This is a genomic window from Campylobacter sp. CCS1377, from assembly GCF_040008265.1.
In the GTDB taxonomy this organism is placed as follows: domain Bacteria; phylum Campylobacterota; class Campylobacteria; order Campylobacterales; family Campylobacteraceae; genus Campylobacter_D.
The window spans coordinates 576,713-634,383 of the sequence record NZ_CP155620.1 but is presented as its reverse complement, the minus strand read 5'-3'; the positions used below and the strand labels follow the sequence as shown (position 1 = coordinate 634,383).

Below are 57,671 nucleotides of genomic sequence, written 5' to 3'. Positions count from 1 at the left end.
GATCACAAATTCCTTCAGAAATTAAAATTTTATTTACGCTAAAACGATTTAAAATATAAGGAATTAGCGCATTATAATCATCTAAATTTGGAGCTTTGCTATCTACAAAAATAGCATGTTTTACAAAACTCATTTGCCCTACTCCCCAAAAAGCGTGCATGATTTGTTGTGCATGTGCAGGATATTTTGCATCGATTTTTGCTAAGATAAGATTATGAAAAACTCCATTTTCAGGCATTTTATAATCAAGTAAATCAGGAACTGAGGTTTGCAAAAGCGGTAAAAACACCCTTTCAGTCCCAAGTCCCATAATTTTATCTTCTAAAGGAGGTTTTCCCACAACCGTTGCTTGATAAATCGCGTCTTTTTTGGCATAAATTTTTTCCACTTTCATCACAGGAAAAAGCTCAGCAGGAGTATAAAAACCTGTATGATCTCCAAAAGGTCCTTCAATTTTAAATTCTTCTAAATCCACATAACCTTCAATCACTATGTCGCTATTATACGGAACAAAAATTCCATTCTCGCAAGGAGTGAGTTTAGCTGGAGTTTTTTTGATAAAACCATAAAGTAAAAGCTCAAAAATCCCTTTAGGTAAAGGAGCTTGACCACACCAAATATAAAGCGGATCACCGCCTATTGCGATACTTACAGGCATTTTTTTCAAACCGGCATTTTTATACTCATGATAAAAATTCGCCCCATCTTTATGAATTTGCCAATGCATTAAAAGTTCATTTTTATCGCTTATTTGTAAACGATACATTCCAAGATTATTTTGCGTTTTATCCAAATTTTGCGTATAAACTTGCCCCATAGTAATGAATTTACCCACATCATCTTCCCAAGTCTTAAGCACAGGCAGCTCTTCAAGCGAAGATAAAATTTCATAATCATACAAAGCCTTATTGGCTTTAAGTCTTTTTGGTGGAACATTTTTAAGACTTAATAAAGTCATAAAAAAATCCATTTTTGCCTTGAAATTTGTAGGAATATGCATTTTTGTGAGTTTTGAAATTTCATCAGCTACCTCATTAAAATCGCGTCCAAAAGCTAAATTTAAAGCCAACTCATTACAAAAAGTATTCATTAAAACAGGAAATTTATATTTTTTATTTAGTTTTTTATCCACGGGATTTTTAAAAAGCAAGGCCTTACCATTTGGCTTTTTAGCTTCTATATAGGCTAAATGCGCAATTTCAAGATCTACATCAACAGGCTCTTCAAAAACTTTTAATAAATCATTTTTTTTTAAAATTTCAATAAATTCTTTCATATCATACTTTCAGCTTTTTTTAAAAGTTCTTTAGCACCTTTGGTTATAAATTCTTTAGCCAACTTTTCTCCAAATCCTTGAAATTCGCTTTTTTTAATCATTCTTTTATCTTGCAAAATTTCACTACCATCAGGGAGTCCTAGTACTGCACGCACACAAATTTCTTCTTCATTTAGCTCTGCATTAATACCTATTGGCACTTGACAACCCCCTTCTAAGGTAGAGATAAATTCTCTTTCTATGGTACTTTCAATCAAAGCATTTTCATCATTTAAACATTTTAAAAGTTTGGTGATTTCTTCATCTTCCACACTTTCTATGCCTAAAATTCCTTGAGATGCCGCAGGAACTAATTCATCTTTGCTAAATTCATAAACAAAATTCACTTCTTTGTCTAAATTAAGGCGTTTAATGCCTGCCATAGCCAAAATAATCGCATCAAAATCGCCATTTTTTAGTTTTTCTATGCGAGAATTTACATTTCCACGCAAAGAAATAATCTCTAAATCAGGTCTTAATAATAAAAGTTGCATTTTGCGTCTAAGACTTGTGGTACCTATTTTTGCACCTTTTGGCAAAGAGGAAAAATCTTTGAAATTTTGAGATATCATCGCATCATTACTTTGCTCTCTTTTGCTTACTGCTGCTAAAATCAAACCCTTAGGAAAAAAACTTGGTACATCTTTTAAACTATGTACCGCCAAATGGGCTTTTCCTTGCAACATACTCTCTTCAAGTTCTTTGGTAAAAAGTCCTTTTCCACCGATTTTTGCTAAAGGAGAATCAAGTAAAACATCGCCCTTTGTTTTAAAGCCTTCTAAACGCACCTTTATTTGATGAGTTTTTTCAAGCATACCGGCTATATATTCGCTCTGCCATAAAGCAAGTTTACTTTTTCTTGTGGCTATAATAAGTTCTTTCATTTTCTTTCCTCTATAATCTCAACATCAATAATCTCTTCATCTTTATGATTAAATTTATGCGAAAAATACTCCTTGCTTTTTTTACTTGTGCTAAAAAATAAAGCAAACAAAAATACTAAAAAACCAAAAATACTGCTTAAAACTCCCGGTAAAATCAATAAAAAAGCTGCAATTACAAAAGAAAATTGCTTCAACATCTCTTTAACGCTCAAAACTTGAAAATCAAGCATGTTCTTCCAAAAAATTGCAAGCAAAATCACCCCAATAATCATACTAAAAAGCATAAAAAGTAAAAAATTACTAAAACCAAAAGCTATAATAAAAAGCACACAAGCTACAAATTCACAAACAATTAAAGGAACTAGAGAAAAACTATATTTTCTTTTCATAATATCTTCTTCTTAATTATCTCTAAAATTTCACTGCTTTTAACAAGTTCTTTTTGCAAATTTGCTCTTTCTATTAATTCCACTTCATTATTTTCCAAACCCTTGCCAATAACCACGACATAAGGAAAACCCATAAGTTCAAAATCGTTCATTTTAACACCAAAGCGTTCATTTCTATCATCAAGCAAAACTTCGATACCTAAGTTTTGCAAATTCTCATAAAGCTCATTTGCAAATTCTAAAGCTTTTTCGTCTTTAATATTTGAAACAATAATTTCAAGTGCAAAAGGAGCTAAAGCTTTATTCCAAATGCAACCCTTTTCATCATGACTCGCTTCAATAGCTACCGCAACCAAACGCGACACGCCTATACCATAACAGCCCATGTAAAAAGCTTGACTTTTGCCATTTTCATCCAAGAAATTTGCATTCATAGCTTTTGAGTATTTTTGTCCTAATTTAAAAATATGTCCTACTTCTATACCCTTGCTTTTTTTGAGTTTTCCACCACATTTAATACAACAATCATTTTCTTTAACTTCTATTAAATCCTTAAAACGATCTTTGTTTAAATTCACCACATCAATGCCAATTAAATGATAATCTTTTTCATTGGCACCCATTATCATTTGCTTTTCATTTTCAAGCTCAAAATCGACATAAAAATCAATGTTTTTCAAACCTACAAAACCTATAAATCCAGTGACTAAGCCCGCTTCTTGAAGTTCTTCTTCGCTTGCATCTACAAGCTCTAAAGCTTTACAAGCGTTTTGTGCCTTTGTCTCTTGCAACTCATCACTCCCGCGCACAAAAAATACAATAAGCTTGCTTTCATTCTCATAAATAGCTTTTTTTACCACTGCTTTAATGGTATAAAATTCATCAATCTTAAAAAAGTCAGCCAAATCTTTAATGGTTTTAATATCTGGAGTGTGAAACTTACTCGCATAATTTGCCTCAGGGCGTTGAGCTTTGCAAGTTTTTTTAGCTCTTTTTGCTGCTTCAACATTGGCGGCATAATCACAATTCTCGCAAAGTAAAATATCATCTTCGCCATTTTTCGCTAAAACCATAAATTCCTTAGAACCACTTCCCCCAATAGCTCCACTATCAGCCTCCACTGCCCTAAAATCTAAACCCATTCTTTGTAAAATTTTAGAATAAGTCTTATACATCAAATCAAATTCTCGTCCCAAATCTTCTTCATTAGAGTGAAAACTATAACCATCTTTCATTAAAAACTCACGACATCTTAACAGTCCAAATCTTGGTCTTGCTTCGTCGCGAAATTTAAGCCCTATTTGATATAAGTGCAAAGGAAGTTGCTTGTAAGATGTAATTTTGTTTTTTACCAAAGAAAGCATGGCCTCTTCATGCGTTGGCCCTAAAACAAATTCATTTTCTTTTCTGTCCTTGAAGCGCAAAAGCTCTTTACCAAAAACATTATAACGCCCGCTTTCTTGCCATAAACTTGCAGGAGTTACAAAGCTTAGATTGACTTCTTGTGCTCCTGCTTTATCCATTTCTTCTTTAACTATATTTTTAATTTTATCTAAAACCCTTTTTCCTAAAGGTAAAAAATTATAAAGTCCGCTTCCAATTTGCTCAATAAATCCTGCACGCGTTAAAAAAATATGACTTGGTAAAGTTGCATCTTTAGGAGCTTCTTTTAAACTTGGTGCATAAAATTTGCTAAATTTCATCATTATTCTCCATATTAAATTCACATTTGTATTCATTTGAATTTTCAAAATTATCTTGCAAATCAAAAATATAACGCATAGCATCAACCACTACATCGCTTTGCATCTTACCTTGAATATGCCTTAAATTTACCGTTGGGGTATGCAAAAATGCTTTAAAAACTTGATGTATAAGTCTTCTTGCTTCCTCTTCATTGGAATGTTTTAAATAACCTTTATCTAAAGCGATTTGAAGCTGTTTTTGAGCACACTCTTTTGCTTTTAACCTTAAATATTTAATTAAGGGCGCTAAGTTTAAATCTCCAAGATATTGAAAAAATTCCTCTGTCATTCTTGCAATAATTGCATAAGCAATTTGCGCTTGATGCTCTCTTAAAGCCAAATTTCGTTCTACAATCTCTTCTAAATCATCTACCGTAAAAACTTCAATACTATTATTTTTTTGTAAATCAATATCCCTTGGCACTGCAATATCAAAAAAATATCGTTTAAAAGCTTTTGTTTCTAAAATATCTTGAGTGATGATACACTCCAAGGCATTTGTAGCAGAAAATATTACTTCATAATTATTAATATAATAAGGCAAATTTTCCAAACTATCAAATTTACCCCGCAAATTCAAATCTTCAAATAAAGCCTTTGCGCGTGCAACATTACGATTAAGAATAATAATTTCTTTGACATGGGACATCAGATGTCTACAAGCAAGCTCGGCCATTTCCCCAGCACCCACCACAACAACACTTTTATCTTTCAAATCAATTAATTCTCTTGCCTTATTTACAGCAACAGAAGCCACAGAAACAGGATTTTTAGAAATCTGAGTTTCATTCCTTACTTTGGCGGCACATTTAAAAGCAAAATACAAAGCTTGCGAAAGATGAATGTCTAATGCTTTTTCATTTTTAGCAAAATAAAAAGCATCTTTTAACTGTCCTGTAATTTGTGTTTCACCGATTACCAAACTATCTAAAGAGCTGGCCACTGAAAAAAGATGATGGATTGCCCCACTATCTTCGAAAACATCAGCCTTTTGATTAAGCAGTTCTTTATCAACTTCGCAAAGCAAAGCAATACAGGCGTTAATATGTTCGCTAATTTTCGAAAGCTCTTTTACATAAGCAAAAATTTCAACCCTATTGCAAGTGCTAAGAACAAAACTTTCTTGAATATTTGCATGAGAGTTGATTAAACGCAAAATTTCTTTTTTTTTGGTTGCGTCTGAGAAAGAAAGTTTTTCTCTTAACGCAATATCAGTATTTTTATGAGTAAAACTTACGCAAAAATAATGCATTAAAAATTCCTATTTATCATATTTTCAACAATTTGATTTAAAGCATTATTTTGATATTTTCCTACAGCTTTTAAAGCCAAAATTCCATAATTTTTTGCTAAATCAATAACAGAATCTAAAATTTGATGTTTTTCCAAATTTATTTTCAACCATTGTAATTCTTCTGAATTTAAATCTTTTTTAAATAAAGTTTTTAAATAATTCTTATCTTGGGTATTTAATTTTTCATAAAGATAAATATAAGCTAAAGTTGTTTTACCTTCTTTAAAATCACTCATGGCAGGTTTTCCAAGCGTCTTTTCATCACCTTTAATATCTAAAATATCATCAATCAATTGAAAAGCAAGTCCTAAATTTTTACCGTATTCCCCAAAAGCATCTTCATCATATCCAGCTAAAATAGCTCCGCATTTTGCGCTAGCTTCAATCAAAACCGCTGTTTTGTTATAAATCATTTTTAAGTATTGATTTTTATCGTTATTAAAATTTTGGCTTAAATTCACATCCATAAGTTCGCCTATGGCAAGTTTTACAACCGCATCTGAAATGATATTTGCAAATTTTGCTTCCATTTTACTTAACTCATGAAAAGCCTTAGAATACAAAATATCGCCAAGCATTAAAGCGTTTTTTGTGCCAAATTTCGCATTAACAGATTTTGCTCCACGCCTTAATTCACTCTCATCAACAATATCATCGTGCAATAAACTCGCCAAATGTATAAGCTCTATTACAGCGCAAATTTTAAAAGAATTTTCGCTTTCACCTGCAATAGCTAAAAGCAATTTAGAACGCATTTTTTTACCTGATTTTGTACCAGAAAGCATTGTTAAAATAGGTTCATAATCAAGTTCTTCTAAATACTGCCTTATCAAATCATCTATTTCTTGCACTTCATATCCTTAAAAGCTTAATTTGCATCATTTTCTTGTCCCCTTAGCGGTTTTACTTGAGACTCGTTAAAATTAATCATGGGCACCACTTGATTGTTTTGCGGTGGATTTTGCAAAGGTTTTTTTCTTGGATCTAAGAATTCCACCATTAAACGAGACTCCTTATCTTCTATATAAACTTTAAAAGTTGCTAAGCCCTTATTATAGCCACTAAATTCTAAAATAAGCCTTGCTCTATCAATATGTGGATTTTTATAATCAGGGATCAAAGTTTGAGTTGCCCAATTTAAATTCCTACGCAAAGAAAGGACAAACTGTCTTGGATATTTTCTGAATTTTGTATGAACGATAAGATTAGTATTATCAAACAAAGTCCAGTAAAAATCAAAATTTTGCACCTCATTTTCAAAGCCCAATTCTTTAATTTCCACACTGGCTCTTTCATCTTTTTTTAAAACAAATTCATAAGTGTGTTCAAAAATAGGCTCACTCGCAAAGGCGAAAACGCAAATGCAAAGAGTAAATAAAAATTTCAAAATCAGCCCTCATGACCTAAAATTTTAGCACCCAATTCTATAAAAATATCATTGTGTCTTTGTGTGATAAAATCCCCATTTTCAAGTATAAAATTTTTCACATCTCCTTCGTTTAAACCTTGCTTTTCCAGCAATTCTATCATGGCAATATGCTCAGAAAAAAACTCTTCAAAAACTTTTTCTAAAGCACCCAAATTTCCATTTTGTATGATTTCTATAAATTTTTCTTTGGGAGTTTTATTTAAAATTTCATCAAAAAGATCCATATTCTTTTACCTTAAAATTATATTTAAAGTTAAGATTATAAAACCCTATCAATTAAAATCAGTTTAATTTTAAAAAATTACGGAGTAAAGGACGCCAAAAGGCGTCATATTAAGAATGTGCTTTTGTATTTTGCGCGTATTTAATACCCAAATCAAAAGCCTTAGCATTTGCATCTCTTGTCTTAGCAGGAACCATATGAAGCATGGTTTCTTTTAAAACATTTAAATCAATACATTTGCTCATATAAGCAGCAATGGCAAGTGCCACAACAGATTGAGTAGCAACATTTCCCACCTCATCTTTTGCGATAGTAATGATAGGAATTTCAAAAATTTGCCATTTTTTATAGTCTTCGCTTTCAGGATGCACTAAATTTGGTTCCACTACTATGATACCACCCTCTTTTACACCACCGCGAAATCCTTTATAGCCTTTATCTGCAGTTGAAAGCATAAAATCAACTTCACCTTCTACTGCATAAGGGAAAAGAATTTCCTTATCATCGATAATAATATCAACCTTAGTAGGACCCCCTCTAACTTGCGAGGTATAAGTAGAAGCTTTAAAAGCATAGCGACCTTCTTTAATCGCCGCTTCAGCTAAAATTTCTCCTGCAGTAATAACACCTTGTCCGCCTTCGCCGCCAAATCTTAATTGATATTTCATTTTAAAGCTCCTAAATCAACCATTCTATTTTCTTTAGCCGCTCTTCGAACTTCCTCATAAGCATGGCAATACTCGGCTTTACTTTCATCTTGATGCAAAATTCCTGTAGGAAATTTATCTTTTCTTTCTTCAAAATCCAAGCCATCAAATTTAGACTTATCCACTACACGATTTTTAATCCAATCAAGCATAGCCACCGCTTCGCCCATTTTGTTTTTTCTACCTAAATTGATATGGCAGTTTGAGAAAACATCTACAAAACTATAACCCTTATGCGCTAAAGCCTTATAAATCAAATTTTCTAGTTTATTTGCTTCAATTACATTGCCTCTTGCCACAAAAGAAGCTCCAGCAGCCTTAGTTAATTCACATGCATCAAAATTTGGATCAATATTACCATGTTGAGCGGTTACAGTATAAAATCCTTGCGGAGTTGTAGGAGAGGTTTGTGAATTTGTAAGTCCATAGATAAAATTATTAATCACAATATGAGTTAAGTCAATATTTCTACGACATCCATGAATGGTATGATTTCCACCAATTGCTAGAGTATCGCCATCACCACTTACCACAATCACATGTTTGCTTGGATTGGCTAATTTTATACCTGTAGCATAAGCAATAGCTCTTCCGTGAGTCGTATGAACGGTATTACAATTTACATAAGAACTCATTCTACCACTACAACCAATACCCGAAACCAAACAAACATCATCCATATTCCAACCAAGTTTTTGCACAGCACGGATAATACATTTTAAAACAACACCATCACCACAACCCCAACACCATTGAGTTGGAAGTTTATCTACCCTTAAGTATTCATCATAATCAAATGCCATTTTATATATTCTCCTTTACTTTAGCAATGATCTCACTTGGAGTGATAGGACGACCATTTGCACGATGCAAACTGATAAAATCGCGACGAGAACTTACTCTTTCAATTTCTTCTAAATATTGTCCCATATTTAGCTCACTTACCATTACTTTTTTAAATTTGGCTACAACTTCTGCAATTTTTTTCTCAGCCACTGGATAAAGAGTAATTGGGCGGAAAAGTCCTACTTTTAAGCCTTCTTCTCTAAGTCTATTGATAGCTTCTTTTGCTGAACGACTTACACTTCCATAAGCAATGATTAAAAATTCAGCATCATCCATCATATACTCTTCATAGGCACAAATATCATCGCTATTGTTTTTAATTTTACCTATAAGTCTTTCCATATTTTTCTTTACTATAGCACCATCTTCAGTTGGAAATCCTATATCTCCATGATGTAATCCTGTTACATGGTAACGATAACCTGTAAAGAATGGATTAAGCGTTGCAGGTTCATTTTCGCCCGCTGCATAAGGTTTATAATCTTTTTTATCGCCTGTAAATTTTTTACGGTTTATAATCTCTATATCTTTTAAATCAGGTAATACTGCTTTTCCGTTCATATGTCCTACAGTTTCATCCATAAGTAAAAATACAGGAGTCATATATTTTTCTGCCAAATTAAAAGCTCTTATAGTTTGCAAATACGCTTCTTCCAAAGATGCTGGTGCGATAGCTATGCTTGCAAAATCTCCATGAGTTGGCGCTTTTGCTTGAAATAAATCTCCTTGTGCCACCCTTGTTGGAAGTCCAGTTGATGGACCACCCCTCATAACATTTACAATTACAAGCGGAATTTCAGCAATAAACGCAAGTCCAATTTGCTCTGCTTTTAAAGAAATTCCAGGACCACTACTTGCAGTCATTGATTTTACACCACTCATTGCAGCACCAATAGCCACGCTCACACCCGAAATTTCATCTTCCATTTGAATAAAAGTTCCATCATTTGCCGGCAATAAATGACTTAACTCATGTGCAATTTCAGAACTTGGAGTGATAGGATAACCTCCAAAAAATTTACATCCACAATCAATCGCAGCTTTAGCGATTAAAACATTTCCTGTTGCTATAACTTCTCTCATATCCTATCCTATGCACTCAATTTTTTATATTTATTTTTTTTCACAGCTTCAGCTCTATCTTTTGCTTCGCTTGTGAGTTTTGCAAATTTAAACTCTTCTCTTTTTGCCACCATAATAGCAAAATCCGGACAATGCGCCTCGCACTCGCTACATCCTATACAAGATTCAGGATGAACAACTTCTATCATTTGTCCTAAAACCGCATGAATATCATCACGCATAGCTAAAACTCCTGCAGGACAATAGCTAACGCAAATATTACAAGCTTTACACCTATGCTCATTTACCCAAACAGGGGTATCTTTTGGAGCTACTATACTCATAATTTTTCCTTTATCAACCTAATATTTTTTGAATTTCTTCGCCAATTAAAGCTGGAGAATCTACCACATGAATTCCATAAGACTTTAATGCTTCTTTTTTAGCCGCAGCACTCTCATCTGCACTGCCTACAATTGCTCCTGCGTGTCCCATTCTTTTACCCTTTGGCGCAGTCGCTCCAGCAATGAATGCTACCACAGGTTTACTAATATTTTCTTTAATAAATTTAGCTGCTTCCACTTCTAAGCTACCACCAATTTCCCCTATCATTACAATAGCTTTAGTTTCATCATCTTTTTGAAATTCGCTCAAAAGTTCTTTATAAGCAAGCCCTATAATAGGATCTCCCCCAATTCCTACCGCAGTAGAAATTCCATATCCACCTTGAACAACTTGATTGGCTGCTTCATAAGTTAAAGTTCCACTTTTTGAAATAAGTCCTACGCAACCTTTTTTGAAGATAAATCCTGGCATAATGCCTAATTTACACTCTTCAGAAGTGATAATTCCTGGGCAATTTGGTCCTATGATTTTCATACCTTTTTTATTTGCATATTGCTTAGCAAACATCATATCTTTAACCGGAGTATGCTCTGTAATTACAACTGCAAGTTTAATGCCCGCATCAGCTGCTTCAATCACACTATCACCCACAGCAAAAGCAGGAACAAAAATCAAGCTCACATCAGCTCCTGTAGCTTTAACCGCATCAGCTACGGTATCAAAAACTGGCTTTCCAAGATGAGTTTGCCCACCTTTATGAGGGGTTACACCTCCAACTATATTTGTACCATAAGCCATACATTGTTCTGCATGAAAAGTTGCCTCTTTACCTGTAAAACCTTGAACGATTACTTTTGTATTTTTATTAACCAATATACTCATTTTTTATCCTTATCCTACTAAACTTTTTACTAATTCTGCGCCATTTTTAAGATTGGTGGCTGCTTTGATATTTTTAAGATTTGAATTATCTAAAATTGCCTTAGCTTCAGCTGCATTTGTACCATCAAGACGAACAACAATTGGAATATTAACCTCAACATTTTTAGTCGCTTCTAAAATTCCATTTGCAATTCTATCACAACGAACAATACCACCAAAGATATTGATAAATATCACTTTTACATTTTTATCTCTTAAAATGATTTCAAAAGCTTTTGCAACCGTTTCAGGTGATGCACCACCACCCACATCTAAAAAATTTGCAGGTTTTGCGCCACTGTAATTAATAATATCCATAGTCGCCATTGCAAGTCCAGCACCATTTACCATACAAGCTACATCGCCATCCAATTTTACATAGCTTAAACCAAATTCAGCCGCTTCTCTTTCAGCTGGATTTTCTTCTGTGATATCTCTAAGCTCAGCAATTTCTGGGTGACGATAAAGTGCACTATCATCAAAACTACATTTTGCATCAAGTGCATAGAAATCGCCTTCTGCAGTTTTGATTAGAGGATTGATTTCAAGCATATTCATATCTTTATCCATATAAAGCTTATAAAGCTTTGCTATCATAGAAATAAGTTTTTTGCTTTCATCTTTGTCAAGTCCCAAAACTTTTGCCACTTCAAGTCCATGGAACATTTTAAAACCAATTTGCGGATCAATGCCTACTTTTGCAATTTTTTCTGGACTTTCTTTAGCTACTTTTTCTATATCCATCCCACCTTCACTTGAAGCGATAATGGTGATTTGTTCTGCCATTCTGTTGAACAAAATAGCCAAATAATATTCTTTTACAATATTTGCACCACTTTCTACATAAAGCTTTTGTACGAGTTTTCCTTCTGGTCCTGTTTGATGAGTAACCAAATTCATACCTAAAATTTGACTTGCATAGCCTTTTACTTCATCTAAATTTTTAGCAATTTTAACACCACCACCAAGACCACGGCCACCTGCGTGAATTTGGGCTTTAACTGCCCAAACACTACCGCCTAATTCTTTAGCATTTGCCACAGCCTCATCAACACTAAATGCAACTTTTCCCTTTAAAGTAGGGATACCATTATCTGCAAAAATCGCTTTTGCTTGATATTCATGTATATTCATTTTATTCCTTTATGTATTGATATTTTATTAATGATTTTTTTATTTTATCTTTTTCTTCGTTGCTAAGATCAAGTTTCATGATCTCAACAACACCTTCTAAACCTAATCTTGCCATCGTTCCCAATGCTTTATTTTGCACTCCAAATTCTCCATGCAAAATCACACTCATAGGCAAAAATTCTCCACTCCTGATAGACTCAAGCATTCTCACACAAGCACTAGCAGGCGCCAAATAAGCCGAGGTTTTCAAATGCTTTATAACCTTAGCACCTCCTGTCTTTACTTCATTTTCTAAATCTTCAAATTCTTCTTCACTTAAAAGTTCACTTATTTTTTGATTTTTCACACTTGCATAAGATTTAACCAAAACCATATCATCATTATGAAAACCAATTAATCTCGTATCTACACTTGAAATTTTCGCTTTTAATTTTTTAGCAAGCTCATATTTAAAACGAGCATTATCTAAAACTCCTGCCATAGCAACAATCTTTTTGGAAGAAAAAATTTTACTCTCATAAAGAGTATTAAGTAAAAAATCCACCGGATTAGTTAGGATAATAAAAAGCGGATCGGCGCTAAATTCTTTAATTTTTCTAGCACAATCGAGCATTATGTTGGTATTAAGCTGCAAAAGCTCTTCTCTACTTTGTCCGTCTTTTCTTGCAAAACCTGCACTAAAAAGCACAATATCTGAATTTTTTGTATGAGAATAATCCGTAGAACAAATCAACTCAATATCCAAATTTAAAGCCGCTATGCTTTGAGAAAGTTCAAGTTCTTTTGCATAAAGTAAATCTTCATTAATATCAACTAAAACAATTTGCGTTGCAAATTCTCTTAAAATGATCGCATAAGCAACACTTCCGCCTACATTACCCGCTCCGATGATTGCAATTTTCATCTTTGTCCTATTTTTTCTATAATGGCATTAAAAGTCGCACTTGGACGCATAATTTTATTTACTTTTTCATCATCAAATTTATAATAACCGCCAAGATCAACTTTAACTCCTTGTGCATCATTAAATTCAGCTCTAATTTTTTCTTCATTAGAAGAAAGCTCTAAAGCAATATCTTTAAAAAAGCTTTGAAGTTCTATATCATTTGCTTGTCTTGCTAAATGATTTGCAAAATACATGGCCAAATAAAAATGACTCGTGCGATTATCATCTTCTTTGACTTTTCTTGATGGAGCTTTATTGTTTTCAAGCCATTCTCCTATAGCTTCATCAAGACATTCTGCCAAAACTTTGGCTTTGTGATGATTGCATTTATTGGCATAAAATTCTAAACTCGCTTGTAAAGCTAAAAACTCGCCCAAACTATCCCAACGCAAATGATTTTCTTCTACTAATTGTTCCACTTGCTTCGGTGCTGAACCACCCGCTCCTGTTTCAAACATCGCTCCACCGTTTAACATTGGCACAACAGATAACATTTTTGCACTAGTTCCAAGCTCTAAAATAGGGAAAAGATCGGTTAAATAATCTCTTAGCACATTTCCTGTGATAGAAATCACATCTTTTCCTCCGCGGATAAGCTCTAAACTTTTTAAACAAGCATCATATGGCGCTAAAATAGCTATATTTTTACCCTTTTCTTTCAAGCGATTTTGCACCAATTCGATCATAATTTTATTGCTTGCTCTTTTGCTATCCAGCCAAAAAATCGCTTCGGTACTTGTTAAATCAGCTCTTTCAATGCCTAAATCGATCCAATTTAACACCGCATCAAATTTAGCTTGATTAGCCCTATAGATATCGCCTTTCTTAACCTTATGCTCCAATAAAACTTTACCATTAACAATGATTTTAAAAGTCCCATCTTCTTTAGCCACAAAGGTTTTATCATGCGAGCCGTATTCTTGAGCTTTTTTGGCCATTAAACCCACATTTGAAACACTGCCTAATTTTGCAGGATTCAAAGTGCCATTCTTACGCAAATCTTCAATTACAGCCTCGTAAATAGTCGCATAAGTTTGATCAGGAATGACTGCATTAGTATCTTTTTCTTTGCCTTCTTTATCCCACAATCTTGCACCATTTTTAAGCATTGCAGGCATAGAAGCATCAACAATCACATCGCTTGGTACATGTAAATTTGTAATACCTTTGTCTGAATTTACCATAGAAATATCAGCAGAATTAGTCAAAATTTCATTATATTTTTTTAAAATTTCATCTTTTTTGCTTGAAGTTTCAACCTTGCTCAAAAGCTCACTTAGTCCATTATTTGGATTGATTCCTAGTTTTTCAAATTCATCTTTAAATTCTACAAATAACTCTTTAAAGAAAGTGCTTACCGCATAACCAAAAAGTATAGGGTCGCTTACTTTCATCATTGTAGCTTTTAAATGCAATGAAAAAAGCACATCATCGTCTTTGCTAGCTTTAATTTCTTTGGCATAAAATTCTTGCAACTTTGCTACATCCATAAAAGTAGCGTCTAAAATTTCATTCTTTTCAAGTTTTAAACCTTCTTTTAAAACTTCACTTTTGCCATTATTTCCTACAAATTCGATACTGGCAACGCAATCCTCATTGATTAAAACCGCTTTCTCATTAGAGAAAAAATCACCTTCCTTCATATAAGAAACACGAGTTTTTGAATTAGGATTAAACTCAACCACACGATAAGGATTATTTTTCGCATAATCTTTAACTGCTTTAGTAGAGCGACGATCAGAGTTTCCTTGTCTTAATACGGGATTAACCGCAGAACCTAAAACTTTTTGATATTTTGCTTTAATTTGCGCTTCTTCATCATTCTTTGGTTCATCTGGGTAATTTGGTAACATATAACCCTTGGCTTGCAATTCTTTAATTGCTGCTTTAAGTTGTGGAATAGATGCTGAAATATTAGGTGTTTTAATGAGATTTGCTTGCGGATTTTTTACAAGTTCACCTAAAATTTCTAAAGCATCTTCGCATTTTTGCGTATCTTTTAGATATTCACCAAAATTAGCCAAAATTCTTCCAGACAAAGAAATATCGGAAGTCTTAACACTTATATTAACTCTATTTAAAAAAGCCTGCACTATAGGCAAAAAAGAATAAGTCGCAAGAGCGGGCGACTCATCTGTTAGTGTATAAGTTATGTGCATCTTATTCCTTTTATTTTATTTTCCTCTGACAATATATAACAAAGTAGATTAAAAAATAAAATTTTATTTCAACGAATTTTTATTATGTCTTAAATTTACACACTTAACTTAAAAATTACTTAATTAAATAAATTTGCTGGCAATTCAAAAATATTTTTTATCAAATTTAAAGGTGTTTTTAAGGTCTCTGTTAAAATTTGAGTGTGAAATTCCGGATTATCAATTTGTCCATCAACCTTTACCGTTGTTGAAATTTCTCGATTCTTACCCAAAATAATTTGATTAATAATAGGAACTTTAGAAATAGCCTCAGATGTTGATTTAAGGGTTTTTAATTGTAAATCAATATTTAAAGCATTACTTTTTAAATTAATCACCCCTGTGCCTAAAATATCAATACTATCTCCATCCAAATTTAAACCTTCCAAAGTTAAAATATCACCTTTTCTATTAAATACAACTGCGCCTTTTTCTACATTTAAACCCTTCTCGTTAAAAGTGGGTGTTTTAAAAAGCAATAAACTCGGAATTGTGTCCAAAAAACTTACCAATTGATTTTGAAACTTCAGGCCTGTAAAATGAGTATTTTTAATCCAAATCTTACCCTTATATTCTTTCGAACTTTTACCTTCTATTAAAAAATTAAAAACTCCATTTTCAACCACCGTTCTTCCAAAAAAATTATTTAAAACTTCATCGCTAATATTAGAAATTTTTAAAATCATTTTTTCAGAATTAAATTCAAGATCAAAGTCACTTTGTTTATAATTTGCTACAACTTTTACATGATCATTTAAAAGATTTGCTTTAAGATTATCAAAACTTAAGGTTTTATTAAAATCTTGCAAAAACAAAGCACTATTTTGCGCATTTATGTAAGTAGGTTTGCTGACAATATGTGTGGTAATTTTTTCACTGTCTGAATTTTTATAAGCTAATTTTAAATTTTTTATAAAAATATGATTAACATCATCATTTAAATCAGCACTTACTAATTCACTTTGGGTTCTAATTTTTATACCACTAGAATTTTTACTTATAAAAAAACTATCTTTAACATAAGGCTTATCATTGGCATAAAATTCGCTGTCAAATATACCATTTTTCACTACCATTTCAAAATTATCAAAATCCTTAGTATAAAAAGTAATATCTTCAGTATTTTGAAATTTAAATTTTTGCAATAATTCCGAATAAGGTTCAAATTTTTTAAATGAATGCACCCTTAAAAATAAACCGTCGCTTAAATTCATATCCAAACCCCATTCTGAAGAGCTTAACCTTTTTTCACCTTCAAAATCAAATACAAATTGCATATTCTCATTTTTCATATCAAGTAGCATTGGTAAAGAAAGTTTGCTTAAATTTAAATCAAAAATCCCTTGCTTTTGAAAAAAATTTATACTAGCATTAAGTTCTGCTTTTAAAAAATCACTTTCCATATTTGGCACTATTATACTGGCTTTTTCATCTTTTAAAATGACTTTTGCTGCACTGACATTAAGATCAAACAAATCAAGCTTTGCATCCTGCATATCAAATTCACCCAAATAATACACAGAATTTTGTGCTTGAAAAGGAATTTTTAAAATCAAATCACTTTTTAACTTTCCACTTAATTGATTAAAAGGTAAATCAATATCATAAAGTTTTAAAATTTTATTAACATTTTTATCTAATAAAAGCTGGGAAGATTTTATATGAAGAAAAATGCCTATTTTGTCACTTTGCATAATATCATATAAATACACCTTGCTTTGAGAAATATCATATTGATTAAATGCAGCTTCTTTAAAATTGAAATCTAATTTTTGCTTGCTCAAATTCATATCAAGATGAGGAATTTTAATCGCATCTATATTATCATCGAGCTTTACTAAAACATTTTTTGCATAACCAAAAGCTTTAATTTCATCATAATAATAATTATTATGTGCCAAATCTGCAAACCCACTAAAATAATCAAAATGATAAAAATCGCCCTTCACTTTTTTGCCAACCCATTCAAGTAAATGAGAATCTAGATTATATTTTTGATTGATTTTCAATAAAACCTTTTCTATATCATAAATATTAATATCTTCTAGTTTATAGGCCAATTGATTTTTTTTATAAGAAAACGAAGCATTAAAATCTACTTCAGGAGCTGTAACTTTACCACTAAAAAAATAAAATTCACTATTGGTATTAATAGAAATATTTCCATCAACACTAGCATTATAATCTTTTACTTTCATTTTTATAATATTAGCATTTATTTCATTTTCAGTTCTTTGTAAATTCAATTTTAAAAATAAAGTAGGATTGTTGATAAAAAACTCATTATTTTTAAATAAAAACTGAAATTCTTGTCCCTTGATATTCAAATTTTCAATATTAATTTCTTGAGTGAAAAAATAAAGATATTTTAAACCTTTGCTGATATCAAAAATTTCTCTTGCCATGCTTTGACTCTGGATTGAGCTTGCGTTATCATCTTCTTTAAAACTAATTTTTTTTGCTCTTACAATTAATTTTTTATCTATTTTAATATATAATTGCTCAAGTTTTAAAAAATCGAAATTCAAGCTTGATATAGAAATACCAAATTTTAAAATCACAAAAAGGATAAAAAACACAATGAAAATAAGTCCAAAAACGCGTGCAATTTTTTTTATCATTTCAAATTTCTTTCTTATTTTAATCCTTGCAATTTTTTATTATTTACTTTTGCCTATAAAAAGCAATAGTGTTGTTTACATACCGCAAGGTTCAGTAGGACAAATTATAACCTATTTAAATAACAATCACTACAATATGAGCAAAATTGACAAATATATTTTATTTCTCCTAGGCCACCCTCAATCTGGCTGGATCAATATAGGCACAAAACCTCTTAATAAAGTCGAATTTTTACACAAACTTACTGTTGCTAAAGCCGCACTTGAAAGCATTACTTTAATACCAGGCGAAACAACAATCATTTTTTTAGAACAACTTGCAAATCAGCTAAATTTAAATAAAGAAAAATTACTCGCAGAGTACAAAAAACAAGCCGAATTTGAAGAGGGTATGCTTTATCCAGAAACTTACAAAATTCCAAAAGGAATTACAGAGCCTTTATTGATTTATTTTTTACTAAAACATTCAGAAAATACTTATAAAAAAATCGCCATGCATTATCTTACCTTGGATGATCTTAAAAGTAGAAAATGGCGTGAGATTATCATTGCAGCATCTGTCGTGCAAAAAGAAGCGGCAAATAATGATGAAATGCAGATGGTTGCCAGTGTGATTTATAACCGTTTAAGAAAAGGAATGAAACTTCAAATGGATGGGACGCTAAATTATGGAATTTACTCCCATACTAAAGTAACACCTGAGAGAATAAGACAAGACAACAGTTATTATAATACTTACAAATTTGAAGGTTTTCCCAAAGAAGCAGTCTGCAATGTATCAATAAACGCCATTCGTGCTGTAATTTTTGAAAAAAGATTTTTCGATAAAAATAAAAAAGGCTCAAGTGATTATTTATATTTTATGAGAGATAAACAGAGCGGAAAACATATTTTCAGTACAAATTTAAATGATCACAATAAAGCTATTGATTTGCAAAAAGGCAAATGATTTTTAAAATTTGGAATAATAATTGCTTATATCTTTAAAATTAAAAAAAAGGAGTTTCAAATGATAAGCCCATTTAAATCAAAAGAGCTTGTAGCTAGTGCTTTGGCGGGAAGAAATTTAAGAAACCAACTTATAAATTCAAACCTTGCAAATGTTGATACCCCTTTTTACAAAGCAAAAGATATAGAATTTGAAACCGCTTTGGTTAATCGTGCAAATGAAATTTTTAAAAAAAATGACAACAAAGAATTACAATTAGCTATAACCGAAGAAGGACATCAAAAACCTTGGAAATTCCCAGATCCTAACAAATCAACCATTTATTTAAGAGATGGGCATTTAGCAAGAAATGATGCAAATACTGTAGATTTGGATGTTGAAACCACAGAAATGAGTAAAAATACAATTATGATTACTGCTCTTGATGGGGTTCTAAGAAGACAAAGTAATATTTTCAGTTCTATACTTGATGCAAGTTCTAAATTAAGTTAAAGGTAAATTATGGCATACTTAAGCGATTTTGATATTAGCGGATATGGTTTAAGTGCTCAACGCTTTAGAATGAATGTAATTAGCTCCAATATAGCTAATGCAAACACAACCAGAACAGCAGAAGGCGGACCTTATAGAAGACGCGAAGTGATCTTTAAAGCAACAGATTTTGATAAGCTTTTAAATGAGCAAATCAGCAAAGATAATAATTTTTTAAAATATGAAAATCCTTTAAACGATCCAAGTTCACTTAAAGATGGCAAGCCTGCAATTCAAAGCGTTGTAGTGGATAAAGTAGTAAGAGATGATAAAGATTTTCGCATGAAATATGAGCCAAATCATCCTGATGCAAATGCACAAGGTTATGTTGCTTATCCAAATATAAATCCTGTCATTGAAATGGCCGATTTAATAGAAGCAACAAGAGCTTATCAAGCTAATGTCAGTGCTTTTACAAGTGCAAAAACCATTGCGCAAAGCGCAATTGATTTATTAAAAGGATAAAAAATAAATGAATAGTATAGATAAAATAGGAACACTAAATACAAATCAGAGCCAAGAAAATAAGCAAAATAATAACATAGGCGATGAATTTTCTAAATTACTTAAAAATGAAATAGAAGATTTAGATAAAACACAAAAAACAGCAGAAGCTGCGATGACTGATATTGCTACAGGGGAAGTAAAAGATTTACATCAAGCAGCTATTGCTATTACAAAAGCCGAAAGTAGCATGAAATTTATGCTAGAAGTTAGAAATAAAGCTATTAATGCTTATAAAGAAATCACAAGAACACAAATTTAATCGTACCATAAAACGATGCAAGAAAACAACAAAAATAGAAAAACAAAAGTTGCTTTTGCCTTTTGTATGGCATCGTTTTTTATGCTACTTTTTCTCAGTTCTGCCTTTTTTCTTACCTCAAAAAGACACATTCCTAATACAGAAAAAGACCAATACACCACTGCTTTAAGAGGCAATATTATCACAAAGGATAATTTTACAATTTCAACTTCAAGACAAGTTTATCGTGCAGAAATTGATTTAAGAAGCATGAATCCTGAAAAATTTGAACTTTTTCTAAAGCTTTTTGAAATTTATAGCGGCGCAGATAAAGCGCAAATGCAAGATATTAAAAAAAGACTTAAAAGCAAAAAGAAAAACTATAATTTTATTTTGATACAAAATTTAGATTCCAAGCATGCAAGCTATCTTAAAGAACTTTCAAAAAAACTTTATGTTCAAGGTTTTTTTAAAGCCTTTACCAATAGCAATGGCAAAGTAGAAACTAGGGGTTTAAATGTTGTAGAACACAAAGAAGATCGAATTTATATGTCTTTGGACTCACTCACCCCAACTATTGGTTACACAAGAGTTGTTTTAGATGAGCAAAATAATATTTTAAAAAATATTGGCGTAAAAGGCTTAGAAAAATATTACGATGAATGCCTTATGCCTTTACAAGATGAAAAAATTCAAGGCTTAAAAGATATAGGCGGAAATATTATCTTAAATTTAGATTCAGTAGAAAAAAAACGAATTGATGGTTGTGATTTATATATTAACATATCTCTAAAATTACAAAAAACCATTGAAAAACTCATAGATCGAAGAAATTTAGACCTTAAAGCTAATGAAATTGTAGTTGGGGTGATGGAAAGCAAAAGTGGTAAAATTTTAGCCCTTGCAAGCACAAGAAGATATAATCCTGCAAACCGCGGAGAAGACTTATCTGTTTTAAATGCTAGTGCCATTGAATACAGCTACGAAGCGGGTTCTGTTATAAAACCTTTTATATTTACCACAGCTTTAAGATTAGACAAATTAAAACCAGATGAAATCATCAATACTCACGGCGGTAAATACAAACTGGGTCGCTACACCATAACAGACACTCATAAATCTGATAAAATGAGTATTGAAGAAGTCATTACTTACTCATCAAATATCGGTATGATAGAAATTGCAAAGCGTTTGAGTAATTTAGAAATTATTTCAGGGCTTAAAATTTTTAGATTTGGAGAAAAAAGTGGCATTGATCTTCCTTATGAACAAAAGGGAGAATTGCCAAATCCTAATAGATTAAGAGAGATAGAAAAAGCCGTTTTAAGCTATGGTTATGGACTTAAAACGACTTTTATACAACTGCTAGCTGCCTATAATGTTTTTAATAATAATGGTTATTATACCCCTCCACGCATTGGAGATAAAATTTATCAAAATGGTAGATTTATAATGCTTAATGAAGAAAATGCCAAGCAAGAAAGAATTCTTTCTGCTAGTGGAGCTAAAAAAATGCAAGAAATTTTAATCGCCGTAATTGAAAAAGGCACAGGAAAAAAAGTGTTAACCCAAGGTTTAACAATAGGTGGAAAAACAGGGACAGCAAGAATTGCTGAAAGACAAGGATATACTTCTAATCGTTACAATGCTTCATTTTTTGGCTTTGCTAATGATAAAAACAACGCTTACACCATAGGAGTTTTAGTGCGAAATCCTACCAAGCCTTATAGCTATTATGCTGCACAAAGTGCTTTACCTATTTTTAAGGATGTAGTAGATATTTTACTCTCCCAAGATTTATTAAAACTTGATATTAATGCAACAGTTCAATAACTCTCTTCTAAACGTTTTAAAAGCTCACCATCACTTGCAAAATCAAAAAATTTAAATTCATTTCCATGTTGCATCACTCCATCAAGCAAATCTCCACTCAAACGATTTTTAAGATCAAGTTCTGCAATTTCAAAACCATCTAAAGTATTTGCAAATTCCCTCAAGCGACTTGGAATTTCTTTAAGTTTAGTATAAAGATAACAAGTGCTTTTAAGCCCCACTCTTCCAACGCGTCCTCTAAGCTGATGTAAAGTTGCAAGTCCTAAGCGTTCAGCTCCAACAATGACAATGGTGCTAAGTCTAGGAAGTGAAATTCCTACCTCTACAACCGTGGTGCTTAGCAAAATATTTCCCTCATCGCGAAATTGTTCTAAAATTTTATCCTTATTTTTATCCTTTCCATGCGTTACAAAAACTTTCTCATAATGACTTTCCCAATACCCCCTTGCTTGTTCTAAAGAAAGATAAGGAATTTTATCACTTGAATTTACCAAAGGATAAATAATGATAACTTGATGATTTTTAGCAATTTCATCTTTGATTTTTTCACTGAGTTTTGCAAAAGCTTCATTTTGTATGCAAAGGGTTGTAATATCTTTTTTAAAAGGCATTTCTTTAATGAACGAAAAATTAAGCAAGTGCGATTGTATCATACTTAGTGTTCTTGGAATGGGAGTTGCGGAAAATTGTATAAAATGAGGACTTAAGCCATTATTTTTTGCCATATCATTAATTTTTTGTCTTTGATTTGAACCAAAACGGTGCTGCTCATCAATCATCACAAGCACAGCATTATGACTTTGAAAATGAATGAGTGCATGAGTTCCTATAATCAAATTTGCTTTTTTGATTTTCTCATCTAAATCTTTTTCTTTTTTACCGCCTTTAATGAATAAAATATCCATGAAATCAGGCAAAAACTTCTTTGCTTCATCGTAAAGTTGTTGTGCGAGTATGCTAGTTGGAGCCATTAAAATTGCTTGTTTAGGATACACCATCAAAGCAGCCCCAAGCAAAACCAAAGTCTTACCACACCCCACATCTCCCATAATTACGCGTCTCTTTGCTTCTTTAGATTGTAAATCTTTTTTAATATCCAAAAGAGCATTTTGCTGATCTTTTGTTAGCTTAAAAGGCAAATTTAAAATCCAGTCATTAATATCATAAATTTTTAACTCATAACTTGGAAAAACCTGTTTTTTAGCCTTAAGCCTTCTTAGAAAATTAGAAATTTCAATATATTTTAAATCTTGAATTATTTTGCTTAAATTTTGATACAAAAAATAGCATTTTTCGTCATTGCTATGCAAATTTAATAATAGATTAATATATTTTTGCTCTAAATGATTTTCTTTTAAATTTTCTTCATTAACATAAGTTTGTATGAGCTTAGAAATACTCTCATCTTTTATGCCTTGTATATTGTATTTGGGGATAAATCCACCTGCTTTTTTAAGAATTTTGGGATTTACAAACTGCCAAGTTCTGCCAAATAAAGTCATTTTAGCGTGAAAAATATAGCAACCATGAGGCTTAAAAATTTTAATATGCCATTTACTGGGATGAAAAAAAACAAAATTTGCCACCAAATTCCAATTTTTACATTTACAAGTTCCAAAAAATTTATTGTTTTGATAAGTAGAAGTTAAAATTTCCACCTCTTCAACGCAAAAATCTTCTTTTGGAGTAGATGAGAAATTTAAATTTTCTATTTTTTTAGGTAAAAACAAAGCCAAATCAACACAATTTTTTAAACCTAATTTTTTAAAAAGCTCCCAATCTTTTTGACTAAGCTTCATTTACCACACTTGCAAAGCAAAGATTTAAAAGCTCTCCGTGCTTTTTGATATAAGAATTTAATTCTTGGAGTTCTACTTTTTCTATAAGTTTTAATTCTTGCTTAAAAAAGCCAAATTCTAAACCTTGATAATACTCACTATATGCCATAGATAAACGCTTGCTTAAACTTTCATAACGCAAAGGCGTTGAACCTATGAGAAAATTTTTAGCTTGGATTAATTCTTCTTCACTCACACCTTCATTTAAGAAATTTTCAAATACTTCTTTAACTATCTTTTTAGCTTCTTTAGCACTTTCATTTTTGGTTTGCAAATAACCAAAAATCCTAGAAAAAGACGCATTCATATCAAGCATAGCATAAGCAGAATACGCAAGTCCTCTTTTAACGCGAATTTCTTCCATTATCCTTGATCCAAAACCACCCTGCCCTAAAATAAACAAAGCAATCTTTGCTAAATACAAATCCCTATCACCAAATTTCGCAAAAAATGGCGTTGCAAAATAAATATAAGCTTGCTCGCTTTCTTTTTTTATCAAAAGCTCATCTTTTATTTTTTTGCAAAACCCATATTGTTTTTGAGAATTTTTACTGCCTTTTTCAAATTTTGACAATAAATCATTTAAAAGCATGTGAGATTTTTCTTCGCTTAAATTTCCGCCCAAAATTACTATAAGATTACTTAAATTTATATTTTTCTTATAAAAATTTTCTAAATTTTTTAAAGAAAGTTCTTTGATACTTTTTTCATCGCCATCATTTGGAGTTTGAAATTCTTCATTTTCAAAGACACTCTTATTAAGCAAATTTTTAGCTAAATAATCAAAATCACTATTTTTACTCGCAAGTTCTCCTAAAGCATTGATTTTTAATTTTTCTAAAATTTTTTCTTCAAATCTAGGATTTAAAAGCAAATTTTGCAAATGTTTTAGGGCGAATTCAAAGTGCTCTCTTAAACAAGTCAAACTAAGCTCTAAGCTTTCAAAACCACTACTTGCTTCTAAATTTATGGCTTTAAATTCTAATTCTTTAAAAAAATTATCATCAACGCCTTCATTTAAAACTCGTGAAAACATTTTCGCAAGTCCCGCAATCTCATCATAACTTCTTCCGCAATTTCTAAAAACAAGCCTTAAAATCACAATAGGAAAATCATTATTTTCTTCAAAGATAAAAGGAATTTTTACTCCATTAATTTCTAAATTATGCATTAAAACCTTTCTAAAATTTCATAAGCAGTATTGCGTTTCGCTGGGTTTTCACCCAAACTTCTAATAAGCCTTATCATTTCATCTTGATTCATTCTATAACTCGCACCTGCTGCACTTACGACATTTTCTTCCATCATAGTTGAACCTAAATCATTGGCTCCAAATTTTAAAGCAAGCTGTCCTATGAGTGAGCCCTGCGTTACCCACGAGCTTTGCAAATTTTTAAAATTATCCAAATAAAGTCTTGCTAAAGCCAAAAGTCTTAAATATTTATTTGAACTTTGTTTCATAATTTCAGGGTGTTTTTTGATTAAAGCTGTATTATCGCTTTGAAAACTCCACAAAATAAAAGCCCTAAAGCCACCTGTTTCATCTTGCAAATTTCTTAAATGCTCAAAATGATCAATAATTTCTTCATCACTCTCAACCGTCCCAAACATCATGGTTGCAGTGCTTTTCATGCCGATTTTATGTGCTGATCTATGCACTTCAAGCCAAGTGGCCGTGTCGCATTTATTAGGCGCAATAATATCTCTTACACGGTCGCTTAAAACTTCAGCACCTGCGCCAGGTATGGAAAATAAACCCTTAGCTTGAAGTCTTTGTAAAACTTCGGTAATAGAAATTTTAGAAGCCTTTGCAATATAAGCGATTTCAACCGCAGAAAAACCATGTACGGTGATATTTGGATAATGCTCTTTTATCCAAGCTACAAGTTCTTCATACCATTCTATTTTTAGTTTTGGATGCACGCCGCCTTGAAATAAAATTTGCGTACCCCCAATAGCCTCAAGTTCTTCTATTTTTTTGCCTATTTCTTCAAAGCTTAAAATATAAGCATCATCTTCTTTATGGTGACGATAAAAAGCACAAAAAGAGCAATCAATACAACAAACATTAGTATAATTTATATTTCTATCTACTACAAAAGTAGTGATTTTTTCAGGATGAAGTTCTATTTTTTTTTGATAAGCCATTTCTCCAAGCTCAGCCAAACTTGCATTGTGAAGCAAATCTAGAGCTTCTTGTTTATTAAGTCTTGACAAAGTTAATCCTTTATTTGTATTACAAAAAACTAAATTATAGCATTTATAAACATAAATTTATGCTATAGTTTCACCCATGAATTATCTTGATTTATTAAAAAATAATAAAAATATTAGAATTTTAGCTTCGGTTCAGTTTATAGTGTATTTTGGTGCTTGGTTTTCACAAACGGGCGTTTTTACGCTTTTAGTTAATCTAAATGCTCCCACTTGGGCTACTTCAATCAGTGCTAGTTTGGCATTTTTACCAGGAATTTTACTTGCCCCAATCAACGGGGTTATAGTCGAAAAAAATAAGCCTAAAAAACTCTTGTTAAGCATGATAAGCATAGAGCTTTTTTCTATATTTTTTCTCATTTTTGTGACCAATCTTAATATGCTTTGGCTTTTATTTATACTCATTTTTACAAGGCTTTGCGTGGCTTCAATTTATTTTCAAGCAGAAATGAGCTTGCTCGCTAAAATTTTAACCCCACAAGAGTTAAAACTCGCCAATGAAATGCATAGTGTTATTTGGGCGATCTCTTATACAGCAGGGATGGCAAGTGCTGGCGTTTTCATTAATTTTTTTGGCACAAAAACGGCATTTTTATTTGATTGTTTTCTTATTAGTATTGGAATTTTATTTTTGCTAAGACTTAGTATTCCAGAATTTGAGCAAAAAATTCAAAACAACTTTCTTACTATGATTAAAGAGGGTTTTTTGTATGTTTTAAAAAACAAAGCTATTTTCCATCTTATTTTACTCCACGGTTTTATAGGGCTTACGGCTTACGAAACCTTAGTTACTCTTTTAGCTCAACACCCCTATAAAGAGGTTTTATCTGCGGCTTTGGTGATTGGTTTTTTAAATGCGGTGCGTGCTTGTTCTTTAGCTTTGGGTCCTATTATCTTAAGTAAAATTATTAATCATAATAATCTAAGTTATATTTATCTTGGACAAGGATTAGGAATTTTACTTTGGGCTGTGACTCAATTTAATTTCTATATTTCCTTTATAGGACTTTTGGCAGCAGGTTTTTGCACCTCCTCGCTTTGGTCTTATACTTACACTGCAATACAAAATCAATGCGATAAAAAGTATTATGGACGCGTTATTGCTTATACGGATATGGTTTTTCTTGGTTTTAGTGCAGGATTTTCGCTTTTAACAGGACTTTTATATGATTTAGGTATGAGCTTAAATTTCATCACTGCCTTACTAGGCGTGGTGTTTATTTTTGTGGCTTTTTATTGGCATTTTGTGAATAAAAAATATTTATAAGGGCTTTTTATTGATTTATATCAACAAAAGCCTTTTTGATTATTGCAAACTCACATCTTCACCTTTTAAGACTTGATTCATAGTATTCATCGCACACATTTTTCCACACATAGAACATGAATTCAAATCATCAGGACGACGCTCGTTAAACATTTTTTTGGCCTTTTCTCCATCTATGGCAAGCTTAAACATTTTTTCCCAATCAATATCCTGCCTAGCCTTGCTCATCTCATCATCTCTTGCCCTTTCTTTAGGGAGCTTAGCTATATCTCCTGCATGCGCCGCAATTTTGGTTGCCACTATACCATCTCTTACATCATCTAAATTTGGAAGTCTTAAATGCTCAGCAGGTGTTACATAGCAAAGTATATCAGCGCCACTTGCAGCCGCCACTGCCCCACCAATCGCCCCGCTAATATGATCATACCCCGCACCAATATCAGTTACTAAAGGTCCTAAAACATAAAAAGGTGCACCTTTACAAAGGCGTTTTTCAAGCTGCATATTTGCTTCAATCTCATTTATAGCCATATGCCCAGGACCTTCTATCATCACTTGCACCCCAGCCTTCCATGCTCTTTGAGTTAGCAAAGATAATTCTATAAGCTCAGAAATTTGAGCCACATCGCTTGCATCATGCGTAGATCCTGGACGCAAAGCATCGCCTAAAGACAATGTTACATCGTATTTTAAACAAATTTCAAGCAAATCATCATAGTATTCAAAAAAAGGATTTTCCGCCTCTTTCATCGCCATCCACGCATAAAGCACAGATCCGCCTCTTGAAACGATATTTGTAAGCCTTTTACTTTCTTTAAAAACTCTCGCAGCACGCGAATTTATGCCCGCATGTATAGTCATAAAATCCACCCCGCTTTTTGCATGATGATAGACCACATCTAAAAAATCTTTTGCACTAATTTGTTTTAAATCTTTTTCCAAAAATCCTACCGCATCATAAACAGGCACTGTTCCTATCATCGCTTTTGAAATGCTTATTAACTCATCTCTAAAACGGCTTGTCTTGCCATAATTACTCAAATCCATAATGGCTTCGATGCCAAATTTATGAGCCAAATCGACCTTTTTTAATTCCTCACTATAATCAACACAATCATTTGAAACACCTAAATTCACATTTACCTTCGTGCGAAGTCCAAGTCCTATGCCGTTTGGATCAAGGCTTTTATGATTGATATTTGCAGGGATGATGATTTTTCCACAAGCAATATTTTCAAGTAAAAATTCCTCGCTTACTTGCTCTTTTTGTGCAACAATTTGCATTTCTTTGGTAAAAATGCCTTCTTTGGCGTAAATCATTTGAGTTTTCATATTTATCCTTTAAAAAATTTGGATAAATGAAGAGTGCAAGTTAAATTTAGAAAGTATAAATTTAAAAAGTATAAATCTTCCCGCCGCTAGCATTATCTAGTTCCGGTTCGGTCTAAGCTTTTAGCTTACTCTCAGCCTGTCTCACAAGCTCCCGTCATTTATGTGTTAAAATTATACTTTAACTTTCTTAATTTTTTTGCTTAAGAAATTATTTTCACTCATAGCAATGCTCTTTAGTTACCGCTTTGCCTTTTTTGTTTATTAAACTAAAATTTTTATTTTGAGCTATCATTATACATTTGCCAGCGTATCCTAAAAATTCATCATAAAAATAAGGCAAGATTGGCTTACCTTTTTTATCTATAAAATACCATCCCTTGTTTGATTTAAAAGCTATAATGCCTAAAATTTCACTATATTCTCCTAAATTTTCATTAAATTTACTTACTATTTTATTGCTAGCAGAACCATTACTATCTTTTAATTCTTGCGTTGAAAAGTGTAATAATTCTTCATTTTTAAATATTTTTGCATTTTTATCTATAAAATTCCATTTTCCATTTTTCTTTATATTAAGTAGAGAATTTTTATAAATATCACCCACTTCATCAAATTCATCAACCAATTTTCCTTCATAATCAATCAAATTGAATTTATCATGGTTTTGAACTATTATAAATTTGTCATCAAAAAAATCAGTAATTTTAGACTCATCATATATCTTATCAAATTGTGCTTTTGTGAGCTGGTTTGCTTTTTTATCAATTAAACTCCATTTTTCTTGAAATTTTCCTACTATAAAATTATTTGAAAGACACTTAATATCATCAAATTTAATCTTGCTTATAAAAACACCATTTTCTAAACTGACAAAATTCCATTTTAAATTTGATGCTTCGCGCAACTTCAAGCCTGTTTTACAATTTGCAAAATAATTAAATTTAAGTTTTGACAATAGCTTCCCTTTGGTATCAATAAGCCAAAATTCATCTTCATTTTCACCATCTAAATCGCCTTCAAAATAATTAGCATAAGCTATTATAAGATTGTACTCAATCCAGCTTGTATCCAGTTTTGTAAATTGAGCTGGCTTAATGGGAATATTTGCATTTTTATCCATTAAACCCATTTTTCCATCTTTTTCTATAGTAAAAAAATCTTGTCTGTTAAAATTATTTCCAATAGGCTTTACATCGTCAAATTGTGGCGAGATAAACATCTTGGCTTTTGATTGATAAGCCCCCATTTGTAATCATTCTTTTCATCGAATCTAGCCGCTATAATTTCATCGCTTAAATACATCACATCGATAAATTGTGGTTTGATGATGAAATTTTTATCATCATTACTATAAACAAAACCATAATAGACAAATCCATGCTTATCGACCACTTCGCGTGCAAACAAATATCTTTTTTCAAGAAGCGATTTTAGATATTTACAAGCTTGCCTATCTTTTAAATCACAAGCTTTTTGATACATTGTTTTTGCTTTTTCAAACCTAAGTTGTAAAGTATCTGCAAGCTCATACTCATAGATAATGCCCAAAGACACACAAGCGCTAGAGTTATTATTTTCGCAAGATTTTTTTAAAGAATCAATACTTTTATAATCAAAAGCACTAAAAAACAATGCTAAAAAAAGCAAAGTTAAAATTTGAATTTTTTTCATTTTTTGCCTTTAATTATTCTACAAATTCACCTTTGGTATTGATAAATTTTATTTCTTTACCTGTAAAAACTTTAGCCACCATATCATCTTTAAAATCCCAATCGTCTTCAAAAATCAAATCGCGGTTCGATGATTTCGCCATTTTCGCCAATAAAGCCGTATTTATCATTAAGCCCAATTTTTGCAAAGCCATTGATAAAATTTTCACCAATATAATCATATTTTGGCTCTAAAATAGTGTGTAAATTGCCATCCAAAAGCCCTATTTTACCATCGAGTGTAATTTGATAATGATTTTTACCTAGTTTTTTAAATTCTTCAAATTTGGGCAAGATTAGCCAATTTAAATTCTCATCCATTACACCAATTTTATTAGCAATAGTAACACTGATAAAATTATCATATCTAGCAATATTGTCAAAAAATATATCAAAAACTGCTTGATTATTTTTCATATCAAAAATTTGACTTTCGCCTTTTTTTGAACAAGCCAATATTTATTTGCTAGCGTCAAAATATCATTATTAAAATCATCTTCATAAGCAAAATTGATTTCAAATAAGATTCTAGCTTTTTCATCCAAAAAACCATATTTAGCACCTTGAATGAATTTAAAAGGATATTTATCAGTATTTATATAATCAAATTTTGGTTCTAAAACAAATTCACCTTTTTCGTTGATAATGCCTATTTTATTATTTTTATTGAGTTTATAATCCTCAATTTTGTCTTCTTTTTTAACCCTATAAAGCCTATTAGAAAATTTATAAATTTCTTCATACTGTGGTTTAATGATAACTTTGCCTTGCATATCCATGATACCATAATATAAACCATCAGAAATGATAAAACCCATATCTTTATCAAAATATTTTATAAGGTAATTTTGAGGCTTAATAATCCATTTTCTACGATTATCCATAACTCCAAATTTACCCTTTTTCTCTACTATAAAAAACATTTACTCTTTACTTGCAGATATATCTTTATTTGCCTCTCTCATTTCGCTGAATTCTACACTAAATTTTGCAAGCGGTTCAATATAATAAATACTATCAAATTCAAAAGGCAAGATTAAATCACCCTTTGTGTTGATGAGTCCGAATTTTTTATTTCTATCAAGTTTAACTTGTGCAAAACCATATTTAAAAGGAGTAACCGTCTCAAACTTAGCAGGGATAACAAGTTCCGCATTTTTATTGATATAACCCATTTTATTTTTAATACTGACAAAACTAAGATCATTTGAAAAACAAGACGATATATAATCATATTTTATGGGCACGATAAATTCTGCTTTATCATTGATAATTCCATATTTTCCATTTAAACCAACTTTGCTAGTACCACCACAACTGCTAATTTCAAATTTTGGCTCTAGGACAAAACGACGATTGTTTATATCAAATAAACCTTCTTTACCTTGAAAATACACTCCTATAAATTTATTATAAAAATTATACATATCATCAAATTTAGGTTCTAATATAAATTGTTTGTTTTTTATATCAAATAATCCCAGTTTTTTATCAATTTCTACTTGCCAAATATCATTTTGTCGATAAGAAGCTTTATAAAATTTAGGCTCTACAAGCACTTGTGCTTCTTTGCTAACTAAACCTATTTTTGAATCTTTTTCTACTAAAAATATCTTTTGATTATAGCTTTTTTGTATATAATCAAATTGTGGTTCTAAAATTTTGCCATCAAAACTTGCAATGCCGTATTTTCTATTTTTTCAATAAGAATGGCATTTTCAACTTGATCTATCTTATCAAATTCAGGTTTTATAACAAATTCTCTTTTTATATTGATAAGCCCCCATTTATCATTTAGCCTCACCTCGGAAAATCCATTGAGAAAACCAGACACAAAATCAAATTTAGGCTTTACAAGCATTTGACCTTTTTTATCGATATAACCCCATTTTCCATTAAGCTTGATTGCAGCAAATCCTTCCTTAAAGTTAGATACGCTATCATATTTAGCTTTTATAGCCATTTTGCCATTTTCATCAATAAAGCCGGTTTTGTCATCAATAACAATCTTTGTAAGTTTTTCATTATTTATAAAAATTATATAAGGTGCTTTTATATTACGCCATTTATCAGGAAGTATAAATTTAGGCTCTAAAATCGTTTTTCCATCTAAAGTAATCAAGCCTAATTTTTCATCTTTTTTAACCACAAAAACACTATCGCTAAAATAGTTCATATCATCAAATTGTGGTTTTAAAATAAATTTTCCACTTTTATCAATAAGCCCATATTTTTATCTTGTGCAACTCTTGCAACGCCATTTTTAAAATCTAAGGCCAAATCAAATTGTGGCTTGATTACAACCGAGCCATTTTGATCTTTAAAACCAAAACGATCATTATCAAAAAATACTTTCCAATTATCTTCTTCGTAAAAAATAGGAGCTTTGGAGCTATAATTTAAAGTATGCGTCCTACACGCAGCCAAAAACAATACTAAAAAAAGCATAATTAAAATTTGAAATTTTTTCATTTAGCGCCTTTGGCTATTGAGTAAATTCTATACAAAAGATTTAAGACTTGTAAAACAAGTCTTAAATTTGAGCAAAATTAACAAGGAAGCTTAAAATTGCGATGATTATTATATTAGCGATAAGATATGGGATAAAATTTCTAGTTTCTGGTATTTGTTCTCCGTATTTGTTAGTAAATTCATTTGATTTTAAACAATGTAAAATTATAAACACAAATACAGGCAAAATCAAAATATACAAAAGCTGCCACCAGCCACTAAATCCTATATCATGCAATCTCCTTGCACCTATAGCAAGCATAGGCAACAAGCTTACAAGCGAAAAAATATTAGCGACAATAGGCAACCACCAAAAAAACAACAAATCCACACAAAAACTAACAAGGATTTGCATGAGCATAATAGCCCAATAATCACCCCTATTCGTTCGCGTCTGAAAATCCAAACCTTGCTTCCAAAAACTTAAATAAAGTTCAAACATTATAATCTCCTTTAAAAATTTAATAAATAATTCAAAATAAACTGAGTAAATTCATCACTATCATTAGGACAAGTGATTAAATCATAATCACATTTTGCTAAATGCTTATACTCCATACCTAGCTCAAAAATCGTTTCAGAGCAATCAATGCAAAAAGAAATAGGATAAATCAAAGCCTTATCATTTAAATTTGCCAAAATATCGCTCGTATTTGGCTCAAGCCATTTTATGGGGCCTAGTTTTGATTGATAAGCTAAAATAATCTTATCAAAATGACCCTTTAATCTTTCTTTTAAAAGCTCTACATGATGATTTATATGTTTTTCATATAAATCGCCCTTATCGATAATACTTTGTGGCAAAGAATGTGCAGAAAATATCAAAGTTTTAGCATCAAACTTGCTTTTTTTGGCTAGTATTTGAGAAACAATCATCTCATTATAAAGCTCATTTTTATAAAAAATATCTACAATTTTCACCTTTGCTTTAATATTTTGCTTTGATATTTCATTTTGTAAAACCTCAAGTGATGAAGTAACCGTAGTGCTTGAGTGATGTGGATAAAGTGGAAAAAGAATAATCTCATCGTTTTCATTTAAGTTATATTTTTGCAAAACTTCATTGGCAAAGGGTGGTACATAAAGATTGACAAAATCAAATTTAAAGTCCTTTGCTTTTGCTTCAAGTTTTTGGCATAAACTTTGCGTAAGCTCATTTAGAGGAGATTTTCCACCCATTTGTTTATAATTTTCTCTCATGGCTTTTACGCGAGATTTTGTTATCATGAATGCCACAAATTTTCTTAAAAATTTATTTTTAATACCTAAAATATAAGGGTCATTAAACATATTTTTCAAAAAAGTTTCACAATCTTGTAAATTCGTAGCTCCACCCATATTTAAAAATAAAACCAATTTCATTAAAAAAACCTTTTTTTAGTTTTATTTTACTTTAATATAAATTTAAAATCAATAAATTTTTTGTCTAATCCATCATCGCCATCATAGGTAATAATGGAAAAATATAAGGAAAAAAGCAAAAAACACAAATAATGAAGCAAACTTGCACTTTTTTATCATATTTTTTAAATAATGAGTAAATTCCATACACTGCAAATAAAACAAAAGTAAATAAAAATAAAAAATACCAACTAAAAGAATCTAAAATAAATTGTTTATAATTTGCAATTTCTATGTGTGATAAGATATTTATAAATAAAACAAAAACACAAAAGAAAACTACTAAGCAAAAATAATTTCTTAGGATATTTTTATTTTTAAAAATGAAATTTAAAATCGCACTCACACAACCCAAAGACGCAAATAAAAAAATCAAAAAATACCAAGTATTATCCATAAAATTAGCTATTTTTGTAAAAATTTCTCCATAATAACTCAAAGCCATCACACATAAAACCCAAAAAATAGCTATGAAAAATTCAACTTTTTTCAAAAAAATACTTAATACCGATAAAATAAATACACCCACAAACACATTTATCATTACCATCGTTAAGGGTGTTCTAAACTCAAACGATAAATCATGTATAAATATCATAGCAAACAGCGTAAAGGGTATAAAAGAAAAATGCACAACAATGCACACAAATAAAATTAGGAGTAAATTTTTATACTTCCAATTTGTAAGCATTATTAAAGGTGAAAAAATACAAAGAGCCCATACTATAAAAACAAGCATTGCAACAAACATTAAAAATCCTTTTTTAATTTTTTAACACAGTGAAATTATAAAATTCATCTATTAATCTCCCCAACCCACCTAAGCACATTGCCTTTACTATCAATTTCTACTTCTAAATCTTTGTATTTGTTATAAAATTTAGGAGCTAAGATTTCATTAAAGTATTTTGTGCCTTTGGCGGGGGGGGGTAATAATTGCATTAATATTATATTTATTCCAACTACTTGGAATATCCCAAGAAGCAATACAAAAATCATCTATATAAAAACACTCTTTATTGATATAATTATCTAAAAAATATTTCCAATTTTTATCTTTATCTTTAGTATAAGCTGATAATGTATTTTGTTTTTCATCGTTTATATAAAAATCAATTAAATCATTTAGAAATATTTTGCAAATACTTTTACAAATTCATCTTGATAATCTCTTGTATAAAGGTTAAAAATCATAAAAAATTCTGCATACACTACATTCTAAGAAATCACATAAAAAACTATACTCTATAATCTCTGTTATATCATTTTATTTACTTGTTTATGTGTGGAAAATATATCAAGAAATGAATTTATATGCAAATCAAGCAAAACATCCCATTGTGGGAAAAATTTTGCATTTATAGTTTCTAAAACTTTAAATTTCATTAAGGTTTTCCTAGGTTATTCTAAAAATTTTAAGAGCTTATTTCTGTATTTTTACTACTTTGAAATTTAGTTTTTATATTTAGTTTATCCAAGGTTAAAATTTTTCTAAAATCTCTTGCACTTCATAGGCATTTTTAATATTTGCTAAATAATTTTCTTTACCTAAAAATAAATCGTATAAAGCCATATGTTCACCAAAAAGCGGTGTTTGTGTTTCAAGCTTTAAATTTTGTCCGTCTTTATGTAAAGAAAAATCTGCCAAATTGGCTTCATAGAAATGGTTTTTGCTTACAAGTGTGATTTTTCTTAGTCTTTGTGTGCTATTCCAGCTTTGATGCATGCAAGCAATGACTTTTTCAAATTTGCAAGTTATAATGCTTTCATCTTCTCTTAACTCATCTTTATTAAAGACTTTTAAAATATTTGCACTTATGATTTTTTCGCCACTTAAAAAATGAAGCAAATCAAGATCATGCACGGCTAAATCTTGTAAAATTCCTACATCGCTAATTCTTTGCGGATAAGTAGAAAATCTTTGTATATTTATACTGATGATTTCTTCGTTTTTAAGTTCTTGTTTTAAGGCCAAAATCGCGGGATTAAATCTTTCACAAAATCCTACTCCCACTTTTACGCCGTGATTTTTAGCTAAATTTGAAATTTCATCAATTTCATCTAAATTTAATGCCAAAGGCTTTTCGATCAATACACATTTGCATTTACGAAAAACCTTTTTAGCGATTTCTAAATGTGAATTTGTAGGCGTTGCGATGATGATAATATCGTTGTTTTGATCTAAAAATTCATCTAAATTTGTAAAAAATGGTGCGTTAAATTCTTTATTTTTAACCACATCAAACAAGGCACTAACTTTAAAATGACTATTTTTACTAAGTTCGTTTAAATGGTTTTGCCCCATTTTTCCAAGACCAATAATACCTACTTTTATCATTTGAAATTCTTAAATACCGCAATGATTTGCTCTTGCTCATCTTCGCTTAAAAATGCGGAAAATGGCAAGGATAAAATGTGTTCGCTTACATATTCTGAATTTGCTAGTTTTAAATGCGAAAATTCACCAAAACAAAGTTGTTTGTGCAGTGGCGTTGGATAGTGGATTGCATAAGGGATATTTGCCTTTTCTAAAGCTTTTAAAACCCTAACTCTATCTTCTACTAAAACACTATATTGCGCGTAAGCACTGATGGCAAATTCATTAATTTTTGGAATTTGACAATTACTTAAGTTTTCATCGTAAATTTTTGCTATCTTTTGTCTTTTGTTTAACTCTTCATCTAAATGCTTTAATTTTACATTTAAAACAGCCGCTTGAAGAGTATCAAGTCTTGCATTTATACCTATAAATTCGTGTTTATAACGCTGCGTTTGTCCGTGGTTGAGTAGAATTCTTAAATTCTTAGCTATTTCATCATCATTACAAAAAATCGCTCCACCATCCCCATAAGCTCCCAAAGGTTTAGAAGGAAAAAAGCTCGTGCAAGAAATTTTAGCAATAGAACAAGATTTTTTACCCTTAAAACTCGCTCCAAAACTTTGCGCACCATCTTCAATCAAGCTTATATTTTTGCTTTCACAAATAGCATTTAAATCTTCTAAATCACTCATTTGCCCAAACATACTTACCACAATGACCGCCTTTGTTTTAGGAGTGATGGCATTTTTTAAAGCTTCAAAATTAATATTAAAATTATCCAAATTTATATCCACAAAAACAGGCTTAGCACCAATTAAAGCCACCATTTCAGCTGTAGCTATAAAGGTAAAACTAGGCACAATAACTTCATCACCTTCCTTGATATTTAAAGCCTTTAAAGCCAGATATAAAGCACTTGTACCACTAGAACAACCAATAGCATGCTTAACGCCCACATATTTAGCTAAATTTGTTTCAAATTCATTTAATTTCGCACCACCTATAAAAGAAGTGCTGCTTAAAACTTCCGAAATTGCATTATCGATCTCTTGTTTATAAGTTTCGTATTGTTTGGCAAGATTGATGAAATTCACTTATTTTCCTTAAGAATTATTAAAATTTAAAAGGCTTATTGTATGTTAGTTTTACTTAATTTAAAGTAATTTTGGTATTATATCTTTTTTAATTTTTTATATTTTATTTAAAGAAAGACAAAAGATTATGGATATTAGAAGCGAATATTTAAATTTTTTTAAGTCAAAAGGACATGAAATCACTCCTTCAAGCCCTTTAGTGCCTGATGATGCGAGTTTACTTTTTACTAATGCCGGAATGGTGCCTTTTAAAAGCATATTTACAGGTGAAGTACCACGCCCAAACCCACCACGCAAAACAAGTTGTCAAACTTGCATAAGAGCTGGTGGAAAGCATAATGACTTAGATAATGTTGGCTACACAGCCCGTCATCATACCTTTTTTGAAATGCTTGGGAATTTTAGTTTTGGAGATTATTTTAAAGAGCAGGCTATTGCTTATGCTTGGGAATTTGTGACTGAAATTTTAAAACTCCCTAAAGATAGACTTTATGTTACCGTGCATGAGAATGATGATGAAGCTTATGAGTTGTGGCAAAAACACATCGAAAAAGATAGAATTTATAAATTTGGCGATAAAGATAATTTCTGGCAAATGGGAGATACAGGTCCATGTGGTCCTTGTAGTGAAATTTTTTATGATCAAGGAAGTGAGCATTTTAATAGTAGTGAAGATTATATGGGTGGCGATGGAGATAGATTCTTAGAAATTTGGAATCTTGTTTTTATGCAATATGAAAGAAGTGCTGATGGCACACTTACTCCATTGCCAAAACCAAGTATTGATACAGGAATGGGACTTGAAAGAGTTACAGCTATAAAAGAAGGTAAATTTAGCAATTTTGATAGTTCGCTTTTTATGCCAATTATTAATGAAATTTCAAAACTTTGCGGTAAAGCTTATGTTTATGAAAGTGGAGCGAGCTTTAGAGTTATAGCTGATCATATAAGATCAAGTGTATTTTTACTCGCACAAGGAACGAGTTTTGATAAAGAAGGCAGAGGTTATGTTTTGCGTCGTATCTTGCGTCGTGCCTTAAGACATGGATATTTGCTGGGATTTAAAAATGCTTTTATGTATAAATTAGTCGATGTGGTTTGTGATTTAATGGGAAATCACTACACTTATTTAAATGAGAAAAAAGACTTTGTTAAAGAACAAATTCGCCTTGAAGAAGAGAGATTTTTAAGCACAATTGAAAATGGAATTGAAATTTTTAATGAAGAGCTTAAAAATACTAAAGAAATTTTTAGCGGGGAAGTGGCTTTTAAACTTTATGATACTTATGGTTTTCCGCTTGATTTAACGCAAGATATGTTAAGAGAGAAAAATTTAAAAGTTGATGAAGCTAAATTTGATGAACTAATGAACGAGCAAAAAAATCGTGCAAAAGCTTCTTGGAAAGGAAGTGGAGATAAGGTAGCAAGTGGGGATTTTAAAGCTTTGCTTGAAAAATTTGGAGAAAATAACTTTGTGGGTTATGAAAAAACAGAATGTGAGAGTAAAATTCTAGCCCTTTTAGATGAAAACTTTAAAGAAGTTTCAAGTCTTAAAGGAAAAGGTTGGGTAATGCTGGAAAATACTCCATTTTACGCAACAAGTGGCGGACAAAGTGCAGATATTGGATATATAAATGAGTGTGAAGTTTTAGACACACAAAAATTCTTTAACCTTAATTTAAGTCTTGTAAATGCAAATGAAGAATTAAAAGTAAATGATCTTGTAAAAGCAAAAATTGATACAGATAAAAGGGAGCAAATCGCAAGACATCACTCTGCAACTCATCTTTTACATCAAGCTTTAAGAGAAATTTTAGGAAGCCATATTTCACAAGCAGGCTCTTTAGTGGAATTTAACAAATTAAGATTTGATTTTACTCATCACAAAGCCTTAGAAAAAAGCGAGCTTGAAATGATAGAAAAAAGAGTCAATGAAATGATTATAAATGCCGATGAAGCCGTGCTAGAAATGATGAGTTTAGAGAGGGCTAAAAAAAGCGGTGCGATTGCTTTATTTAGCGAAAAATACGCTTCAAATGTGCGTGTTTTAACACTTGGAGCAAGTAAAGAACTTTGTGGGGGAACTCATGTAAAAAATACCGCACAAATTGGAAGCTTTTATATAGTAAAAGAAAGTGGCGTAAGTGCTGGAGTAAGACGCATTGAAGCTGTTGCTTCAAGGGCTGCATTAGAATATGTAAAAAGCTTTATCAATGAAAATTTAAGTCTTAAAGAAGAACTTAAAAGCAATGATTTGAGTTTAGGCATTAAAAAACTTAAAAATGAAATCATAAATCTTAAAAATGAACTTAAAAACTCAAACAAAAGCGAGTTAAAAACTCAAACTCTAAAAGGGGTACAAGTTTGCGTAGAGCGCGTGGATAATGGCGATATTAAAGCAATGATTGATGATTTTAAAAATAAATTTAATTCCGCTGTGATTTTACTTTTACAAGCAAAAGATGAAAAAATTACCCTTGCAGCAGGAGTTAAAAACGCTCCTTTAAAGGCAGGAAATATTGTCAAAGAAATTGCACAAATTTTAGGTGGAAATGGTGGCGGAAGAGATGATTTTGCTACTGCTGGTGGTAAGGATATAAGTAAGATTGATGAAGCACTAAATGTGGCTCTAAATTTAATAGAAAAAGGACTTTAATCAATGATAATCCTTGCTTCAAATTCTATTTCTAGGGCGAATTTGTTAAAAGATGCTGGTATTGATTTTAAACAAGTTGGCTTTGATTATAATGAGAATTTGAATAAAAATTTATCCCCTAGTGTTTATGTGCAAAAAATCGTTTTGGAAAAAGAAAAGCAATTTTTAGAGAGTTTTAAAGATGAATTTAAAAATGAAATGTTGCTTTTTGCTGATAGTATAGTTTGCGTGGATAATAAAATTTTAACTAAGGCAAAAGATAAGGAAGAAGCTTATAAAATGCTTAGTTTGCAAAATAATTACAAGGCAAGTATTTTAAGTGCTTTTTTGCTAAGTAACCCTAAAAAACGTATTTTTTCTCTTTCAAAAACTATGCTTTATTTTAAAAAATTTGATGAAAATGCTTTAAAAAAATATGTGGAAAGCGAGATTTTTAAAGGAAAGGCAGGGGCGATTATGTGTGAAGGTTTTCATAAGGACTATATTTATAAACAAATAGGAAATTTAAGCACCGCTTTGGGGCTTGATACCAAAACACTAAAGGCTTATTTATGATGAAAATTTTAAAAACTTGCATTGCTCTTGCTTTATTTTTTATTTTAATTTTTGTTGCTTATGCTTTGTATTTATTTTTCGGGGCAAATATGGATGATTATGCTTTTAAAGAATACCGTCCAGCTCTTACAACACAAATTTATGATCGCAATGGCAAATTGATTGCTAATGTTTTTGAACAACATAGATTTTATGCAACCTACGATGAACTTCCGCCACGCCTTATAGAAGCACTTGTTGCTATTGAAGACACTAGCTTTTTTGAGCATGATGGAGTAAATATCGATGCAATATTTAGAGCAATAATAAAAATCATTAGAAGTGGCGGCAAAACCATGGAAGGCGCTTCAACTCTTACTCAGCAACTCATCAAAAATACAGAATTAACTCCAGAAAGAACTCTAACAAGAAAAGTCAAAGAGGCCATACTTGCTTATAGTATAGAAACTTTTTTAAGCAAGGAAGAAATACTTGAAAGATACCTAAACTACATCTTTTTTGGACATGGATATTATGGAGTAAAAACTGCAGCACAAGGATATTTTCATAAAGAATTAAATGAATTAAGCCTTAAAGAAATTGCTATGCTTGTGGGTATGCCAAAAGCCCCAAGCACTTATGATCCAACCAAACACTTAGATCTTTCTATTTCAAGAGCTAATAATGTCATTAAAAGAATGCACAATCTTGGCTGGATCTCGCAAGAAGAATACACACAAGCCATGTCAGAAGTTCCGCAAGTTTATGATGAAACCCTCACTCAAAACGCTGCTCCTTATGTGGTAGATGAAGTCATAAAACAACTTGAAGGAAATATCACAGATCTTAAAACGGGTGGCTATAAAATAGAACTTGCCATAGACCTTGATGTGCAAAATATGGCTCAAAATGCTTTAAAATTTGGTTATGATGAGATTGTCAAAAGAGATAAAGATGCAAATTTAAGCACATTAAATGGTGCCATGGTTGTGGTAAATCACAAAAATGGAGATGTTTTGGCTTTAGTAGGCGGGGTTGATTATACAAAAAGCAACTATAACCGTGCTACTCAAAGCTCAAGGCAACCTGGAAGTTCTTTCAAGCCTTTTGTTTATCAAGCTGCGATCAATCTTGGATATTCTCCAATGAGTGAAATTGCTGATATTTCGAGAATTTTTGAAAGTACTGAAGAAGATGAGAAAGATTGGAAACCCAAAAACTATGGTGGAAATTTTCAAGGTATGATTACCTTAAAACAAGCTCTAACAGGCTCAAGAAACTTAGCGACCATCAACTTAGCACTTGCTATGGGACTTGATGTTGTCCATCAAAAACTTAGTGAATTTGGTTTTAAAAACATACCCGTTGATCTTTCTATAGTGCTTGGCAGTTTTGGGATTTCTCCTTTAGAATACTCTAAATTTTATACCATGTTTGGAAATTATGGCACCATAAAAGAACCTATTTTAATTAAAAAAGTCAAAAATAAAAACAATGAACTTATTTTTGAATTTATTCCGCAAGAGCAAAAAGTAAGCGAAAGCGAACAAGTATTCTTAACTTTGGATATGATGAAAAATGCAGTTGAACAAGGCACGGGACGCAACGCAAGAGTTAAAGGTATTGAAATAGCAGGAAAAACTGGCACGACTAATAATAGTGTTGATGCTTGGTTTTGTGGTTTAACACCTGAAATTGAAGCACTCATTTGGTATGGAAATGACAATAACAAACCTATGAAAAAAACAGAAGGTGGGGCAAGAACAGCAGCACCTGTGTTTAAAATGTTTATCGAAGAATATATCCAGAAATTTCCAGAAAGCACGAGAAAATTTATGATACCTGCGGAAGTTAAAAAAAGTCTATATAAAGGAGAGATAGAGTATTACACTCCAAAATCTCCTTTTCCAAGACAAAGCGTCGATCAAAGCGAAAGCGAGATTATATTTTAATCCAATTCTTGATTTAATATCCTTACAAAGCATTTAAAATTTCTTTTAAATGCTTCACGCTTTTCTCGCAACCTTCTTTTTGAAGTTTTAAAAGCTTTTCTAAATGCTCTTTTGAAACTTCTTGAGGATAGTAATACTGCATTGCCTTTAAACCCTTAAATAAAGGTTTTTCGATCTTAAAAGTACCCTTTCCAAGCTCACTCACTCCGCCTACTCCTTTTTCTCTTTTAAAAGTAGCACAATAAGGATAACACTGCTCTATATTAATACGCTCTAAACCCGCCTGTTTTAAAATTTCAACACAAGCTTTTATATCGATATTACCCTCACCCAAAGGCACACCACAAACATACTCAATCCCATCTTCAATAAAAACAATATGATCTTTACAATGAGTGCTAAAAGTATATTTTGCCATATCTTTACAAGCCTTAATGGGCTCTTCATAAGCCATCATAGAATTTCCAAAATCATACAAAAACCCTACTCTAGGATGATTGATTAAATTTAGTAATTCTAGCAAATCATCAGAAGTTTGATATTCATGATTTTCAATAGCAAGTTTTAAATCGTATTGCTCTAATAAAGGTATCAAAGCCTTGATTTCCTCGCTTGAATTTAAAAAATCATTCTTATCAAATTTAGCCGTGATTTTAGAATCATCAAACGCCCCATCGCTAGCATTTTTAACCTGCTTGCTTTTATCAGTTAAGGGTACATAGGAGCGAATGATTTTCGCTCCTAAAACCTGTGCTACTTTAGCAATTTTTTCAAATTTAACTCTCTCGAAACCCTTAGAATCAAGCTCGCAATACATATCATACTCATCAAGCTTAGCTCTTATCTTTGCCAAATGAGAAGGCTCGTTGCTTCCTAAGCATCCCCATTCTTCGTCCAATCCAAAATCTTTAATCAAATTTATAATTATTCCATTGCACCCTAATTCCTTAGCAAAATCAATATAAGAAAATATATCCATTCTGCCATTTTGAAACCAAAGGTGCATACTTTCTGTTTCTAAGCCAATTTTCATTACGCTGCCCCTTTTAATGCTTTTTTCTTAGCTATCATTTTAAGCAAGATGGTTGTGACTACCACACCGCAAATTGCAAAAAAGCCCATTAAGGCAAAAACAATTTGATAGCCCAATAAACCCTTAAATTGATCAATAATAAAGCCGTAAAGTGCAAAGCAAAAAAGTTGTGGCGAATAACCAAATATACAAGCTATACTCATCGCAGCACCACTAATCTCTCTTGGCATTTCAATTTCATCCACAGGAGCAAAAAATGTCGCACGCATAGTAAAAACAATAGCCGCAAAACCCAAAGTCAAACTCATACCAAAATAAATGTTTAACTTTTCATGAGGCATAAAAATGAAGATTAAAATTGAAATTGCTGCTAAAACCAAAGCAAAACGCAAATATCTAGTAGATGAATGAAAGGTTTTATCTGCCAAATATCCACCAATTGGACCACCAACTAGCTTTAAGGTGTATTGATTGATAATACCATAAGCACCCACCAAAGCTACAGGCATACCGTAAATATCTTTTAAAAAAGGTATAAAATAAGTAAGCCCACAATACACTGAATAAATAGTAAAAATTGTCAAAGAAACAACCCAAATTTCAGGAGTTTTAACAGCTTTTATAACTCCATTCCAAGCAGCTTTATTTTTGCTAATCTCATGCCCTTGCTCATCTTTGGTATTGATCTTATCATCTTCAAGTAAGAAATATGCCAAGACGCCTGCAATGATAACACAAGCACTATAAAAAAGTATAGCCGCTTTTAAACCACCTGCCCCAGAACCCAAAAGCAAGAAAATTCCTAAAGCACTAAAAGCAACTATAGTATCCACAACACCACGCCCTGCTTCTAAAAACCCAAAAAGTCTTCCTTGTTGCGTAGAATCTCCAAGCAAACGAATAGCTTTTAAAAGCACAGGCCAATACACAACTTCTCCAAACAAAGAAAGCAAACCCCAAGCGATTAAAACCCCATAAAATGATGGAAAAGTAGAAATATAAATTCCAACCAAACCCACACAAATCAAAGAAAATGGTATAAGAATTTTCTTAGAAAATCTATCAGCTATATAAATAGAAGCAAAATTTCCCACCGTTTGAACGATACCATATACAGAAAGCGCGAGTCCAATTTGCGTATTGCTAAGATTCATAAACTCTTGCATAGGCACATAAAAAGCATCCTTTAAAGAAGAGAGCTTAAAAACCGTCCCTCCTCCTATAACCAAAACAATGAAAGTAAACCAACGAATAGGTTTTGCACTCATTCTTCCTCCTTTAGAATAATGTTGAATTTATATAGCATAGCAAAAGAGTAAAGAAAGTGCAAAAGAAAAGTATATATTTTTTAAATTTGTAAGTTTTTGGTAACTTTATAAGATAAAAAAAGTATGATTTATCCTATAAAGTTATTATTTTTAAACTTTTTTAATAATGATTTCATCATTTTGCGTATCGATGATAATCTCATCATTTTCACTTAATTCATCGGCTAGTATCATATCGCTTAACTTATCTTCTACAAGATCATAAATTGCTCTTTTTAAAGGTCTTGCGCCAAAATCAGGATCAAAGCCATCTTTGGCGATTAAAAGCGCAGCATTTTCACTTAAACTTGCTTTTATGCCTTTATTTTCCAAACTAATCTGCAAGTCTTTAAATAAAAGCTTAACGATTTCATAAGCTTCATCTTTGCCCAGTGGATTAAAGGTAATAATATCATCTAAACGATTTAAAAATTCAGGCTTAAAGAAATTTTTTAACTCATTTTTTACCGCATCTTCTTGTTCTTTTCCACTTAAATTCATAATAGCACTTGAGGCGATATTTGACGTTAAAATAATAATGGTATTTTTAAAATCCACTGTTACACCTTTGCTATCTGTAGCCCTACCATCATCTAAAATTCCTAAAAGCACATTAAACACATCTTTATGTGCTTTTTCAACTTCATCAAACAAAAGCACGCTATAAGGCTTTCTACGCACTGCTTCGGTAAGTTCTCCACCTTCTTCATGTCCTATATATCCTGGAGGTGCGCCTAAAAGCCTTGAAACGCTATGTTTTTCCATAAATTCACTCATATCAAAGCGGATCATTGCTTTTTCATCATCAAATAAAAACTTAGCTAAAGCCTTAGCTGATTGTGTTTTTCCTACCCCTGTTGGACCTAAGAATAAAAAACTTCCTATAGGTTTGTTATCTGCATTAAGCCCTGCTTTATTGCGTTTAATGGCTCTTGCTAAAGCACCTAAAGCCTTGTCTTGTCCGATGACACTTTCTTTTAAATGTTTTTCTACTTCTAGGAATTTTTGTTTTTCAGAAGTTAGCATTTTTTGCACGCTAATGCCCGTCCATTTACTTAAAATCCCTGCAACTAAATCTTCATCGACTTGATTTTTAAGCAAAACTCCATTTTCACTCATTTTTTTCCATTTATCCTCTAAATTTGCCACTTCTTTTTCGCATTCTGGAATTTTGCCGTATTCTAATTCTGCTGCTTTTTGAAATTCGCCTTTGTTTTTTGCAAAAATAGCTTCGTTTTTTAAGCTATCAATTTCTTTTTTCTTTAAACTTATGCTATCAAAAACGCCTTTTTCATTTTCAAATTGCGAATTTAAAGCACTTTGTTTTTCTTTTAAATTAGCCAATTCTTTAGAAATTTCATCAAGTCTTTTTTGATTTTTTTCATCATTTTCCATTTTTAAAGCTTCATTTTCCACCTCTAAAGTTTCTATATCTTTACGGACTTTTCTTAAAGAACTTGGTTCGCTTTCAATCTGCATTTTAAGTTCAGCCGCAGCCTCATCGATTAGATCAATTGCTTTATCAGGTAAAAAACGATCTGCGATATAACGTTTTGAAAGCTTAGCAGCAGCGACTAAGGCACTATCATTTATAGTAACATTATGATGAATTTCAAGCTTTTCTTTAATACCTCTTAGCATTGCTAAAGCTTCATTTACACTAGGTTCACCCACATTTACAGGTTGAAAACGGCGTTGTAAGGCCGCGTCTTTTTCAAAATATTTGCGGTATTCTTTTAAAGTTGTTGCGCCTATAGTGTGAAGCTCTCCTCTTGCAAGTGCTGGTTTTAAGATATTTGCCGCATCCATACTTCCTTCACTGGCCCCTGCTCCAACTATAGTATGAATTTCATCGATGAAAAGTATAATATTTTCACTTTTTATGACTTCATTAACTACTGCTTTGAGTCTATCTTCAAATTCTCCACGATATTTTGCTCCTGCGATTAATGCACTCATATCAAGGGCTATGACTTTTTTATTTTGCAAAGACTTTGGCACATCTTTTTTGACAATTCTTTGTGCTAAAGCTTCCACAATTGCTGTTTTTCCCACACCTGGTTCGCCTAAAAGTATGGGATTATTTTTGGTTTTGCGTATAAGAATTTGCATCACGCGTTCAATCTCTTCTTCTCTACCTATAACAGGATCAAGCTTGCCTTCGCTTGCCTTTGCAGTTAAATCTATACCAAATTTATTTAAGCTATCTAAGGTTTCATCACTTGTTTTGCTGTCTATTTTACGCCCTGCTCTTAAGCTTTCGAGTTCTTTTTGAAATTCTTTAATATTTATAAATTTAGCTAAAATTTCTTTGATAGGATTTTTCTCACTTTCGCTTATAAGCCAAGTATCTACGCTTAAATAACTATCGCCATTAGCACTCATTAAGCCTTTTGCGCTTTCTAAGGAATTGATAAAGTCGCTAGAAAAACGTACATTCTCACGATTCACATTAGAACTTGTAGCAAGATTTGAAATTTTGCTTTTAACTTCGAGTTCTAAAGCTTCTTTGGAAATATTTAATTTGTTAAAAATTTGATTTAAAATGCTTTGACTATCTACAACTAAAGCCCAAAAAAGGTGCAATGGAACAATTTCATTATTTTTAGAATGTATTGCTAAAGAAGCAGCACTTTCTACATTTGAAAGCATATTATCGGTTAAAAATTCTTGTATATTTGCCATTTTTTCTCCTTTTATTTTATATGAGTGATATTATATAACTTTAGTCAATTAATGTCAAGTTTATTTAGTATATTTTTTTAATTTATTTTATAAACATATCTATAGCTTTATTGAAATGTTCAACGCTTTTCAAATCCTTATCTTCGATAGCATGGATGATGCAATGATCTAAATGCTCTTTTAAAATCACCTTAGCGGTGCTATTGATTTCCCCTTTAATTGCAGCAAGTTGTATTAAAACCTCGCTACAATCTTTGCCGCTAAGAATCATTTTTTTAATAGATTCTATATGCCCTATAGTTTTATTTAATCTAATAGTAATGTTTTTTTCATAACTTTTGGAATGCTTATGAGTATGTTCGCAACTTGATTTTTTAACCGACATAATTTTCTCCCTATTTTTAATCCATAAAATTCATTTTAACACATTTTCGCATTTTAATCATTTTTATTTTATTTTATTTAAAATTTTAAAACTGCAAAAATTTTATAAAAATCTTAAATTTTTTATAATTTCAGCATAAGCATTTACAAATTTTTAAGCAATTTTTATTAAAATTAATCTTTTATTTTTAATTATCAAAAATAAAGCAAAAACGATAATGGAGTAAATTTAAATCATGAAACGAAAACTCTCTAAAATTTGTGGTTTTATAGGAACTTTAAGTCTTTGTGTATTTTTAAGCACCAGTTTAAATGCGGAAAACAACTCTAACGACGAACAAATTCAAAAGCGTCTTGAAGCTTTGGATAAACTTACCAAAACACTGGCTATTGTTGAGCAATATTATGTTGATGATGTTAATATTACCAATTTAGTCGACAAATCTTTATCGGGACTTTTAAGCAACCTTGATGCACATTCTTCTTTCTTAAATGAAAAAGACTTTAATGATGTTAAAATTCAAACTAGCGGAGAATTTGGCGGACTTGGAATCACAGTAGGAATGAAAGATGGAGCATTAACTGTAATTTCTCCTATTGAAGGAACTCCAGCTGATAAAGCAGGTATAAAATCTGGCGATGTGATTTTAAGAATTAACGCTAAATCTACTCTAGGAATGAGTCTAAATGAAGCAGTAGATCAAATGAGAGGCAAACCAAAAACCGATATTAGTATCACAATTTATCGCAAAGGTAATACCAAGCCTTTTGATGTTGCTTTAAAACGCGAAATTATCAAAGTAGAAAGTGTATATTCAAGATTCATAGAAAGTGAAAATATTTTATATCTAAGAATTACTAATTTTGATAAGAATGTAGTTGCAGAATCACAAAAGAATATCCAAAAATATCCAAAAGCTAAAGGCATTATACTTGATCTTAGAAATAATCCTGGAGGACTTTTAAATCAAGCTATAGGACTTACAAATCTCTTTGTCGATCAAGGTATTATCGTATCTCAAAAAGGTAAAATAGAGAAAGAAAATGTTGATTATAAAGCTGATCCTAATAAAAAAATCACAAATCTTCCTTTGGTTGTTTTAGTTAATGGTGGAAGTGCGAGCGCAAGCGAAATTGTAAGTGGGGCTTTGCAAGATCTTAAACGAGCTATTATTGTAGGAGAAAATACTTTTGGAAAAGGCAGTGTACAATCCATCATGCCAATCAACGAAACTGAGGCTTTAAGACTTACCATTGCAAGATACTATTTACCAAGTGGACGCACCATACAAGCCGTCGGAGTTAAACCTGATATTGAAGTATTTCCAGGAAAAGTAAATACCCAAGAGGATGGCTTTAGTGTTAAAGAAAGCGATCTTAAACAACATCTTGAAGGTGAATTAGAAAAAATCGAAAACACAAAAAAAGACAATGAAAAACAAAATTCAAAAAACAAAGATATCATTAGCGAAAAACAAATTAATCAAGATGCACAATTAAAATCGGCTATTGATGCTGTAAAAATTTTAAGTATTAAATAATTAAGGAGTTAAAAATGACAAAAAAAGAATTGCTTTACGAAGGCAAAGGTAAAAAAATGTTTAAAACAGAAAATGAAGATTTGCTCATTACTGAATTTAAAGACGATCTTACTGCTTTTAATGCAGAAAAAAAGGGAAATGAGGCAGGAAAAGGTGCGCTAAATTGTAAAATAAGCACTGAAATTTTTCACCTATTAGAAAAAGAAGGTATTAAAACGCATTTGGTTGAAACTATTAGCGATAATGAACAAATCGTTAAAAAATGTCAAATCATTCCTATAGAAGTCATCGTACGTAATGTTGCAACTGGCTCACTTACAAAAAGATTTGGTATCAAAGAAGGCACGATTTTACCTTTTGCTTTGGTTGAATTCTGCTTAAAAGATGATGCTTTAGGCGATCCAATGATTAATGATGAGCATTGTATTGTACTAAATTTAGTTAAAGATGCAAAAGATCTTGAAGTTATTAAAAATATTGCCAGAAAAATCAATTCTATTCTTGTAAAATTCTTTGATGAAAAGAATTTAAGACTTATTGATTTTAAAATCGAATTAGGCTGGACAAAAGAAGGTGAAATAGTCCTTGCTGATGAAATCAGTCCAGATAGCTGTAGATTTTGGGATAAAGCTACAAACGAAAAGCTTGATAAAGATAGATTCAGACAAGATTTAGGAAATGTAAAAATGGCTTATGAAGAAGTTTTAAGAAGAATTTTAAATTAAGGCTAAATGGATGAGAATTACAATTAATGTTTTTTTAAAAAATGGTGTTTTAGATCCTCAAGGTAAAGCAACTCAAAAAGCTTTGCATTCTCTTAATTTCAATAACATAAAAGAAGTAAAAATCGCCAAACAAATTCAAATCGAACTTGATGAAAAAGATAAAGAAAAAGCAAAAAAACAAGTTGAAGCTATGTGTAGTGAGCTTTTGGTCAATAGTGTTATAGAAGATTATGAGATTATACTATGAAAGTAGCGATCATTCAATTTCCTGGGACAAATTGCGAATTAGACACAGCTTATGCTTTTGAAAAAATTGGCGCAAAAACTCAAATCGTTTGGCACGAAGAAACAGATTTTAGTGCAGATTTGATCGTCTTGCCTGGTGGGTTTGCCTATGGAGACTATCTAAGATGTGCTGCAATTGCCAAATTTGCACCTGCAATGAAAACCGTATTAGAACATATTCAAAAAGGCGGATATGTTCTAGGAATTTGCAACGGTTTTCAAGTGCTTTTAGAAATGAAGCTTTTAAAAGGCGCTATGAAACATAACAATTCTTTAAATTTCATATCCAAAATTCAAAAATTAAAAGTTATTTCAAACAACAATGCTTTTTTAAAAAACTTCAAATCTAATGAAATTATAGAACTTCCTATAGCACATGGAGAAGGGAATTATTTTATCGACAATGATGGCTTAAAAGAACTCTATGATAAAGATATGGTTATTTTAAAATATATTGAAAATCCAAATGGTTCAGTTGATGATATAGCTGGGATTTGTGATGAAAATAAAAAAATATTTGGACTTATGCCACATCCTGAGAGATTTTGTGAAAATATCCTAGGTAGTGATATCGGTCTTAAAATGTTTAAAGGTTTTATATCTTGAAATTTTTATTTTATTTATTTTTTAGTTTCACGATTCTTTTTGCTCAAATGCAAGAAAATAGCGTATTTGAGCAAAATTCCAAAACAATAAATCCTCAAGAAATTTACAAACACATTTCACCAAGTGATGAATTAGGAAATTATGAAGAAAACATCAAAGATCCCTTCATTCCATCTGGAGTTTTAGCACTTAATGTGCAAGATTACAAAACATCTGTTTTAGTGGATGAAGTATTTGCAATTGTCCTAAATGCACAAACAAATGAAAACACGGATTTTGATTTTCTTGTAGAACTTGAAAAAACAGATGATTTAATTTTTTTAAACCCCGATCTAAAATGGATTAAAAATGGAAATACCTACACAGCAACCCTTTGGTTTCAAGCTAAAACATCCAATGCAAACTTAAGTAAAATTTCTGTATTTTTAAGTCGCAATAAAGAAGTATTCCAAGAAGCTAGCTTATTGATTAATCCTATTAAATTCGAAAAAGTTGATTCGGACAAAAATTACTCACATATTGTGGCCGACAGTTTAAATGTAGGAAAAGTTAAAACAAGCTATTTTGATGATAAAAATGTCATTATGATGGTTGAATTAAATGCTACAAATGCCAATTTACAAAATTTTAATATTGCTAATATCACAAAACAAGGAATAGAAAACTTCAAAGGCGATTATAACGCGTCAAGTGCTTTTTATTTCGCGGTTTTTAGCCCTTCAAAAAGCAATTTTGAATTTTCATATTTTAACACTCAAACTATGAAGCTAGAAACTATCAATTTAAAGGTTGAAATCAGTGAAGAAAGCATTAGTACTCAAAGTGATTTAAATCCCAGAAGTAATAGTTTAGTATTTTACAAACAAATTGCATTATGGATCTTAACTTTTATTTGTATTGCAATCTTTATATTTAAAAAAAAATTTATTATCTTAGGACTAGGAATTATTTTTCTTATCTGGAGTTTTTTAATCAATTCCAACACACAAACTGCAATATTAAAAGCCAATTCAAGAGCTAAAATTTTACCTACAAGCCAATCAACATATTTTTATACAAATACGCAAGAAGAACGAGTGGAAATTTTAAATACGAGAGATAATAACTATACAAAAGTGATCTTTTCAAATGGAAAAATAGGATGGGTAGAAAATGAAAATTTGCGCAAGGATTAAGTATTTTTTCTTTCTCTTTGAATTTATTTTCAGTGTTATTTTGGTTTTAATCTTATTTTGTTTCTCTAATTCGCAATCTTTTTTATGGAAAATAAGAAAAAAATGGGCAAAATTACAAAAAAAATTTCTTAATTATAGAATTAAACTCGTTGGAAATTTTAATCCAGAAGCAAAAATGCTAATCATTAACCATCAAAGTATGCTAGATATTATAGCCTTAGAAGATATTTATCCTAAAAATTTGTGCTGGATTGCCAAAAAAGAATTAGGTGAAATTCCTATCTTTAAAATCGCAATGAAAAAACCCAAACTTCTTTGTATAGATAGAAAAAATCCTCGTGATTTAGTGCGTATTTTAAAAGAAGCAAAACAAAGACTTGGGGAAAATAGAATATTGGCAATTTTTCCAGAGGGAACAAGATCTAAAGCTCAAAAACTGCTTAAATTTCAAAGCGGTGCTAAAGTTTTAAGTGAAAAACTGAATTTAAAAGTCCAACCTATTTTAATCGTAGATTCTGCAAAAATTTTAGATACAAAAAATTTCAGCGCAAAAAGCGGAACGCTTAAAATTATCTGCATGAATTTAGTAGATACCAATGATGAAAAATGGCTTGAAAATACAAGAAAAAAAATGCAAGAGCTTTTAGATAAAGAAAGGGCAAAACTATGCTAAATACTATTTTAGTTGTCGGTTTTGGTGGATTTTTGGGTGCTATCTTAAGAATGTTTGCTATTAATTTAGTTAATAAATTCTTACCTCATTCAATTAGCTTCGGTACTCTTTTTGTTAATGTTTTTGGTTCTTTTATCATAGGACTTTTATTTTCTTATGCTCAAAATAAAGGCTTATCTCCACTTCTTAAAAGCTTTATTAGCACAGGAATTTTAGGAGCCTTTACAACTTTCTCGACTTTTTCCTATGAAAATTTATTATTTTTGCAAAGCGGAAATTATTTAAATTTTACTTTAAATATTTTATCAAATGTGACACTTTGCTTACTTGCCGTTTGGCTTGGTTTTTTAATTTTTAAATGATTTGTATTCTTATTTTTAACTTTACTTCAAGCTTTTTCATTTGTAGTTTGGCAGATGATGTACGAAAAATGAAATTTTAGAGAATATGAAAGATTTAAAAAACCAAAAAGCTACTTTTGAAAATTAAAACATTTAGGCTTTAAGACTTTAAGCCTAAAAAATTACCTTTAATTTTGATTTTTTTGTTAAAATATCGCTTTTAAAAATTAAAATAAGGAGAAAATATGCAGTTTCAAACTGAAGTCAATCAACTTTTACAACTAATGATACATTCTTTATATTCTAACAAGGAAATTTTTCTAAGAGAACTTGTTTCAAATGCAAGCGATGCTTTAGATAAACTTAACTTTTTAAGCGTCAGTGACGATAAATACAAAAGCTTAAAATTTGAACCAAAAATAGAAATCAAGGTTGATAAAGATAAAAAAATTCTCACTATTAGTGACAATGGTATAGGTATGAACAAAGATGATCTTATCAACCATCTTGGAACTATTGCAAAAAGTGGCACAAAAAGCTTTTTAGAAAATTTAAGCGGTGATGCCAAAAAAGACTCTCAACTAATTGGGCAGTTTGGTGTTGGCTTTTACTCTGCTTTTATGGTAGCGGAAAAAATCGAAGTTTTAAGTAAAAAAGCCTTAGATGAAAAGGCGTATTTATGGACTTCTGATGCAAATGGCTATGAGATAGAAGATTCTACAAAAGAAGAGCAAGGCACGACAATAACTTTACATTTAAAAGATGACGAATTTGCAAATTCTTATAGAATTGAAAGCATTATAGAAAAATATTCCAATCATATACAATTTCCAATTTTTATGGAAAAAGAAGAATTTACCCCTGCAAAAGAAGGCGAAGAAGAAGGGAAAACCGAGCTTAAAATTTCACAAATTAATAAAGCAAATGCTTTATGGAGAATGCAAAAATCAAGCCTTAAAATTGAAGATTATGAAAGATTTTACGAGCAAAATTTTCACGATTCAAACAAACCTTTACTTTATCTCCATACTAAAAGCGAAGGAAAATTAGAATACAATTCCTTATTTTTCATCCCACAAAATGCACCTTTTGATCTTTATCGTGTGGATTATCAAAGCGGATTAAAACTTTATGTAAAACGCGTATTTATTAGCGATGATGATAAAGAATTATTGCCAACTTATTTGCGCTTTGTGCGCGGAATTATCGATGTGGAAGATTTGCCGCTTAATGTGAGTCGCGAAATTTTACAAGAAAATCAAATTTTAAAAGGTGTCAAAGAGGCTAGTGTTAAAAAAATACTTAGCGAACTTGAAAAGCTTAAAAATAAAGATAAGGAAAAATATTTATCTTTCTTCAAAAACTTTGGAAAAGTTTTAAAAGAAGGACTTTATGGTTTCGGCGGAGAAAAAGAAAGCTTGCTAAAACTTATGCTTTATAAAAGCACTAAAGGTGAAAATTTGCGTTCTTTAGAAGAATATAAAAATGACTTACAAAATGAACAAAAAGAAATTTTTTATATCACGGGAAATAATGAAAGTCTGCTTAGAAATTCGCCCTTACTTGAGGAATATAAACAAAAGGGTATAGAAGTATTGCTTATGGATGATGAGATTGACTCTTTAGTAACCCCAATGCTTGGAGAATACGAGGGCTTAAAATTTGTAGCCATTAATCAAGTTGAGGATAAAAATGAATTAAGCGATGAAGAAAAAAATGAATTTGCACCACTTGTAGCCAAATTTAAAGAGCTTTTAAAAGATCAAGTTGAAGATGTCCGTCTTACAAGCCGTTTAAAAGATAGTCCAAGTTGTATAGTTTATGATAAAAATAAACCTGATTTTGCTATGCAGCAGCTTTTAAAACAAATGGGACAAGAGCAAACTTTTAAGCCTATTTTGGAAATCAATCCAAAACATGCGATTTTTACAGGTCTTAAAAATAATGAAACTTTTAGTGCAGATATAGCGACTTTGGTTTTAAACATGGCTAAACTTAGCGAAGGTATGGGTGTGGATAATCCAGCTGAGTTTAACGCAAGTCTTACAAAAATTATCACTAAGGCTTTTTCATGATAGAAAATATCCCTGCGAGCATTTGGACTAAGCAAGATTTAAGCGAATATCAAATTTTTGATGTTCGCACTCCAGCTGAATGGGAAGAAGATGGGATATTAGATGGAGCTATTTGCGTGGCAATGCATGATAATCGCGGAATTTTAAATGCTGATTTTATAAAAGATTTAAAACCCCTACTTCCAAAAGATGATAAAAAAATCGCTTTTATTTGTCACAGTGGACACAGAAGTAGATTTGCGTGCGAATTGCTTTTGCAAGAATTAGGCATTGCTAGTGTAAATTTAGATGGTGGAATGCAAGCTTTAAATTAAGGATTTAGAATGGGTATTTATTTACTAATTGCGGCTTTGGCTTTTTTGTTACTTTATTTTGCCCTTAAAAAATTAACAATTAATATAGACGAAAGAGCTTTATTAGAACCTATAAAAGCAGATATTTACCCTAAATTTTGCGATATTATTGATGAAAATATTAAAAAATTTAAAGATAATGTGCAAAATGGAATTTTCGCATTAAAGGATACAGAAAAAAAAGATGAATTCCTTGAAAAATTAAGCGATCTAAGCAGAGAGCTTACTTTCATTCAAACTATGAATTTAAGTAATAAAAGCGACGCTATATGGCAAGAAGAGCTGTTTGGCTTTTTAAAAGAATTTGAAAATCTTATCATTGAATACCTAGAAAATTCCGAAGAATTAAGCGAAAATTTAAGAACAACTTTAATGAATGAATTTGAAAAACTTAAAAACCTATAATTAATTTCAGTTTCTAGTCTTTCAAAATAATATTTTGTAAATTTTTAAAATAGAAAAAATTATATCCATCTCTATATTCATAATCAAATTTTAAATTATGAGATTCCAAAATAGTATTTACAATATAAAGCCCCAAACCAAAACTATCTTTTTGTTTCATACCTTGAGTAAAAGCTTGAGTGTAATGCTCTAAACTATTGCCAAGCTCATTTCCTTTATTTTTAAAACACAAATGCTCTTTTGTGATATAAATTTGCATCATTCTATTATCAGAATATTTAATTCCATTATCAATCATATTTTTTACTGCTGTAGTAAAAAGTTTAAAATCCACATTGATATAAAAACTTTCTTGTACCGAAATTTGCACATTTCTATCATCACTCATGGCAATTTCCTTAGCTTCATCAATAATATCAAGGATATTATATTTTTTACGATTAATAAAAGCGGCGCCTGATGTGATTTGCTCAATAGCAGCAAATTCATTGATTAAAATTTCAAGTCGGTTAAAGATATTAGTTAATCTTTCTTTGTATTTATTATCTTCAAGCATTTCAAGCGTAATAAGCCCTTTGGTAATAGGGGTTTTAAGCTCGTGCATAATATTGCGAATGAAAAATTGCCTCGACTGATTAAGTTTCTTAATCTGCATAATTGCTTTATAAAAAGCATCTGCAACCTGTGAAATTTCATCATTTCCTGAACTTACATTACTGATTTCATCTAATTTATTTTCAGCAAATTTTGCAATTTGTTTTTTAAGGGTTTTCAAAGGTTTTAATTTACGAATGATAAAAATATACAGTACAATAAGCATCAAGATAATCCCAACCGCAATGGCTTTGATAATAAAATATCTATACGCTTGATAATCTTTATCTTTGTAAAGATAAAGTTTGCCTTCATAAATGATACTTAAAAAAATTTGCCTATCTAAAGTAATGATTTTAATTAATCCTGTAGTAGTTTGTGCTTGATCTAAAACCTCTCCGCGAAAAATCACATATCTAATCTCCTTAGGATCTTCGATTAAAACCATTTTATAATTTTTGGTTTGTTCTTGAAATTCACTTTCGCTAATTACCCCATTAAACTGTAATAATCTAGTATTAGCAATCAAAGAATATTTAGTATT

The 57,671-nt window shown here is 31.1% G+C and carries 59 protein-coding genes and 1 riboswitch (2 of these 60 running past the window's edge); of the genes, 19 read left to right on the top strand and 40 right to left on the bottom strand.

Features of this window, described 5'->3' with window-relative positions; translation table 11 throughout:
* The 17 genes from AAH949_RS03245 to AAH949_RS03165 all read right to left on the bottom strand — a co-directional run.
* On the bottom strand, positions 1 to 1,276 hold the 5' portion of the coding sequence (locus AAH949_RS03245) for a menaquinone biosynthesis decarboxylase (RefSeq protein WP_348518966.1). The gene continues 524 nt to the left of window position 1, outside the view; only the first 1,276 of its 1,800 coding nucleotides appear in the window; it begins with the start codon at positions 1,274 to 1,276; the stop codon falls past the left edge of the window.
* Positions 1,273 to 2,199: a hydroxymethylbilane synthase gene (gene hemC, locus AAH949_RS03240; protein ID WP_348518965.1), complete on the bottom strand. Its 927-nt coding sequence runs from the start codon at positions 2,197 to 2,199 to the stop codon at positions 1,273 to 1,275. The genes AAH949_RS03245 and hemC overlap by 4 nt, the downstream gene beginning before the upstream one ends.
* Complete coding sequence (fxsA, locus tag AAH949_RS03235) at positions 2,196 to 2,588, bottom strand: FxsA family membrane protein (protein WP_134238965.1); 393 nt, start codon at positions 2,586 to 2,588, stop codon at positions 2,196 to 2,198. The genes hemC and fxsA overlap by 4 nt, the downstream gene beginning before the upstream one ends.
* Complete coding sequence (locus AAH949_RS03230) at positions 2,585 to 4,294, bottom strand: proline--tRNA ligase (RefSeq protein WP_348518964.1); 1,710 nt, start codon at positions 4,292 to 4,294, stop codon at positions 2,585 to 2,587. Before AAH949_RS03230 ends, fxsA begins: the two co-directional genes overlap by 4 nt.
* Complete coding sequence (gene hemA / locus AAH949_RS03225) at positions 4,281 to 5,585, bottom strand: glutamyl-tRNA reductase (protein ID WP_348518963.1); 1,305 nt, start codon at positions 5,583 to 5,585, stop codon at positions 4,281 to 4,283. Before hemA ends, AAH949_RS03230 begins: the two co-directional genes overlap by 14 nt.
* Positions 5,585 to 6,478 (bottom strand): polyprenyl synthetase family protein, encoded by an 894-nt coding sequence (locus tag AAH949_RS03220; RefSeq protein ID WP_134238968.1) that lies wholly within the window; start codon positions 6,476 to 6,478, stop codon positions 5,585 to 5,587. The genes hemA and AAH949_RS03220 overlap by 1 nt, the downstream gene beginning before the upstream one ends.
* Before the next feature lie 17 nt (positions 6,479 to 6,495).
* Positions 6,496 to 7,014, bottom strand: a complete 519-nt coding sequence (locus tag AAH949_RS03215; protein ID WP_243832614.1) for an exporting protein — start codon at positions 7,012 to 7,014, stop codon at positions 6,496 to 6,498.
* Between the two features lie 2 nt (positions 7,015 to 7,016).
* Positions 7,017 to 7,280, bottom strand: coding sequence for a DUF2018 family protein (locus tag AAH949_RS03210; RefSeq protein ID WP_134238970.1), 264 nt, complete (start codon positions 7,278 to 7,280; stop codon positions 7,017 to 7,019).
* A gap of 109 nt (positions 7,281 to 7,389) precedes the next feature.
* On the bottom strand, positions 7,390 to 7,947 hold the full coding sequence (locus AAH949_RS03205) for a 2-oxoacid:acceptor oxidoreductase family protein (protein ID WP_134238971.1): 558 nt from the start codon (positions 7,945 to 7,947) through the stop codon (positions 7,390 to 7,392).
* Positions 7,944 to 8,789 (bottom strand): 2-oxoglutarate ferredoxin oxidoreductase subunit beta, encoded by an 846-nt coding sequence (locus AAH949_RS03200; RefSeq protein ID WP_134238972.1) that lies wholly within the window; start codon positions 8,787 to 8,789, stop codon positions 7,944 to 7,946. Before AAH949_RS03200 ends, AAH949_RS03205 begins: the two co-directional genes overlap by 4 nt.
* A gap of 1 nt (position 8,790) precedes the next feature.
* Entirely contained in the window at positions 8,791 to 9,915 is a 1,125-nt protein-coding gene (locus AAH949_RS03195) for a 2-oxoglutarate synthase subunit alpha (protein ID WP_134238973.1), read from the bottom strand.
* Between the two features lie 8 nt (positions 9,916 to 9,923).
* Positions 9,924 to 10,238, bottom strand: coding sequence for a 4Fe-4S dicluster domain-containing protein (locus AAH949_RS03190; protein ID WP_134238974.1), 315 nt, complete (start codon positions 10,236 to 10,238; stop codon positions 9,924 to 9,926).
* A 13-nt stretch (positions 10,239 to 10,251) separates the two neighbouring features.
* Positions 10,252 to 11,121, bottom strand: a complete 870-nt coding sequence (gene sucD / locus AAH949_RS03185) for a succinate--CoA ligase subunit alpha (RefSeq protein WP_072230414.1) — start codon at positions 11,119 to 11,121, stop codon at positions 10,252 to 10,254.
* 9 nt (positions 11,122 to 11,130) lie between these two features.
* Positions 11,131 to 12,294: an ADP-forming succinate--CoA ligase subunit beta gene (gene sucC / locus AAH949_RS03180; protein WP_348518962.1), complete on the bottom strand. Its 1,164-nt coding sequence runs from the start codon at positions 12,292 to 12,294 to the stop codon at positions 11,131 to 11,133.
* Position 12,295: 1 nt separating this feature from the next.
* A complete protein-coding gene (locus AAH949_RS03175; protein WP_348518961.1) occupies positions 12,296 to 13,198 on the bottom strand; it encodes a malate dehydrogenase in 903 nt (300 codons plus the stop codon).
* Positions 13,195 to 15,399 (bottom strand): NADP-dependent isocitrate dehydrogenase, encoded by a 2,205-nt coding sequence (locus AAH949_RS03170; RefSeq protein WP_348518960.1) that lies wholly within the window; start codon positions 15,397 to 15,399, stop codon positions 13,195 to 13,197. Before AAH949_RS03170 ends, AAH949_RS03175 begins: the two co-directional genes overlap by 4 nt.
* Positions 15,400 to 15,518: 119 nt before the next feature.
* Positions 15,519 to 18,059 (bottom strand): AsmA-like C-terminal domain-containing protein, encoded by a 2,541-nt coding sequence (locus AAH949_RS03165; RefSeq protein ID WP_348518959.1) that lies wholly within the window; start codon positions 18,057 to 18,059, stop codon positions 15,519 to 15,521.
* Between AAH949_RS03165 and mltG the strand changes: the two genes are divergently transcribed.
* Genes mltG through AAH949_RS03140 form a run of 5 tightly spaced genes read left to right on the top strand, consistent with a single transcriptional unit; the run spans position 18,019 to position 22,117 of the window.
* Entirely contained in the window at positions 18,019 to 19,008 is a 990-nt protein-coding gene (gene mltG, locus AAH949_RS03160) for an endolytic transglycosylase MltG (protein ID WP_134238979.1), read from the top strand. The two genes, AAH949_RS03165 and mltG, sit on opposite strands and share 41 nt — an antisense overlap.
* A gap of 60 nt (positions 19,009 to 19,068) precedes the next feature.
* Complete coding sequence (gene flgB, locus AAH949_RS03155) at positions 19,069 to 19,500, top strand: flagellar basal body rod protein FlgB (RefSeq protein ID WP_134238980.1); 432 nt, start codon at positions 19,069 to 19,071, stop codon at positions 19,498 to 19,500.
* Positions 19,501 to 19,509: 9 nt separating this feature from the next.
* Entirely contained in the window at positions 19,510 to 20,004 is a 495-nt protein-coding gene (gene flgC, locus AAH949_RS03150) for a flagellar basal body rod protein FlgC (RefSeq protein WP_134238981.1), read from the top strand.
* Positions 20,005 to 20,011: 7 nt separating this feature from the next.
* A complete protein-coding gene (fliE, locus tag AAH949_RS03145; RefSeq protein ID WP_134238982.1) occupies positions 20,012 to 20,305 on the top strand; it encodes a flagellar hook-basal body complex protein FliE in 294 nt (97 codons plus the stop codon).
* Between the two features lie 15 nt (positions 20,306 to 20,320).
* A complete protein-coding gene (locus tag AAH949_RS03140) occupies positions 20,321 to 22,117 on the top strand; it encodes a penicillin-binding protein 2 (protein WP_348518958.1) in 1,797 nt (598 codons plus the stop codon).
* On the opposite strand, the gene recG is transcribed toward AAH949_RS03140, so the two are convergent.
* From recG to AAH949_RS03125, 3 genes are read right to left on the bottom strand one after another with little or no spacing between them, the layout of a single operon-like run.
* Entirely contained in the window at positions 22,111 to 23,916 is a 1,806-nt protein-coding gene (gene recG / locus AAH949_RS03135; protein WP_348518957.1) for an ATP-dependent DNA helicase RecG, read from the bottom strand. The genes AAH949_RS03140 and recG overlap by 7 nt on opposite strands.
* Positions 23,906 to 25,126, bottom strand: coding sequence for a pitrilysin family protein (locus AAH949_RS03130; RefSeq protein ID WP_348518956.1), 1,221 nt, complete (start codon positions 25,124 to 25,126; stop codon positions 23,906 to 23,908). The genes recG and AAH949_RS03130 overlap by 11 nt, the downstream gene beginning before the upstream one ends.
* The gene (locus tag AAH949_RS03125; RefSeq protein ID WP_348518955.1) at positions 25,126 to 26,172 is read right to left on the bottom strand and encodes a dehypoxanthine futalosine cyclase; all 1,047 of its coding nucleotides are present in this window, start codon (positions 26,170 to 26,172) and stop codon (positions 25,126 to 25,128) included. Before AAH949_RS03125 ends, AAH949_RS03130 begins: the two co-directional genes overlap by 1 nt.
* 76 nt (positions 26,173 to 26,248) lie before the next feature.
* Here AAH949_RS03125 and AAH949_RS03120 point away from each other — a divergent pair, with 76 nt between their 5' ends.
* On the top strand, positions 26,249 to 27,436 hold the full coding sequence (locus AAH949_RS03120) for an MFS transporter (protein ID WP_134238987.1): 1,188 nt from the start codon (positions 26,249 to 26,251) through the stop codon (positions 27,434 to 27,436).
* 39 nt (positions 27,437 to 27,475) lie between these two features.
* On the opposite strand, the gene thiC is transcribed toward AAH949_RS03120, so the two are convergent.
* The 15 genes from thiC to AAH949_RS03045 form a co-directional block, all read right to left on the bottom strand.
* A complete protein-coding gene (gene thiC, locus AAH949_RS03115; protein ID WP_348518954.1) occupies positions 27,476 to 28,768 on the bottom strand; it encodes a phosphomethylpyrimidine synthase ThiC in 1,293 nt (430 codons plus the stop codon).
* 60 nt (positions 28,769 to 28,828) lie between these two features.
* Positions 28,829 to 28,933, bottom strand: a riboswitch (TPP riboswitch).
* Between the two features lie 49 nt (positions 28,934 to 28,982).
* Entirely contained in the window at positions 28,983 to 30,014 is a 1,032-nt protein-coding gene (locus AAH949_RS03110; protein ID WP_348518953.1) for a WG repeat-containing protein, read from the bottom strand.
* Positions 29,957 to 30,439, bottom strand: a complete 483-nt coding sequence (locus tag AAH949_RS03105; RefSeq protein WP_348518952.1) for a hypothetical protein — start codon at positions 30,437 to 30,439, stop codon at positions 29,957 to 29,959. The genes AAH949_RS03110 and AAH949_RS03105 overlap by 58 nt, the downstream gene beginning before the upstream one ends.
* A gap of 13 nt (positions 30,440 to 30,452) precedes the next feature.
* Positions 30,453 to 30,581: a hypothetical protein gene (locus AAH949_RS03100; protein ID WP_348518951.1), complete on the bottom strand. Its 129-nt coding sequence runs from the start codon at positions 30,579 to 30,581 to the stop codon at positions 30,453 to 30,455.
* Complete coding sequence (locus tag AAH949_RS03095) at positions 30,547 to 30,894, bottom strand: WG repeat-containing protein (protein WP_348518950.1); 348 nt, start codon at positions 30,892 to 30,894, stop codon at positions 30,547 to 30,549. Before AAH949_RS03095 ends, AAH949_RS03100 begins: the two co-directional genes overlap by 35 nt.
* Complete coding sequence (locus tag AAH949_RS03090) at positions 30,891 to 31,400, bottom strand: WG repeat-containing protein (RefSeq protein ID WP_348518949.1); 510 nt, start codon at positions 31,398 to 31,400, stop codon at positions 30,891 to 30,893. The genes AAH949_RS03095 and AAH949_RS03090 overlap by 4 nt, the downstream gene beginning before the upstream one ends.
* A complete protein-coding gene (locus AAH949_RS03085) occupies positions 31,401 to 32,036 on the bottom strand; it encodes a WG repeat-containing protein (RefSeq protein ID WP_348518948.1) in 636 nt (211 codons plus the stop codon).
* A 95-nt stretch (positions 32,037 to 32,131) separates the two neighbouring features.
* Positions 32,132 to 32,653, bottom strand: a complete 522-nt coding sequence (locus AAH949_RS03080) for a WG repeat-containing protein (RefSeq protein WP_348518947.1) — start codon at positions 32,651 to 32,653, stop codon at positions 32,132 to 32,134.
* A 17-nt stretch (positions 32,654 to 32,670) separates the two neighbouring features.
* On the bottom strand, positions 32,671 to 32,949 hold the full coding sequence (locus tag AAH949_RS03075; RefSeq protein ID WP_348518946.1) for a WG repeat-containing protein: 279 nt from the start codon (positions 32,947 to 32,949) through the stop codon (positions 32,671 to 32,673).
* Between the two features lie 61 nt (positions 32,950 to 33,010).
* Complete coding sequence (locus AAH949_RS03070; protein ID WP_348518945.1) at positions 33,011 to 33,430, bottom strand: DUF805 domain-containing protein; 420 nt, start codon at positions 33,428 to 33,430, stop codon at positions 33,011 to 33,013.
* Positions 33,431 to 33,441: 11 nt separating this feature from the next.
* Entirely contained in the window at positions 33,442 to 34,350 is a 909-nt protein-coding gene (gene hemH, locus AAH949_RS03065) for a ferrochelatase (protein WP_348518944.1), read from the bottom strand.
* Between the two features lie 64 nt (positions 34,351 to 34,414).
* Entirely contained in the window at positions 34,415 to 35,140 is a 726-nt protein-coding gene (locus AAH949_RS03060; RefSeq protein ID WP_134238388.1) for a hypothetical protein, read from the bottom strand.
* A 506-nt stretch (positions 35,141 to 35,646) separates the two neighbouring features.
* On the bottom strand, positions 35,647 to 35,775 hold the full coding sequence (locus tag AAH949_RS03055; protein ID WP_348518943.1) for a hypothetical protein: 129 nt from the start codon (positions 35,773 to 35,775) through the stop codon (positions 35,647 to 35,649).
* Positions 35,776 to 35,869: 94 nt separating this feature from the next.
* On the bottom strand, positions 35,870 to 36,724 hold the full coding sequence (locus AAH949_RS03050) for a Gfo/Idh/MocA family oxidoreductase (RefSeq protein WP_348519129.1): 855 nt from the start codon (positions 36,722 to 36,724) through the stop codon (positions 35,870 to 35,872).
* Positions 36,724 to 37,803, bottom strand: coding sequence for a DegT/DnrJ/EryC1/StrS family aminotransferase (locus tag AAH949_RS03045; protein WP_348518942.1), 1,080 nt, complete (start codon positions 37,801 to 37,803; stop codon positions 36,724 to 36,726). Before AAH949_RS03045 ends, AAH949_RS03050 begins: the two co-directional genes overlap by 1 nt.
* A gap of 127 nt (positions 37,804 to 37,930) precedes the next feature.
* Between AAH949_RS03045 and alaS the strand changes: the two genes are divergently transcribed.
* The 3 genes from alaS to AAH949_RS03030 are packed head-to-tail and all read left to right on the top strand — an operon-like array spanning position 37,931 to position 42,945.
* Positions 37,931 to 40,459, top strand: coding sequence for an alanine--tRNA ligase (gene alaS, locus AAH949_RS03040; RefSeq protein WP_134238391.1), 2,529 nt, complete (start codon positions 37,931 to 37,933; stop codon positions 40,457 to 40,459).
* Between the two features lie 3 nt (positions 40,460 to 40,462).
* Complete coding sequence (gene maf, locus AAH949_RS03035; RefSeq protein WP_348518941.1) at positions 40,463 to 41,014, top strand: septum formation inhibitor Maf; 552 nt, start codon at positions 40,463 to 40,465, stop codon at positions 41,012 to 41,014.
* A complete protein-coding gene (locus tag AAH949_RS03030; RefSeq protein ID WP_348519128.1) occupies positions 41,014 to 42,945 on the top strand; it encodes a penicillin-binding protein 1A in 1,932 nt (643 codons plus the stop codon). The genes maf and AAH949_RS03030 overlap by 1 nt, the downstream gene beginning before the upstream one ends.
* Before the next feature lie 22 nt (positions 42,946 to 42,967).
* Here AAH949_RS03030 and AAH949_RS03025 read toward each other — a convergent pair whose 3' ends face one another.
* From AAH949_RS03025 to AAH949_RS03010, 4 genes are all read right to left on the bottom strand, one after another.
* Positions 42,968 to 43,978: a sugar phosphate isomerase/epimerase family protein gene (locus AAH949_RS03025; RefSeq protein ID WP_348518940.1), complete on the bottom strand. Its 1,011-nt coding sequence runs from the start codon at positions 43,976 to 43,978 to the stop codon at positions 42,968 to 42,970.
* Positions 43,978 to 45,246 carry an MFS transporter gene (locus AAH949_RS03020; protein ID WP_348518939.1) on the bottom strand — a complete coding sequence of 423 codons (1,269 nt, stop codon included), beginning with the start codon at positions 45,244 to 45,246 and terminating at the stop codon, positions 43,978 to 43,980. The genes AAH949_RS03025 and AAH949_RS03020 overlap by 1 nt, the downstream gene beginning before the upstream one ends.
* A gap of 150 nt (positions 45,247 to 45,396) precedes the next feature.
* Entirely contained in the window at positions 45,397 to 47,970 is a 2,574-nt protein-coding gene (locus AAH949_RS03015) for an AAA family ATPase (protein ID WP_348518938.1), read from the bottom strand.
* 82 nt (positions 47,971 to 48,052) lie between these two features.
* Positions 48,053 to 48,355: a metal-sensing transcriptional repressor gene (locus tag AAH949_RS03010; RefSeq protein WP_134238396.1), complete on the bottom strand. Its 303-nt coding sequence runs from the start codon at positions 48,353 to 48,355 to the stop codon at positions 48,053 to 48,055.
* Between the two features lie 235 nt (positions 48,356 to 48,590).
* Here AAH949_RS03010 and AAH949_RS03005 point away from each other — a divergent pair, with 235 nt between their 5' ends.
* From AAH949_RS03005 to AAH949_RS02960, 10 genes are all read left to right on the top strand, one after another.
* Positions 48,591 to 49,895, top strand: coding sequence for a S41 family peptidase (locus AAH949_RS03005; RefSeq protein WP_348518937.1), 1,305 nt, complete (start codon positions 48,591 to 48,593; stop codon positions 49,893 to 49,895).
* A gap of 14 nt (positions 49,896 to 49,909) precedes the next feature.
* Positions 49,910 to 50,620, top strand: coding sequence for a phosphoribosylaminoimidazolesuccinocarboxamide synthase (purC, locus tag AAH949_RS03000; protein ID WP_134238398.1), 711 nt, complete (start codon positions 49,910 to 49,912; stop codon positions 50,618 to 50,620).
* A 10-nt stretch (positions 50,621 to 50,630) separates the two neighbouring features.
* Positions 50,631 to 50,867 (top strand): phosphoribosylformylglycinamidine synthase subunit PurS, encoded by a 237-nt coding sequence (gene purS / locus AAH949_RS02995; protein WP_134238399.1) that lies wholly within the window; start codon positions 50,631 to 50,633, stop codon positions 50,865 to 50,867.
* A complete protein-coding gene (purQ, locus tag AAH949_RS02990) occupies positions 50,864 to 51,511 on the top strand; it encodes a phosphoribosylformylglycinamidine synthase subunit PurQ (protein ID WP_348518936.1) in 648 nt (215 codons plus the stop codon). The genes purS and purQ overlap by 4 nt, the downstream gene beginning before the upstream one ends.
* Complete coding sequence (locus AAH949_RS02985; RefSeq protein ID WP_134238401.1) at positions 51,508 to 52,686, top strand: SH3 domain-containing protein; 1,179 nt, start codon at positions 51,508 to 51,510, stop codon at positions 52,684 to 52,686. The genes purQ and AAH949_RS02985 overlap by 4 nt, the downstream gene beginning before the upstream one ends.
* On the top strand, positions 52,664 to 53,359 hold the full coding sequence (locus AAH949_RS02980) for a lysophospholipid acyltransferase family protein (protein WP_134238402.1): 696 nt from the start codon (positions 52,664 to 52,666) through the stop codon (positions 53,357 to 53,359). Before AAH949_RS02985 ends, AAH949_RS02980 begins: the two co-directional genes overlap by 23 nt.
* Positions 53,353 to 53,721 (top strand): fluoride efflux transporter CrcB, encoded by a 369-nt coding sequence (crcB, locus tag AAH949_RS02975; RefSeq protein WP_134238403.1) that lies wholly within the window; start codon positions 53,353 to 53,355, stop codon positions 53,719 to 53,721. The genes AAH949_RS02980 and crcB overlap by 7 nt, the downstream gene beginning before the upstream one ends.
* A 224-nt stretch (positions 53,722 to 53,945) precedes the next feature.
* Positions 53,946 to 55,775, top strand: a complete 1,830-nt coding sequence (htpG, locus tag AAH949_RS02970; RefSeq protein WP_134238404.1) for a molecular chaperone HtpG — start codon at positions 53,946 to 53,948, stop codon at positions 55,773 to 55,775.
* Positions 55,772 to 56,089 carry a rhodanese-like domain-containing protein gene (locus AAH949_RS02965; RefSeq protein ID WP_348518935.1) on the top strand — a complete coding sequence of 106 codons (318 nt, stop codon included), beginning with the start codon at positions 55,772 to 55,774 and terminating at the stop codon, positions 56,087 to 56,089. The genes htpG and AAH949_RS02965 overlap by 4 nt, the downstream gene beginning before the upstream one ends.
* Before the next feature lie 9 nt (positions 56,090 to 56,098).
* Positions 56,099 to 56,533, top strand: coding sequence for a hypothetical protein (locus AAH949_RS02960; RefSeq protein WP_348518934.1), 435 nt, complete (start codon positions 56,099 to 56,101; stop codon positions 56,531 to 56,533).
* Between the two features lie 13 nt (positions 56,534 to 56,546).
* On the opposite strand, the gene AAH949_RS02955 is transcribed toward AAH949_RS02960, so the two are convergent.
* Positions 56,547 to 57,671, bottom strand: the 3' portion of a protein-coding gene (locus tag AAH949_RS02955) for an ArsS family sensor histidine kinase (RefSeq protein WP_348518933.1). 120 nt of this gene lie beyond the right edge of the window; the window shows 1,125 of its 1,245 coding nt (coding positions 121-1,245); its start codon lies off the right edge, out of view — the gene reads right to left on this strand; it ends in the stop codon at positions 56,547 to 56,549.

Coding starts and splice junctions, on each gene's coding strand:
- hemC (WP_348518965.1), bottom strand. CDS start 2,199: ATGAAAGAACTTATTATAGCCACAAGAAAAAGTAAACTTGCTTTATGG.
- fxsA (WP_134238965.1), bottom strand. CDS start 2,588: ATGAAAAGAAAATATAGTTTTTCTCTAGTTCCTTTAATTGTTTGTGAA.
- AAH949_RS03230 (WP_348518964.1), bottom strand. CDS start 4,294: ATGATGAAATTTAGCAAATTTTATGCACCAAGTTTAAAAGAAGCTCCT.
- hemA (WP_348518963.1), bottom strand. CDS start 5,585: ATGCATTATTTTTGCGTAAGTTTTACTCATAAAAATACTGATATTGCG.
- AAH949_RS03210 (WP_134238970.1), bottom strand. CDS start 7,280: ATGGATCTTTTTGATGAAATTTTAAATAAAACTCCCAAAGAAAAATTT.
- AAH949_RS03205 (WP_134238971.1), bottom strand. CDS start 7,947: ATGAAATATCAATTAAGATTTGGCGGCGAAGGCGGACAAGGTGTTATT.
- AAH949_RS03200 (WP_134238972.1), bottom strand. CDS start 8,789: ATGGCATTTGATTATGATGAATACTTAAGGGTAGATAAACTTCCAACT.
- AAH949_RS03195 (WP_134238973.1), bottom strand. CDS start 9,915: ATGAGAGAAGTTATAGCAACAGGAAATGTTTTAATCGCTAAAGCTGCG.
- AAH949_RS03190 (WP_134238974.1), bottom strand. CDS start 10,238: ATGAGTATAGTAGCTCCAAAAGATACCCCTGTTTGGGTAAATGAGCAT.
- sucD (WP_072230414.1), bottom strand. CDS start 11,121: ATGAGTATATTGGTTAATAAAAATACAAAAGTAATCGTTCAAGGTTTT.
- sucC (WP_348518962.1), bottom strand. CDS start 12,294: ATGAATATACATGAATATCAAGCAAAAGCGATTTTTGCAGATAATGGT.
- AAH949_RS03175 (WP_348518961.1), bottom strand. CDS start 13,198: ATGAAAATTGCAATCATCGGAGCGGGTAATGTAGGCGGAAGTGTTGCT.
- AAH949_RS03170 (WP_348518960.1), bottom strand. CDS start 15,399: ATGCACATAACTTATACACTAACAGATGAGTCGCCCGCTCTTGCGACT.
- mltG (WP_134238979.1), top strand. CDS start 18,019: ATGAAAATAAGTCCAAAAACGCGTGCAATTTTTTTTATCATTTCAAAT.
- AAH949_RS03165 (WP_348518959.1), bottom strand. CDS start 18,059: ATGATAAAAAAAATTGCACGCGTTTTTGGACTTATTTTCATTGTGTTT.
- flgB (WP_134238980.1), top strand. CDS start 19,069: ATGATAAGCCCATTTAAATCAAAAGAGCTTGTAGCTAGTGCTTTGGCG.
- flgC (WP_134238981.1), top strand. CDS start 19,510: ATGGCATACTTAAGCGATTTTGATATTAGCGGATATGGTTTAAGTGCT.
- fliE (WP_134238982.1), top strand. CDS start 20,012: ATGAATAGTATAGATAAAATAGGAACACTAAATACAAATCAGAGCCAA.
- AAH949_RS03140 (WP_348518958.1), top strand. CDS start 20,321: ATGCAAGAAAACAACAAAAATAGAAAAACAAAAGTTGCTTTTGCCTTT.
- recG (WP_348518957.1), bottom strand. CDS start 23,916: ATGAAGCTTAGTCAAAAAGATTGGGAGCTTTTTAAAAAATTAGGTTTA.
- AAH949_RS03130 (WP_348518956.1), bottom strand. CDS start 25,126: ATGCATAATTTAGAAATTAATGGAGTAAAAATTCCTTTTATCTTTGAA.
- AAH949_RS03120 (WP_134238987.1), top strand. CDS start 26,249: ATGAATTATCTTGATTTATTAAAAAATAATAAAAATATTAGAATTTTA.
- thiC (WP_348518954.1), bottom strand. CDS start 28,768: ATGAAAACTCAAATGATTTACGCCAAAGAAGGCATTTTTACCAAAGAA.
- AAH949_RS03110 (WP_348518953.1), bottom strand. CDS start 30,014: ATGGGGGCTTATCAATCAAAAGCCAAGATGTTTATCTCGCCACAATTT.
- AAH949_RS03105 (WP_348518952.1), bottom strand. CDS start 30,439: ATGAAAAAAATTCAAATTTTAACTTTGCTTTTTTTAGCATTGTTTTTT.
- AAH949_RS03100 (WP_348518951.1), bottom strand. CDS start 30,581: ATGGCGAAATCATCGAACCGCGATTTGATTTTTGAAGACGATTGGGAT.
- AAH949_RS03095 (WP_348518950.1), bottom strand. CDS start 30,894: ATGAAAAATAATCAAGCAGTTTTTGATATATTTTTTGACAATATTGCT.
- AAH949_RS03090 (WP_348518949.1), bottom strand. CDS start 31,400: ATGTTTTTTATAGTAGAGAAAAAGGGTAAATTTGGAGTTATGGATAAT.
- AAH949_RS03080 (WP_348518947.1), bottom strand. CDS start 32,653: ATGAACTATTTTAGCGATAGTGTTTTTGTGGTTAAAAAAGATGAAAAA.
- AAH949_RS03075 (WP_348518946.1), bottom strand. CDS start 32,949: ATGAAAAAATTTCAAATTTTAATTATGCTTTTTTTAGTATTGTTTTTG.
- AAH949_RS03070 (WP_348518945.1), bottom strand. CDS start 33,430: ATGTTTGAACTTTATTTAAGTTTTTGGAAGCAAGGTTTGGATTTTCAG.
- hemH (WP_348518944.1), bottom strand. CDS start 34,350: ATGAAATTGGTTTTATTTTTAAATATGGGTGGAGCTACGAATTTACAA.
- AAH949_RS03060 (WP_134238388.1), bottom strand. CDS start 35,140: ATGTTTGTTGCAATGCTTGTTTTTATAGTATGGGCTCTTTGTATTTTT.
- AAH949_RS03055 (WP_348518943.1), bottom strand. CDS start 35,775: ATGAAATTTAAAGTTTTAGAAACTATAAATGCAAAATTTTTCCCACAA.
- alaS (WP_134238391.1), top strand. CDS start 37,931: ATGGATATTAGAAGCGAATATTTAAATTTTTTTAAGTCAAAAGGACAT.
- maf (WP_348518941.1), top strand. CDS start 40,463: ATGATAATCCTTGCTTCAAATTCTATTTCTAGGGCGAATTTGTTAAAA.
- AAH949_RS03030 (WP_348519128.1), top strand. CDS start 41,014: ATGAAAATTTTAAAAACTTGCATTGCTCTTGCTTTATTTTTTATTTTA.
- AAH949_RS03025 (WP_348518940.1), bottom strand. CDS start 43,978: ATGAAAATTGGCTTAGAAACAGAAAGTATGCACCTTTGGTTTCAAAAT.
- AAH949_RS03020 (WP_348518939.1), bottom strand. CDS start 45,246: ATGAGTGCAAAACCTATTCGTTGGTTTACTTTCATTGTTTTGGTTATA.
- AAH949_RS03015 (WP_348518938.1), bottom strand. CDS start 47,970: ATGGCAAATATACAAGAATTTTTAACCGATAATATGCTTTCAAATGTA.
- AAH949_RS03010 (WP_134238396.1), bottom strand. CDS start 48,355: ATGTCGGTTAAAAAATCAAGTTGCGAACATACTCATAAGCATTCCAAA.
- AAH949_RS03005 (WP_348518937.1), top strand. CDS start 48,591: ATGAAACGAAAACTCTCTAAAATTTGTGGTTTTATAGGAACTTTAAGT.
- purC (WP_134238398.1), top strand. CDS start 49,910: ATGACAAAAAAAGAATTGCTTTACGAAGGCAAAGGTAAAAAAATGTTT.
- purS (WP_134238399.1), top strand. CDS start 50,631: ATGAGAATTACAATTAATGTTTTTTTAAAAAATGGTGTTTTAGATCCT.
- purQ (WP_348518936.1), top strand. CDS start 50,864: ATGAAAGTAGCGATCATTCAATTTCCTGGGACAAATTGCGAATTAGAC.
- AAH949_RS02980 (WP_134238402.1), top strand. CDS start 52,664: ATGAAAATTTGCGCAAGGATTAAGTATTTTTTCTTTCTCTTTGAATTT.
- crcB (WP_134238403.1), top strand. CDS start 53,353: ATGCTAAATACTATTTTAGTTGTCGGTTTTGGTGGATTTTTGGGTGCT.
- htpG (WP_134238404.1), top strand. CDS start 53,946: ATGCAGTTTCAAACTGAAGTCAATCAACTTTTACAACTAATGATACAT.
- AAH949_RS02965 (WP_348518935.1), top strand. CDS start 55,772: ATGATAGAAAATATCCCTGCGAGCATTTGGACTAAGCAAGATTTAAGC.
- AAH949_RS02960 (WP_348518934.1), top strand. CDS start 56,099: ATGGGTATTTATTTACTAATTGCGGCTTTGGCTTTTTTGTTACTTTAT.